This is a genomic window from Embleya scabrispora, from assembly GCF_002024165.1.
Taxonomy (GTDB): Bacteria; Actinomycetota; Actinomycetes; order Streptomycetales; family Streptomycetaceae; genus Embleya; species Embleya scabrispora_A.
The window spans coordinates 173015-230685 of the sequence record NZ_MWQN01000003.1 but is presented as its reverse complement, the minus strand read 5'-3'; the positions used below and the strand labels follow the sequence as shown (position 1 = coordinate 230685).

The 57671-nt window shown below is 71.7% G+C and carries 43 protein-coding genes and 2 pseudogenes (2 of these 45 running past the window's edge); 23 read left to right on the top strand and 22 right to left on the bottom strand.

Annotation, left to right across the window (positions count from 1 at the left end):
• Nucleotides 1-851, top strand: the 3' portion of a protein-coding gene (locus B4N89_RS36795) for a histidine decarboxylase (protein WP_078980923.1). Its footprint begins 322 nt before the window's first position; the window shows 851 of its 1173 coding nt (coding positions 323-1173); its start codon lies off the left edge, out of view; it ends in the stop codon at nt 849-851.
• A gap of 1 nt (nt 852) precedes the next feature.
• Here B4N89_RS36795 and B4N89_RS36790 read toward each other — a convergent pair whose 3' ends face one another.
• Together B4N89_RS36790 and B4N89_RS36785 are read right to left on the bottom strand one after the other, a co-directional pair.
• The gene (locus B4N89_RS36790) at nt 853-2040 is read right to left on the bottom strand and encodes an amidohydrolase family protein (protein ID WP_078980922.1); all 1188 of its coding nucleotides are present in this window, start codon (nt 2038-2040) and stop codon (nt 853-855) included.
• 177 nt (nt 2041-2217) lie between these two features.
• Nucleotides 2218-2460: a hypothetical protein gene (locus tag B4N89_RS36785; RefSeq protein ID WP_078980921.1), complete on the bottom strand. Its 243-nt coding sequence runs from the start codon at nt 2458-2460 to the stop codon at nt 2218-2220.
• 349 nt (nt 2461-2809) lie between these two features.
• Between B4N89_RS36785 and B4N89_RS36780 the strand changes: the two genes are divergently transcribed.
• On the top strand, nt 2810-4039 hold the full coding sequence (locus B4N89_RS36780) for an FAD-dependent monooxygenase (protein WP_078980920.1): 1230 nt from the start codon (nt 2810-2812) through the stop codon (nt 4037-4039).
• Nucleotides 4040-4136: 97 nt separating this feature from the next.
• Here B4N89_RS36780 and B4N89_RS36775 read toward each other — a convergent pair whose 3' ends face one another.
• Nucleotides 4137-4376, bottom strand: coding sequence for a YciI family protein (locus B4N89_RS36775; protein WP_078980919.1), 240 nt, complete (start codon nt 4374-4376; stop codon nt 4137-4139).
• A 257-nt stretch (nt 4377-4633) separates the two neighbouring features.
• Here B4N89_RS36775 and B4N89_RS36770 point away from each other — a divergent pair, with 257 nt between their 5' ends.
• Complete coding sequence (locus B4N89_RS36770; protein WP_078980918.1) at nt 4634-6049, top strand: erythromycin esterase family protein; 1416 nt, start codon at nt 4634-4636, stop codon at nt 6047-6049.
• 119 nt (nt 6050-6168) lie between these two features.
• On the opposite strand, the gene B4N89_RS36765 is transcribed toward B4N89_RS36770, so the two are convergent.
• The 3 genes from B4N89_RS36765 to B4N89_RS36755 all read right to left on the bottom strand — a co-directional run bounded on the left by B4N89_RS36765 (nt 6169) and on the right by B4N89_RS36755 (nt 10230).
• Nucleotides 6169-7173: a YdcF family protein gene (locus B4N89_RS36765; RefSeq protein WP_078980917.1), complete on the bottom strand. Its 1005-nt coding sequence runs from the start codon at nt 7171-7173 to the stop codon at nt 6169-6171.
• Nucleotides 7174-7561: 388 nt separating this feature from the next.
• Nucleotides 7562-8611 carry a polysaccharide deacetylase family protein gene (locus tag B4N89_RS36760; protein ID WP_235619158.1) on the bottom strand — a complete coding sequence of 350 codons (1050 nt, stop codon included), beginning with the start codon at nt 8609-8611 and terminating at the stop codon, nt 7562-7564.
• Between the two features lie 29 nt (nt 8612-8640).
• Nucleotides 8641-10230, bottom strand: a complete 1590-nt coding sequence (locus tag B4N89_RS36755) for a putative glycoside hydrolase (protein ID WP_235619157.1) — start codon at nt 10228-10230, stop codon at nt 8641-8643.
• Between the two features lie 418 nt (nt 10231-10648).
• Here B4N89_RS36755 and B4N89_RS36745 point away from each other — a divergent pair, with 418 nt between their 5' ends.
• The 6 genes from B4N89_RS36745 to B4N89_RS36715 all read left to right on the top strand — a co-directional run bounded on the left by B4N89_RS36745 (nt 10649) and on the right by B4N89_RS36715 (nt 18187).
• On the top strand, nt 10649-11527 hold the full coding sequence (locus tag B4N89_RS36745; protein ID WP_078980914.1) for a LysR family transcriptional regulator: 879 nt from the start codon (nt 10649-10651) through the stop codon (nt 11525-11527).
• Between the two features lie 178 nt (nt 11528-11705).
• Nucleotides 11706-13247, top strand: coding sequence for a multicopper oxidase family protein (locus tag B4N89_RS36740; protein WP_078981544.1), 1542 nt, complete (start codon nt 11706-11708; stop codon nt 13245-13247).
• 254 nt (nt 13248-13501) lie between these two features.
• The gene (locus tag B4N89_RS36730; RefSeq protein WP_078980912.1) at nt 13502-14443 is read left to right on the top strand and encodes a phytanoyl-CoA dioxygenase family protein; all 942 of its coding nucleotides are present in this window, start codon (nt 13502-13504) and stop codon (nt 14441-14443) included.
• 256 nt (nt 14444-14699) lie between these two features.
• Nucleotides 14700-15053: a VOC family protein gene (locus tag B4N89_RS36725; protein ID WP_201261096.1), complete on the top strand. Its 354-nt coding sequence runs from the start codon at nt 14700-14702 to the stop codon at nt 15051-15053.
• 744 nt (nt 15054-15797) lie between these two features.
• The gene (locus B4N89_RS36720) at nt 15798-17390 is read left to right on the top strand and encodes a PP2C family protein-serine/threonine phosphatase (protein ID WP_161500946.1); all 1593 of its coding nucleotides are present in this window, start codon (nt 15798-15800) and stop codon (nt 17388-17390) included.
• Nucleotides 17391-17707: 317 nt separating this feature from the next.
• Complete coding sequence (locus tag B4N89_RS36715; protein ID WP_078981543.1) at nt 17708-18187, top strand: MarR family winged helix-turn-helix transcriptional regulator; 480 nt, start codon at nt 17708-17710, stop codon at nt 18185-18187.
• 65 nt (nt 18188-18252) lie between these two features.
• Here the strand turns inward: B4N89_RS36715 and B4N89_RS36710 are convergent, their stop codons facing one another.
• The gene (locus B4N89_RS36710) at nt 18253-19497 is read right to left on the bottom strand and encodes a PP2C family protein-serine/threonine phosphatase (protein WP_078980909.1); all 1245 of its coding nucleotides are present in this window, start codon (nt 19495-19497) and stop codon (nt 18253-18255) included.
• Nucleotides 19498-19678: 181 nt separating this feature from the next.
• On the opposite strand from B4N89_RS36710, the gene B4N89_RS36705 reads away from it, so the two are divergent.
• The 5 genes and pseudogenes from B4N89_RS36705 to B4N89_RS51990 all read left to right on the top strand — a co-directional run.
• Nucleotides 19679-20167 carry a MarR family winged helix-turn-helix transcriptional regulator gene (locus tag B4N89_RS36705; protein ID WP_235619156.1) on the top strand — a complete coding sequence of 163 codons (489 nt, stop codon included), beginning with the start codon at nt 19679-19681 and terminating at the stop codon, nt 20165-20167.
• Nucleotides 20168-20712: 545 nt separating this feature from the next.
• Nucleotides 20713-21213, top strand: a complete 501-nt coding sequence (locus B4N89_RS36700; RefSeq protein ID WP_414646454.1) for an STAS domain-containing protein — start codon at nt 20713-20715, stop codon at nt 21211-21213.
• Nucleotides 21201-21575 carry an STAS domain-containing protein gene (locus tag B4N89_RS36695; protein ID WP_235619155.1) on the top strand — a complete coding sequence of 125 codons (375 nt, stop codon included), beginning with the start codon at nt 21201-21203 and terminating at the stop codon, nt 21573-21575. The genes B4N89_RS36700 and B4N89_RS36695 overlap by 13 nt, the downstream gene beginning before the upstream one ends.
• Before the next feature lie 14 nt (nt 21576-21589).
• Nucleotides 21590-22009 carry an anti-sigma regulatory factor gene (locus B4N89_RS36690; protein ID WP_101897465.1) on the top strand — a complete coding sequence of 140 codons (420 nt, stop codon included), beginning with the start codon at nt 21590-21592 and terminating at the stop codon, nt 22007-22009.
• A gap of 203 nt (nt 22010-22212) precedes the next feature.
• Nucleotides 22213-22380 (top strand): annotated as a pseudogene (locus tag B4N89_RS51990) (LysR family transcriptional regulator); the annotation flags it as partial.
• A gap of 20 nt (nt 22381-22400) precedes the next feature.
• Here B4N89_RS51990 and B4N89_RS36685 read toward each other — a convergent pair.
• Nucleotides 22401-22880, bottom strand: a complete 480-nt coding sequence (locus tag B4N89_RS36685) for a MarR family winged helix-turn-helix transcriptional regulator (RefSeq protein WP_078980906.1) — start codon at nt 22878-22880, stop codon at nt 22401-22403.
• Between the two features lie 30 nt (nt 22881-22910).
• Between B4N89_RS36685 and B4N89_RS36680 the strand changes: the two genes are divergently transcribed.
• Nucleotides 22911-23981, top strand: a complete 1071-nt coding sequence (locus tag B4N89_RS36680; RefSeq protein ID WP_078980905.1) for a bifunctional NAD(P)H-dependent oxidoreductase/GNAT family N-acetyltransferase — start codon at nt 22911-22913, stop codon at nt 23979-23981.
• Between the two features lie 197 nt (nt 23982-24178).
• On the opposite strand, the gene B4N89_RS36675 is transcribed toward B4N89_RS36680, so the two are convergent.
• Both B4N89_RS36675 and B4N89_RS36670 read right to left on the bottom strand, forming a co-directional pair.
• Complete coding sequence (locus tag B4N89_RS36675; RefSeq protein WP_078981541.1) at nt 24179-24502, bottom strand: transcriptional regulator; 324 nt, start codon at nt 24500-24502, stop codon at nt 24179-24181.
• The gene (locus B4N89_RS36670) at nt 24499-24960 is read right to left on the bottom strand and encodes a hypothetical protein (RefSeq protein WP_078980904.1); all 462 of its coding nucleotides are present in this window, start codon (nt 24958-24960) and stop codon (nt 24499-24501) included. The genes B4N89_RS36675 and B4N89_RS36670 overlap by 4 nt, the downstream gene beginning before the upstream one ends.
• A 341-nt stretch (nt 24961-25301) precedes the next feature.
• On the opposite strand from B4N89_RS36670, the gene B4N89_RS36665 reads away from it, so the two are divergent.
• On the top strand, nt 25302-25817 hold the full coding sequence (locus B4N89_RS36665; protein WP_078980903.1) for a GNAT family N-acetyltransferase: 516 nt from the start codon (nt 25302-25304) through the stop codon (nt 25815-25817).
• Nucleotides 25818-26282: 465 nt separating this feature from the next.
• Here the strand turns inward: B4N89_RS36665 and B4N89_RS36655 are convergent, their stop codons facing one another.
• Nucleotides 26283-26594, bottom strand: a complete 312-nt coding sequence (locus B4N89_RS36655) for an ArsR/SmtB family transcription factor (RefSeq protein ID WP_078980901.1) — start codon at nt 26592-26594, stop codon at nt 26283-26285.
• Between the two features lie 215 nt (nt 26595-26809).
• Between B4N89_RS36655 and B4N89_RS36650 the strand changes: the two genes are divergently transcribed.
• Together B4N89_RS36650 and B4N89_RS53135 are read left to right on the top strand one after the other, a co-directional pair.
• Complete coding sequence (locus B4N89_RS36650; RefSeq protein ID WP_235619154.1) at nt 26810-27739, top strand: alpha/beta fold hydrolase; 930 nt, start codon at nt 26810-26812, stop codon at nt 27737-27739.
• Between the two features lie 294 nt (nt 27740-28033).
• Nucleotides 28034-28558: pseudogene (locus tag B4N89_RS53135) on the top strand (AraC family transcriptional regulator); the annotation flags it as partial.
• A 56-nt stretch (nt 28559-28614) separates the two neighbouring features.
• On the opposite strand, the gene B4N89_RS36640 reads toward B4N89_RS53135, so the two are convergent.
• Both B4N89_RS36640 and B4N89_RS36635 read right to left on the bottom strand, forming a co-directional pair.
• Entirely contained in the window at nt 28615-30486 is a 1872-nt protein-coding gene (locus tag B4N89_RS36640; protein WP_078980898.1) for an ABC transporter ATP-binding protein, read from the bottom strand.
• Nucleotides 30483-32174 (bottom strand): ABC transporter transmembrane domain-containing protein, encoded by a 1692-nt coding sequence (locus tag B4N89_RS36635; RefSeq protein ID WP_235619153.1) that lies wholly within the window; start codon nt 32172-32174, stop codon nt 30483-30485. Before B4N89_RS36635 ends, B4N89_RS36640 begins: the two co-directional genes overlap by 4 nt.
• 473 nt (nt 32175-32647) lie before the next feature.
• Here B4N89_RS36635 and B4N89_RS36630 point away from each other — a divergent pair, with 473 nt between their 5' ends.
• The 5 genes from B4N89_RS36630 (at nt 32648) to B4N89_RS36610 (ending at nt 38017) form a co-directional block, all read left to right on the top strand.
• Nucleotides 32648-33676, top strand: coding sequence for an ABC transporter substrate-binding protein (locus B4N89_RS36630; RefSeq protein WP_143658214.1), 1029 nt, complete (start codon nt 32648-32650; stop codon nt 33674-33676).
• Nucleotides 33677-33680: 4 nt separating this feature from the next.
• Nucleotides 33681-34604 (top strand): siderophore-interacting protein, encoded by a 924-nt coding sequence (locus B4N89_RS36625; RefSeq protein WP_201261095.1) that lies wholly within the window; start codon nt 33681-33683, stop codon nt 34602-34604.
• A 215-nt stretch (nt 34605-34819) separates the two neighbouring features.
• Nucleotides 34820-35824: a Fe(3+)-siderophore ABC transporter permease gene (locus B4N89_RS36620; protein ID WP_101897508.1), complete on the top strand. Its 1005-nt coding sequence runs from the start codon at nt 34820-34822 to the stop codon at nt 35822-35824.
• A gap of 170 nt (nt 35825-35994) precedes the next feature.
• Complete coding sequence (gene fepG, locus B4N89_RS36615; RefSeq protein WP_078981538.1) at nt 35995-37038, top strand: iron-enterobactin ABC transporter permease; 1044 nt, start codon at nt 35995-35997, stop codon at nt 37036-37038.
• Nucleotides 37039-37150: 112 nt separating this feature from the next.
• The gene (locus B4N89_RS36610; protein WP_078980895.1) at nt 37151-38017 is read left to right on the top strand and encodes an ABC transporter ATP-binding protein; all 867 of its coding nucleotides are present in this window, start codon (nt 37151-37153) and stop codon (nt 38015-38017) included.
• Between the two features lie 274 nt (nt 38018-38291).
• Here B4N89_RS36610 and B4N89_RS49220 read toward each other — a convergent pair whose 3' ends face one another.
• From B4N89_RS49220 to B4N89_RS36565, 9 genes are all read right to left on the bottom strand, one after another.
• Nucleotides 38292-38879, bottom strand: a complete 588-nt coding sequence (locus B4N89_RS49220; protein ID WP_078980894.1) for a hypothetical protein — start codon at nt 38877-38879, stop codon at nt 38292-38294.
• Nucleotides 38880-39078: 199 nt separating this feature from the next.
• Nucleotides 39079-40233, bottom strand: a complete 1155-nt coding sequence (locus B4N89_RS36600) for an acyl-CoA dehydrogenase family protein (protein ID WP_078980893.1) — start codon at nt 40231-40233, stop codon at nt 39079-39081.
• A complete protein-coding gene (locus tag B4N89_RS36595; protein WP_268812586.1) occupies nt 40230-40997 on the bottom strand; it encodes an aspartate/glutamate racemase family protein in 768 nt (255 codons plus the stop codon). The genes B4N89_RS36600 and B4N89_RS36595 overlap by 4 nt, the downstream gene beginning before the upstream one ends.
• Nucleotides 40998-41022: 25 nt before the next feature.
• Nucleotides 41023-43482: a condensation domain-containing protein gene (locus B4N89_RS36590; RefSeq protein ID WP_078980892.1), complete on the bottom strand. Its 2460-nt coding sequence runs from the start codon at nt 43480-43482 to the stop codon at nt 41023-41025.
• Between the two features lies 1 nt (nt 43483).
• A complete protein-coding gene (locus B4N89_RS36585) occupies nt 43484-45316 on the bottom strand; it encodes a non-ribosomal peptide synthetase (protein ID WP_078980891.1) in 1833 nt (610 codons plus the stop codon).
• A gap of 26 nt (nt 45317-45342) precedes the next feature.
• The gene (gene asnB / locus B4N89_RS36580; RefSeq protein WP_078980890.1) at nt 45343-47202 is read right to left on the bottom strand and encodes an asparagine synthase (glutamine-hydrolyzing); all 1860 of its coding nucleotides are present in this window, start codon (nt 47200-47202) and stop codon (nt 45343-45345) included.
• A 1-nt stretch (nt 47203) separates the two neighbouring features.
• Complete coding sequence (locus B4N89_RS36575) at nt 47204-51085, bottom strand: non-ribosomal peptide synthetase (RefSeq protein WP_078980889.1); 3882 nt, start codon at nt 51083-51085, stop codon at nt 47204-47206.
• Nucleotides 51086-51119: 34 nt separating this feature from the next.
• A complete protein-coding gene (locus B4N89_RS36570) occupies nt 51120-57539 on the bottom strand; it encodes a non-ribosomal peptide synthetase (RefSeq protein WP_078980888.1) in 6420 nt (2139 codons plus the stop codon).
• A 50-nt stretch (nt 57540-57589) separates the two neighbouring features.
• Nucleotides 57590-57671: the end of an amidinotransferase gene (locus B4N89_RS36565; RefSeq protein WP_235619152.1), read on the bottom strand. It continues 1025 nt past the right edge of the window; only the last 82 of its 1107 coding nucleotides appear in the window; its start codon lies off the right edge, out of view; the stop codon is at nt 57590-57592.

Here is a 57671-nt window from a genome sequence, read left to right as displayed (position 1 = left end):
ACGGCGGCACCGAAAGCAACCTGTTCGGCGCGTTCGTCGGCCGCGAACGCCATCCCGACGCCGTCCTGTACGCGTCGAGCGACGTGCACTACTCCGTTCCCAAGATCGCCCGCCTGCTCCGGATGGAACTCGCGACGGTTCCCACCGATCGACACGGGGCGATGGACCCGCGCGCCCTGGAATCGGCATGCCGAGCCAACCGGCACCGCGGCGCGGTCGTCGTCGCCACCATCGGCAGCACCGGAAGGGGAGCGGTCGACGATCTCCCCGCCGTACACGCGGCGTTGGCCGACGCCGGCGTCGAACGCACCCACCTGCACGCGGACGCGGCGTTCGGCGGCCCGTTGGCCGCGCTGGGACCGTCCCCACGACCATGGGGTTTCGCCGACGGCGCCGACAGCATCGCCATCAGCGGCCACAAGATGCTCGGCTGCCCGGTCCCGTGCGGCATCGTCCTGGCCCGCCCGGAGCACGTGGACAACATTAGGGAGCAGGGCGCGGCGGTAGGCGCCGACGACGACACCATCGGCGGTTCCCGCGACGCCCTCTCACCCGTCCTGCTGTGGCACGAGCTGCGCCGGCTCGGCCGCCAGGGCATGGTCGACCGCGTCCACGAATGCCTGCGCATCGCGGAATACGCCGCCGAACGCCTGGAGCGACGCGGTCGGCACCCCGAGCACCCGGCCGGCACGAACACGGTGCTCTTCGACGCCCCCTCGCAGGCGATGTGCGAGCGGTGGCACCTGTTCCAGGTCGACGGCCGGGCCCACCTGGTGACGATGCCCCACGTCACCGAGGACCACATCGACCGCCTGTGCGCCGAACTCGGCGACCCGCCCACGGACGGATGACCTAACCGTTCTGGTGTCGGCGGCCTCGGGCGAGGATCAGTGCGGGGTCGCGCAGGGCGTTCAGGTCGGTGGTCGGGTCGCCGGCGACCACGAGCAGGTCCGCGGCCAGGCCCGGAGCCAGTCGGCCCGTCTCGTCGGTCAGGCCCAGCGCCTCGGCCGAGCGGGTGGTGGCCATCTCGACGATGCGCTCCAGCGGGAAGCCCAGATACTCGTAGAGCCCGAGGGCGCCCACGAAGTCGCCGAACCCGGAGAACGGCAGGCCCGCGTCGGTGCCGGTGACCAGCCGCACGCCCAGTCCGTCCATCCAACGCAGCCTCGCGAAGGAACGCTCCGCCCGCTCGGGGCCGAGCCGTTCGATGAAGGCGCGCCAGTTCGGTGACATCGCCGAGCACACGTGGATGCCCTGTTCGACGATCCGCGCGGCGACGTCCTCGCGTTCGTCCGGGACGCCGTCGGTGAGCCACGTGCAGTGCTCCAACGAGTCGACACCGGCGTCCACCGCGGACACGATCGACGCGGTCCCGTGCGCGTGCGCGGCCACCCGCAGGCCCGCCTCATGCGCCTCGTCCACGACGACGCGCAGTTGCTCCGTGTCGAATTGCGACTCCCACATGGCCGCGCCGCCCGGCGTCATCTGGCCACCGCTCGCCATCACCTTGATCAGATCCGCGCCCGCGGCGACGTTGCGCCGAATCCGGTCCCGGATCGCCGCCGTGCCGTCCACCTCGCCGCCGAGGAACCAGCAGTGGCCGCCCGGCGGCGTGAGCGGCGCGGTCGCGGCGAGGATGCGTGGACCGGGCAGGTCGCCCGCGGCGATCGTGTCGCGCAGCCGCACCGCGAGCGCGCCGCGGTCGCCGAGGTCGCGGGCGGTGGTGACGCCGCCGGCGAGCAACTGCCGGGCGCGATCCGCCATACCGAGCGCGAGCGCGGCGTCGTCGGTGTCGCCGAGAGTGCCGACCGGGTCGGGCCCGGCGTCGAAGGCCAGGTGGACGTGGCAGTTGATCAGGCCGGGCAGCACGGTCGCGCCCGGGTGGTCGCTGCGTTCCACATCCGGGCCGGCCAGCGCCTCGACCACGCCGCGCGGGCCCACCGCGACGATCGCGCTCCCGTCGACCAGGACCGCGCCGTCCTTGATCCGCGCCCCGGCAGGGCCCTGCAATACCTGATCCGCCGTGATCAGCAACGCCATTCGTGCCCACTCCTTCGCGCCGGGTCGCCCACCACCCTCGCACGCCGCGGCCGGCCCCGCGGGCGATGGGCGCGCACCACGAAGGAATCATCCCGACCGGCGACCCGCGGCCGCCCGGCGGGTGTTGCCGGGTGCCGCCCCTCGGCAGGACCAGGGGCGGTACCCGGCGGCGTCGGATCAGGCCCAGTACTCCACGTACAGGGAGAAGCCGACCGCGCCGTTGCCGGTGCAGTGGTACGTGCTCGCACCGGCGTAGTGCACGTACATCGCGCCGGTGTTCTGGCACTCGGACAGGTAGCGATAGGTGGCGATGTAACTCCCGCTCGCCGCCTGCGCCGAGCCGGCTCCCGCCGTCACCAGTCCCGCCGCTGCCGTGGCCGCGAGCGCCAGACCGGCCAGTCTCCGCGTCGACTTCGACATGTGTTCCCCCGTTCGTCGATCAAGCACGAGCGCTCATGGTCCGACTCCGGTCGAGAGCGCGTCAAGGTCCGTCACACAGGGGCCGAAGCCCGACACAGTGCGGACGTGCACACCAACCGGCTGTACTGCCGGTGCAATTCAGGGCGGCGGCGATCGAAAACGACATGTCGGTCCGACGGGCAATCGTGTAGCGATGACGCGCCGGCCCCATCGTCCGTGACGGATCTCGGCCGCACCGATGAGTTCCGGACGGATCCGTCGTCCATACCTCCGGATGCACCGACGTCGGTGGATCGGAGCGGGAACAATCGGTCCGGACGATGATCCGGCGGGGCGAGCGGGAGACACAGTGAGCGGTACCAGGGTGTTGGTGGCGGGAGCGAGCATCGCGGGGCCCGCGCTGGCCCACTGGCTGCGCCGGCGAGGGGCCGAGGTGACCGTGGTGGAGCGGGCCCCCGAGCTGCGCCCCGGCGGGCAGGCGGTGGACGCGCGCGGGGTGGCCAAGGAGGTCATTCGGCGAATGGGACTGGATGCGGCGGTCCGCGCGGCGTGCACTGACACCGCCGGCGCGCACACCGTCGACGCGGACGGGCGAGTGCTGGAGACCTTCAGTGCCGACGACGACGGTGGTGACGGGTTCATCGCGGACATCGAGATCCTGCGCGGAGACCTGTCCCGGGTGCTCCACGACGACACCCGCGACGGCGTCGAGTACATCTTCGGCGACCGGATCGCCGAGCTCACCCAGGACGCGGACGGCGTCGACGTGGTGTTCGCGGGCGGCAGCCGGCGGCGCTTCGAGCTGGTGGTCGGGGCGGACGGACTGCACTCGCCACTGCGGGCGATGGTCTTCGGGCCGCATGAGCGGTTCCTCCGCCACCTCGGTCAGGTGCTGGCCTTCTACAGTGTGCCCAACGAGTTCGGGCTGGACCGTTGGCTGCTCGAGTACCAGGATGCCGAATCCGGGCGCTCCGCCCTCCTGCGGCCCATCCAGGACGCCACCCGGGCGATGGCCATGTTCTACTTCGCCTCGGCCGACTTCGACGTCGACTACCGTGATGTCGCGGCCCAAAAGCGCCTGCTGCGTGAGCGGATGGCCGGCCTGGGCTGGTTGACCCCGGACATCCTCGCGCACCTGGACGACGCCCCCGACTTCTACCTCGACCAGGTCGCCCAGGTGACGATGGACCACTGGTCGAGCGGACGGGTCGGGCTGCTGGGGGATGCGGCGTTCAGCTCGTCGCCGATGTCGGGGCAGGGCACCGGGCTGGCGCTGGTCGGGGCCTACCTGCTGGCCGGTGAACTGGCCGCCGCCGGATGGGACCCGAAGGCCGGGTTCGCCGGCTACGAGGCTCGGATGCGTGCGTTCGTCGAGGCCAACCAGGAGATCGGTCGGTTGAACGCCCGCAGCCGAGCGATCCCCGGGCCGGACACCGAGCCGGGCCCCGATTTCACCGGCGAATGGTTCACCGAGCTGGTCGGGCGCGCGATCAACGGTGTCGAACTGCCCGACTACACAGACGTACCGGACATCGGGGCGCCGGCGGGAACGCCGACAACCTCCTCGGGCAAACCGTAGGCGTCGCGGAAGTCGCAGACGCGGCGGGTCGAGCTGCTACCCGTGGCCGGGTCCGACCACGGTCCCCGAGTTCACGGAACGCCCGGAGCGGTGCGGATCATCGACGGGCCCGGCCGTCGAGGCGGATCGTCCACGGCTCGACGCTGTCCACTCGAAGGTGGGTCTCGCTCCACGGATCACGCGCGAGCACGGTACGGACGCTGTCCGGCGATTCGGCCTCGACGACGAGCACCACACGATGCTCGTCGGCGAGTGGTCCGCCCAACAGGACGACACCCGACGCCACGAGCTCGTCCATGAAGGATGCGTGGGCCGCCCAGTCGGACTGTTCCTGCATGGGGCGTGTCGCATCCCAGTGAGGGCCCGAGCGGCGAAGAAAGACAAGAAACACAGCCACGCTCGGACTCTACCGAACCGTAGCGTCACCGGGTTCCCCACGGATTCGGACCGGGGACGGATGCGGGTGTCCGATGTCCTCCGCGCGGTTGTGAGCGGCCGGACCAACGTACCGGGGGTGCGGGCGGGAAGTCGGTACCCAAGTCCTCGTGCCCGGGAAGGAGGTACTCGGCCGCACCGGATCCATAGTGTCGAAACATGCGATCACACGAGCGTGCTCACGAACAGTGCGACACCCGAAGCCATCTGCACACAAAGGGAGTTCACGCGCATCGCGGGACCGGACGAGGTTCGCGCACCCTGTTGTCGGCGGCCGCGCTCGCCGTGTGCCTGGGGACGACCGTGGGGGCCGCGCCCGCGCAGGCGGCCGGCTCCGCCGACCCGGTACGGGCGCTGTCGAGGGCGGCGCAGACGTTGGGTTCGACCCGGCCCGGCGGGTCCGACCACGATCTGCGGGCCTTCGACCGCATGATCGGCAACGCCTCCGTCGTCGGTGTGGGAGAGGCCACGCACGGATCGAACGAGTTCCGCGCGTTCAAGGACCGCCTCTTCCGCCACCTCGTCGAACGAAAAGGCTTCACCACGTTCGCCCTGGAGACGAACTGGAGTACCGGTCTGCGGCTGAACGACTGGGTCCGGACCGGCAGGGGAGACCTGTCGAGGATCATGGCCGAAGAGTTCCAGCACGCGAACGTCATCTGGAACACGCGGGAGACCGAGGACCAGCTCCGCTGGATGCGCGACTGGAATCGAACCCACCCGGACCGTCCCGTCCAGGTCGTGGGCGACGACGTCGGCTACGCGGGGCCCGAACTGTTCGACACCGTCACCGCCTACGCGGCCCGGTGGTACCCGGACCTGCTTCCCGAAGTGCGGCGCCTGTATCGCGAGTCCCGGCCCACCGGCACCGCCGGCGAGGCCATGGCGAGCTGGGAGCGGATACCGCTCGCCGACCGCGAGCGCATGCGCGGGGACGTACAGCGGGTGTTGCGGCTCCTGGAACAACGGCCTGCGGGGGCCGACTCCCGGCAGCACGACCTGATCCTCCAACACGCGCGGTCCATCGCCCAGGTCGGCACGCTCTGGGGGTTCGACTTCACCAAGGACGTCCCGGCGATGATGCGCTACCGGGACGAGCAGATGGCCGCCAACACCGTGTGGTGGCACGAGCACACCGGCTCGCGCATCCTGCTGTCCGCGCACAACGGCCACGTCGCGAAGGTGACGTCCAGTCCCGAGAGCTACCCCAAGCTCCAGGGCGAGTTCCTTCGCGACCGGCTCGGCACGCGCTATGTCAACGCCGGTTTCACCTTCGGGCAGGGCGAGTTCAACGCATGGGCGCCGGGAGACCCCGACAAGGTGCCACGTCCCGTCTCGCTCGGGCCCGGGACCCCGGCCGGCAACGAACACACCCTGGAGACCGTGTCCGACCGCGACTACTACCTCGACACCCGCCACGCGCCGGCCTCGGCTCGCGCGTGGCTGAACAACGCCCGACCCACCCGAAGTCTGGGCGCCGAGTGGCCGATCCCGGAATACGAGAACGTCAACCTCAAGCAGTCCTACGACATCCTCATCCACCTGCACCGCGTTACCGCCACCCACCAGAACTGAGCCCGCGACCCGGCACCGAATCCGCGCCCCCGCTCGCCCCGCGCGTGGGCGGGCGGGGGCGCGTCCACGTGAACACTCCGACTGCGCCCCGCAGGGTCGGGCCGTCGCCGGCCCATCGGTCAGTGCCACAGCCAGGCGGCCACGCCGGAGACGGCGATGAGCAGGCACACGCCGAGGTTGACGACCTTGTAGGTCAGGAACACCGCGACGAACTCGCGGATCGTCGCGCTGGGTTGGAAGTACTTCGCCGTCGGCGCGCCGACCACCTGGCCGCGGACTCCGGTACGTCGGGCGGTCAGCGCGGCACGGAAGACGTGGAAGTTGTTGGTGACGATCACGCACCGGTAGTCGGGATCGATCTTCGTCATGATCGTCTTGCTGAAGCGCAGGTTCTCCTCGGTGTTCCGGGAAAGGTCCTCGCGCACGATCCGCTCCGCGGGTACCCCGCGGGTGACCAGGTAGTCGGCCATCGCGTGCGACTCCGGCAGATGTTCGTCGGGGCCCTGGCCGCCCGACGTGATGAGCACGGGCCGGTTCCCACGCGCGACCTGGGCGTCGAAGAGCTTTCGCGCGCGGTCGAGTCGGGAGGCCAGCAGGGGCGGCACCGTCGTACCGCCGACGAGGCCGGAGCCCAGTACGACCACGAAACCCACCGATCGGCGCACCCGCAAACGCTCGTAGAGGAAGGCATAGCCGAGGAAGCACACCAGCAGGAAGGACACGTAGCCGACCACCAGCACGACCGTGCCGGCGATCACGATCAGGGTGCGTGAGCGGATGAACAGGGCGGTGACCAGCAGGATGATCACGCCGACGATGGCCAGCCCGGCGAGCAGCGAGAGCAGGTTCGCGGCACGAACTCCCTCCCGCCGCACCATCGTCGCGCCGTTGGACACCAGCGCGCCGGCCAACAGGAGCACGCCCAGAGCCGGCAGGAACAGGAGCAGCAGCGTCACCACGTCGGCGAAGCGCTCCGGCATGCGATGCAGTTCGCCGAGCAGCCCGACGACGAGGGCGACCACGGCCAGGCCGAGGAGGACGGCGTTACCGAATCGGCGTGGGTCGCGGACGACTCCGACGAGGAAGAACAGGAAGAACAGCGCGGCGAAGAGGTAGGCGAACACCGCCGAAGCCTACGGACGAACGCGCCACGTTCGCACCGCGCGCCCACGGCGTCGCCTTCGCGATCGCGATCGGGAGGGCCGTGAGACGGAACCGAACGCATGTGCGTGGTGGACATGCGCTGCCCAGGGAACACACACCGGTTGGGTCGGGCCCCACCGGTCCTCGTTCTCGACCGGTTCTCGACCGGCCTCACTTGGGTGCGCATCACCACGGTGTGGCTCACTTCACCGCACGCGCGACGGGTCGCCCCGTGACGCCCAGTGACCGACTTCGCGTATAGGCGTCGACGTGGCATCCCGCCCGGAGCCGGTGGCCGACCGGCGGGGGCTCGGGCCGAGGCGGAGGGCCGCCCCGGCCGCCCGTGCGTGTTCGGGGAAGTAGGGGGGATCAGTAGGCGCGGCTTCGCGAGGTGTAGGCCGCGGCCGGCGCGGTGCCGCCGCGGGGGTAGGCGATCGTGGTCGGATCGCCGTCGGAGGTGTAGCGGCGGACGCGGCCGTCGGCGAGTTGGTCCAGCCACGCGGTCGACCCGTAGCGGGCGTCCTCGCCGGTGGCCGGCGCGGAGCGGATCCGTGCCACCGCGCCCGGGTCGAAGGTGGGCGCGAACGGTGACGGGGCCGGATTGGCACCGACCAGGAACACTCCTCGGTGTTCGTAGGCGACCGTGCCGCTGTTGCCCTTGGCCGCGAGTGACGCCGGCTTCGGTTCGGCGCCGAACGGCAATGCGAGGGTGTCCACGGTGGCGCCGGGGAGGGCGGCCAGGATCATCGCCTGTTGCTCGGCGATCTGCCGGGTGGCCGCTTCCGGGGTCGCCGAACGCAGGTTGGCGTGGTCGCGCGTGTGGTTGCCCACCTCGAACCCGTGATCATGCAGCCACGGCAGGGTTTTGCGGCCCCCGGGGTCGCCGAAGGGGTCGGCGTTGACGAACATCGTGGCCACCGGGCGGAACCCCGGGTGGGTACGGGCGACGTCCAAGAGGATGCCGACGGCGGTGTCGGGTGCGGCCCCGCCGCCCGGGTCGAGGCGGAACTGGCTCTTGGACGAGTCGTCGAACGTCAAGACGACCGGATGGGTGCCGGCGGGGATGTCGATGCGCCCGGACGCGTATTCGGCCGCCGTCACCGGGACGTACTTCTCGCGCGCCAGGCGTTCCAGCTCGGCGCGAAAGTCCTCGGGCGTACGGTCGTACACGCTCTTGGGCGACGTGACGATCTGGTGGTACATCAACACCGGCACGGCGCCGGTCTCGTCGGCGCCCACCGCGGCCGGGTCGGCGGGGACACGGGCGGGTGGGGCGGCGGGTTGCCCGGCTGCGGCCGGTTGTCGTCGGGCGTCCCCGGCGGACGGCGTGCCGTCCGAGTGGGCGTCGTCACCGCAAGCGGTGGCCGCGAGCAGGAGCGCGGCGAGGGCGGCGACGGTGGGAACGAGTCGATGCTGCACGGTCTTCTCCCGAAGGTGGCGAGGCGGGGTCACGGCGTGGCGCCCAGGGCTGCGCCCTGGTAGCGGGCGCCCGCGTTCCAGAGCAGGAAGGAGGGCATGTTGTTGTCGCGTGCCGCCTTGATCTGGGCGGCGACTTCGGCGGGTCCGTAGGTGACGCCCATCGAGAAGTCCTGCAACCAGGGCACGACGCTCGCGCCCGTGCCCGCCGTCTGCTTGGTGAAGTCGGCGAGGGAGCGCTGGACGATGTCGTAGGGGCTGCTGTTGGGGGAGGCGACGCCGTACTCGCCCGCGGCCCAGTGCGACGGGTAGACCATCGGTGCGATGTAGTCGGCGGACTTGGCGAGCAGCGGGATGTCCTGGGCGATCTCGGTCGGCCGGGTTGCGGCGATGCCGAACACGGAGGCACCGAGGAAGGCGCCGTGCGGGCGGATCGCGGTGCGGGTCTCGGCGACGAAATCGGCGATGGACTGCTCGGGCGCCCGTTTGCCGAGTCCCGGGAACGACATCTGCGAGAGTCGGCCGTCCGGGCGACGCACGTAGTCGTACAGGATGTCGTCGAAGCCGAGCTTCGCCGCCTCGACGGCCAGGTCGATGTTGTAGGCGCGCACCTCGGGATCGGCGAAGTTGGTGAACGCGAACTTGCCGTAGTGCCCGCCGTCGTAGGCATCCCCCGAGGGCGTTTGCACGAGTCGGTTCTTGGCGCCGGCCGCCCAGGACTTCGCGCCCAGGACCGGATCGCGGAAGGCGACGATGCGGCCGATCACGCGCACCCCCATGGCGTGGAGTTGGTCCAGCACCGCGCGCGGGTTGTACGAGGGCTTGTTCGCTCCGATCTGTCGGGCCAGGGGCACCTGGGAGTCGTAGCCGACCTCGCCGCTCTCGTCCTTGATGTCCAGTTCGACGGCGTCGATCTTCTTCTGCCGTGCCAGGTCGAGCAGCGGCTCGCGCAGGGATGCCGCGCTCCAACCGATGGCGGTGATGTGCGCGGCGCGGGCGCCCGGGTAGGGCACGGAGACGATGGTGGGGACCTTCGTGGCGTTGCCCGCCTTGTCGGTGGCGACGACGTCGAAGGCGGAGGGCGCCTGGCCCAGTTCGACGGTGAACCCGCCGTCCGGGCCGACCTCGGCCCGCCGGCCCGCCACCTGGACGCCGGTGGCGCCCTGGGCTCGTCCGCGTACCGTCACGGGCGCGTTCATCTTCTGCGCCTTCACCGGCTCCACGGTCAGCGTGGGTGGGGTGGTGTCCACGGTGAATTCACGGTCGACGGAGGTGGACGTCATCGGTAGAGCGCCGTCGATGGAGGCGGTGAAGCGGTGCCTGCCCTCGGCGAGCCCGGGGGTGGAGACGACGAGTCGATCGCCCACGCGGCGGCCGGCGAGGGGCCGGCCGTCGAGGGTGATGCGCACGTCGTCGAGCGATTCGGCCTCCACCTGCCAGGTCTGGTTCCGGCCGACGGCGGTGCCGAGCACGGCACCGGACGGGACGCCGTGGACCGCGAGTTCGGGGGACAGGGACGAGACGAGAGGGAGGGCGGCACCACTGACGCCGACGACGGCGATGGTGGCGACGGCGAAGTAGACGGTACGTCTTGTTCGCAGCCTGGGGGACAGTCCAGTCATGATGGCACTCCGGAGAGTAGTCAAGTGATGACGGACTGTTGCCCATAATGATCACAATCATCTTTGAACATGAGTAAATAAACTCATTTGTCAGACATTGCACTCGTGCGGCCCGCGAGTCGCGGTGTCGTTGCCGTTGGCCGGCGACGGGGCCGAGGGCGCCCTGTCGGCCATGGTCGACGGCCTGCGACGCAGGCTCGCGCCGCCGGGCGAGCCGTCGGGTGCTCGCGGTCGCCGGTAGGTGTACCTGTCCGGGATCACCGACACCACGTCGGCGTAGGTCCGACCGGGGCGCACCGTTTCCGCACCGTCGAGGCGACTCGTCCCCACGAGGATGCGCTCGGGAGCTTCGGTAACGTTGCCGTGATCGGCCCACTCGTGGGTTGCCCCACCGTGCGCGAAGCGAGGAAGACGGCCCATGGATTTGCTTCAGCTACGGTACTTCCAGGCGGTCGCCCGCCGGGAACACATCAGCAGGGCGGCCGAAGACCTGCGAGTCGCGCAGCCCTCGGTGAGTCGGACGATCGCCCGGCTGGAGAAGGGCCTGGGAGTACCGCTCTTCGACCGTCGAGGCCGCCAGGTACGGCTCAACGCGGCCGGCGCGGCCTTTTTGCGCCGTGTCGATCGAGCGCTCGGCGAACTGGACGACGGACGCCGTGAGTTGGCGGACATCGCCGGCTTGGAGCACGGTCACGTCACGGTGGCGGCGGAGACGCTCCTGTCGGTCACCGAGGTCCTCGCGCGCTTTCGCGCCGAGCGTCCGGGTGTCGACGTGCGGCTGTTCCAGGCGAACGCGGACGCGATGGCGCGTCACCTCGGGGAGCGGGAGGTCGACGTGTGCTTCGCCTCGCAGCCGCTTGCCGGGCCGGCACTGGCCTCGGTCGAGCTTCTGCGCGAGGAGGTGCTGCTCGCGGTTCCGGCGACTCATCGCCTGGCGCGACAAAAGCGGGTGGCCGTCGCCGAGTTGGCGGGAGAGCCGTTGGTGACGTCGCGGCCCGGCTTCTGGCCGCGCACCCTTTTGGATCGTTTGTTCGCCGGCACGGGCCTGCGGCCGGTGATCGCGTGCGAGACCGACGAACCGGGAGTGATGGGGGAACTGATCGGTGCGGGGCTCGGCGTCGGGCTCGTGCCGGCGATGTCCCGGCGGGCGGCGACGACGGCGCCGATCGTCTGGCTGCACGTCGATGCCCCGGGTTGCGAACGCGTCCTGAGCGCGGTGTGGCGTGCGGATGCCTACATGTCGGCGGCGGCCGGGAGGCTGCGCGATCTCTCGCGCACCATGTTGAGCCCGTCGTGACGCAGTGGCGAACCTCGCCGTAGTCATCGATATTCATGCCCCTGCGGTCATCAGCACATGGCACAACTGGTCTTGGACGACATGAGACGCCCTCCATACCGTCGAGTGCATGAAATTCGCACCGACAGCGTGGCCGTGGCCCCACTCCGAGTCGGGAGTGGAAGACAACGCACAGGCCGTGAGCGATCCGACGCGCCGGACCGTCCTGCGCGGCCTGGCGGCGGTGCCCGTGGCGGCGGCGGCCGCGGGTTGTTCGACCACGGAATCGGACCACCGACCGAGCTTCGCGTCGGCGCCCCCGGCGGGAAAGCGACCGCTGCCGATCCCGCCGCTGGCGAAGTCCACCGTCACCGACGACGGCACCCGCCGCTTCGACCTCGACATCCGCGCCGGCACCACCCAGATCGTCGCCGGTGTCACGACTCCGACCTGGGGCTACTCGGGCGCCATCCTGGGCCCGACGCTACGGGCCAAGCACGGCGAAACGGTGGCCGTACGCGTGCGCAACTCGCTCGGGGAGGTGACATCCGTGCATTGGCACGGCATGCACCTGCCGGCGATCTTCGACGGTGGTCCGCATCAGCCGATCATGCCCGGCGGCACCTGGACCCCCACCTGGACGGTGAAGCAACCGGCGGCGACGCTTTGGTACCACCCGCACGCCCACGGCACCACTCAACGCCACGCGTTCCGAGGTCTGGCGGGACTGTTCATCATCGACGACGACGATCCGGTCTCCCGCGAACTGCCGCACGACTACGGGGTCGACGACGTGCCTTTGATCGTCCAGGACAAGAAGTTCACCCCGAACGGAAACCTGGACGAGCGCGACGATCCCAGTGCCGGGCTGCTCGGCTCCACCGTCACCACCAACGGAATCGCCGACACCTACCTGAACGTGACCACCGAACGCGTCAGGCTCCGCGTGCTCAACGGCTCGACGGTCCGCTTCTACAACCTGGGGTTCGACGACGATTCCGAGTTCGAGATGATCGCCTGCGACGGCGGCCTGCTCGAGGCGCCGGCCCGGCTGCGGCGGCTTCGCCTCACGCCCGGCGAACGGGCCGAGATCATCGTGACCATGCGCCCCGGTCTGACCCGGGTCCTGCGCGCCTATCCCTTCGAGGACGACAACGGCATCCAACGCTCCCAGCCGGCGGCGAACTTCGGCCTGGCGGACACCTTCGACATCGTGCTGCTCCGGGCCGCGAACACCCTGAAGCCGCGGCCCGCGCCGCCCACCGCACTCGCCCACATACCGCCGATCGACACGAACGGAGCCGCGACGCGAACCTTCCTCTTCGGCCAGGTGTCCATCAACGGGGCGACCATGGACATGCAGCGCATCGATGTGCAGACGGTCGTCGACACTCCCGAGATCTGGGCCGTCACCAACGGCGTCAACGGGGTGCACAACTTCCACGTGCACGACACCCGGTTCCGCGTGATCGACATCGACGGCCAGGCCCCACCGCCGGAACTCGCGGGATGGAAGGACACCGTGAATGTGCGACCGTTCAGCACCGTCCGGCTGGCCGTGCGCTTCAGCGACTACACCGATGCCAGGTGGCCATACATGTACCACTGTCACCTGATGTATCACGAGGACTACGGCATGATGGGGCAGTTCCTCGTCCTGCGGCCCGGGGAGAAACCCGACTCGGTCATCGGACAGGGCGGCGGTGGCCCCCACCACGAGCACGGCGCACCCCCGCGGTGACGACGTCGCGGACGATCGAGTCCGGGGCACGCGCGACGTCGTCGAGGCGTGTGTCGTCCTCACCCGACGCGCTCGCCGTCGCCGCGGCCGGTGTCTCGACGGCGTCCTTCGACGGTGTGTCGTTCCCACATCCGGTCGCGAGCGGTATCCCGACCAGGACCATGCCGCTCGGGCCGGCGTGGAACTCGGCGTGTGATCGTGTTCCCTGCGGGAATTCGTTTGTCCGGGTGGGGAGTTCGGCGCATTCTGGGTCGATGGACATGAACGAGGTCCGCGCGCGGTGGTCGCGGGACGGTTTCGTGGTGTTGCCGGGCTTTCTCCCGGCGGAGGATCTGGCGTCGGCGCAGGCCGGTCTCGAGGTGCTCCATCCGACGGCCGCGGGTTTCCACGACGGGCTCGATCCGCGCGGTCGTCGATACGTCGGCGACGAGTTCGCGGGGATCGACGCGTTCCCCTTCGCCTCCCCCGAACTGAGCCTGTTGGCGGTGCACCCCCGCCTGACGGACCTGGCCGCCGCGCTCGCGGGGGACGACGAGTTGCGGATGTACCAGGCCGAGGTGTGGGCGAAGTACACCGGTGCCGCCGACTACGACCAGGACCTGCACCGGGACTACCTCAACCACACCGTCCTGGTGCCCACCGTCGCAGCCGGGTACCGCCAGGTGGAGATGTTCCTCTACCTGTGCGACGTGCCGCAGGACCTGGGGCCGCCGCACCTGGTCCCGCGCGAGCACACCCGGCACCTGCCCGCCCGGCCCAACTGGTACCTGCGCCCCGGCGCCGATCCCGGGGGTGTCCCCGACGACGACCTGCGCGCGTTCGTCGCCGCCGGCGACACCGGCGCGCTCTACGACGCGGAGGTGTCCGCCGCCGGCCCGGCCGGCACCGTCGTCGCCTTCGGACTCGACACCTTCCACCGCGGCACCGCCCTGGCCCGCCCCCGCGGGGCCCGCTTCACCATGCACGTCAACTACCGCCCGGCGTCCGCCGATTGGGCCCTGCGCGGACCGTGGGCGGACCGCAGCCACGACAGCGCCTGGTACCGGTTCGTCGAACGCGCGACGGCGAACCAACTCGCCCTGTTCGGATTCCCACCCCCCGGGCACCCGTTCTGGAACCCCGACACCCTGCGCGCCATGGCCCAGCGCTACCCGACCCTGGACCTCTCACCCTGGGAAAGACCCCTCCTCCCGTGACACGCAGCCAAGGGGCGGGCCCCGGCCGCGACTTGTCGAGCGGGCAGCCCGCGGGCCCGCAACCACAAGCGCACGACACCTCGGAGACTGCCTCACCCGGACACTCCGCCCGGACGGGATTCAAGTGAGTGGGGAACGGGGAGCAGGCCCGGCCGATTTCGGGAACCTCATCAGCGTGGCCATTCGGCAGGCTCGATCCCTCCAGGGTCCAGGCGGCTTTGCGGGGTGGGTCGCCGGACTGCCTATGCTCGGGCCCATGGCACTGGAATGGGAACAGATCATCGTCGACTCTGCCGACCCCGTCGCTCTCGGACGTTGGTGGGCCGAGGCTCTGGGTTGGGTTGTGGTCGACGAATCCGAGGAGATCATCGAGATCCGGCCCGAGCCGGACCGGATGCCGGGCCTGCTCTTCGTGCCGGTCCCCGAGAGCAAGACGTCGAAGAACCGACTCCACCCCGACTTCCGCCCCGACGATCAGGAGGCCGAGGTCGCCCGGCTGCTCTCTCTCGGCGCCCGGCGCGTCGACAGCGCGCAGGACGGGCAGCAATGGGTGACCCTCCTCGACCCGGAGGGCAACGAATTCTGCGTCTTGGGCGAGCGCAAGAGCTGAGCGGGCACCGGGCAGTCGCCCGGGCCTCGACGTCGTCCGCCTCGTCGACACGCAAGTAGTCCGCTTGGGTCAGGTCACCCCCGGCCGACCAACTTTGCTGTCGAGAGGCACCACGTTCCGTGATCGCGGGGTCCTCGCATTCGCCTCGTGGCGTGCGTGCGGACTGTGCCCCGCCGGGGCGACGTGGATCGATCCCCGGGACGCGCGTGCGTCCCGGGGATCGGTCGCGGTGGATCACCGGCCGGACCCGGGCCGATCCCCGACAGCGAAGCGCGGGACGATGGCGTGCGCCCTCGCGAGCTTCGTCGACCGGTCGACGGGCCGGGCACGTGCGTGCACACACTGCTGACCACGCTCGGTGAAACCCTGGACTGATCCGACGGAGACGGCACCCTCGGCCGCCGAGCCGGCGCGACCCGCCCGACGCTCCGTCACTCAGGACCGCGTCGAACGTACCGTCGCGCGCGCCGTCGCCCCCGGCGGTCCGGCTGTGCGCCGTCCGCGTCGACCATCGCGCCGGCCTGTGGCAGGAACCGCGCGCGTCGCCACGGGGCATCGCCGCGCCGAGGAAGCGCGCCCCGCGGCGGTCGATCGGCCGGATCCGCGCGGGGCACGGCCGCGGCGGAGCGGATGGGACCGCGGGCGGGCCCGGTGGTGTGTGATCCGGGCCATACGACGGGCGGTGGCACGACCGTCTACTGTTGTCGGAGTGCAATAGTTTGCCGGGCGAAGGGAGTGGGTGGGGTGGAGGCGCTTGGGGCGTTCGCGGGGGCCGCGCGGTGGGTGGGGGAGCCTTTGCTGCTCGTCGACGGGGCGGGGCGTGTGCGCGCGGTCAACGCGGCCGCCACGACGCTGCTGGGGGCGGGCGCCGCCGGTCGGACGCTCGCGTCCCTGGTTCTCGACCCGGATGCCGACGTGGGGCGGTGTCTGCGGCGCTGGCGGTCGACCGCGGAGCCGGCGCCGGCCACCTTGACCTTTCGTTCCGATGGCCCGCTCGCCGGCCCGCGGACTTGTTTGGGGCATCGCACGTCCACCGGGGGAGAGGTCGTCGTGCGGGTCGCCGCTTCCGGGTCCGCCACCGTCGAGGGACGCGCGGACGAGCGGTTGCGCCGGTTGTACGCGCTGTCCGCCGTGCTCGCCGCCGCAGTCTCCCTGCGGGAGGTCGCGCAGGTGGTGCGCGAGGACGCGCCCAGCCTGATCGGCGTGCGATCGGCGAGCCTGGGGCTGCACCTGCACCGCCTGTTCCCGCTTCGCGAAGGGGGCGAGTCCGCGGCGGCCGACGAGCCGTGGTTCGATCTCGACGAGCCCGGCGGCCCGGAACTCCCGAGCTCGCCCCGAGGGCTCGATTCCGACGCGCGAACCGACGCCTCGTCAACGGCGGCCGCCCCCGACGTGCTGCTGCTGACGCTCACCGGGCATCGTCCCGAACCGCTCGGGATCCTCCGGCTGGAACTCGAGGCGGCGTTGCCCGCGGACGAGGCGGCGCACGTGGAGGTGATGGCCGGTCAGATCGCCCAGGCGGTCTCGCGGGCCGGTCTGTACGAGCACGAGCACCGACTGGCGCAGCGGCTGCAACACAGTCTGTTGCCGGACCTGCCCCGACTGCCCGAGTTGACGGTCGCCGCGCGCTACGCGGCCGGCGCGGACCAGGTGGCGGTCGGCGGCGACTGGTACGACCTGTTCCGGCTGCCGCGGGGGCGGATCGGCATGGCCATCGGGGACGTCGCCGGGCACGGGTTGACCGAGGCCACCGAGATGGCCCAACTGCGCAGCGTCCTGCGAGCCGCCGCGCTGCGGGCGGGGGACAGCCCGCAGGAGGTGATGGCCGAGGTGAACGCCTTCGTCTGCACATACCTGCCCGAGCGCACCGCCACCGCCTGCTACCTGGTCTACGACCCCGCGCGGGGGCTGCTGCGCTACACCAACGCGGGCCACATGCCGCCCCTGCTTCTTCCCCCGACCGGCTCCCCGCGTCTGTTGCCGGGGCGGGTCCCCCTCCTGGGCCTGCCCGGCGTCGCGCCCGAGCCGTGCGGCGAAGTGACGATCGAGACAGGGTCCGCGCTGCTGCTCTACACGGATGGGTTGATCGAGCGTCGCGGACAGTCGTTGGACGAGGGGTTCGCGTTCTTGTCCGCCCTGGTCGCGGATGCGCACGACATGGCGCCGGACATGTTGTGCCGCCTTCTGGTCGACGCCCGGGACGGGTCGTGGCCGGACGATCGGGCGCTGATGGCCGTGCGCTTCGAGGTCGCGGGTTCCGGGACCTCGTGCGCGCGTCCGGACTGGGGTGTTCGGGACACCAAGGGTCCCGGCCGGGTGATGCCCGCCGTCGGCTGAGGTGGGCCGCGGCCCATGGACGCGGAGGACGTCCGTGGGCGTCGCACGGGCAGGATTCGGCCTCGTGGGACATTCGAAACGGTCCGCCCGCCCGCCGTTCGTACCGCGCCGCGCCGGGTAGCCCCAGTACGACCGACGCAGTGCCCGATCGGAAGAGCGCCCTCGTGGATCACCGCACCGACATCCCCTCCCCCTCCGACGAGCCTTCGAGCAGCGGGACGGGAGGGTCGACCGACGGAGGAGGGGCGCGGCGGAGAACCGGGCAGGAGGCCGGGGAGGGTGATCGGTGGCGGGTCGGATGCGTGCCGAATCGCGCGGTGAGTCCAGGCACCGACCTGCTCAAATCGGACGGCGGCGCGCGAGCGGCCGCCGCGACGGTGGCGGACGCGGCGCGGGCCCTGGTGCTGTTGTGGTCGCGCTCCCCGGAGGCGGTGTCGCCCCGGCTGTCCCCCTCCCAGTTGCGGGCCCTACAGGCGGTCGCGGCGCTGCCCGGCGTCAACCTGACCCGCTTGGCGGTGGAACTGGGCGCGGCGTTGCCCACCGCGAGTCGGTTGTGCGACCGGCTCGCGGCCGCCGGGTTGTTGGAGCGGATCCCCGCGCCGGCGAGCCGGCGCGAGGTGGGACTGGTGGTGACCGGGGCGGGACTGCGCTTGTTGGACGAGGTCGCCGAGCGGCGTTGCGAGGACCTGCTCGACGTGTTGGAGACGATGTCCGTCGAAAGCCGCGCCGAACTGGTCCGCGGGCTGCGCGCGTTCGACGCGGCCGTCTCGGCGGTCCGCCCGTCCGGCCGGGCCTGAGCGCGGTGTTGCCGGCCGCCTGCCCGGAGCGCCGTCGACAGGACCCCGGGCGTCGAAAAGAGTGTTCACCGCGGGTCGCGAGGCGGTGTCTCGGGGAAGGAGGGCCGGTTTCGACGCGGGTCGGGGTCCTCGGTTGTCGGGCGGTCGGTGGTGGGCCTGCCGTACCAGTCCAGGCAGACGATCAGGGCGTCGTCGTCGGGGATGGGGCGTCCGCGGTGGCCGGTGAGTTCGCGCAGGACGGCGCGGGGCATCTCGGCGGGCGGCAGCAGCCGGGTGGCGCTGATCGCCCGGGCCAACGCGCGGTCGCCGTAGGCTTCGCCGGCCGGTGAGGCGACCGCGTGGACCCCGTCGCTGACGAACACCAGCCGGTCGCCGGGCCGGACCCGGAATTCCTGCGCCTTGTAGTCGGTCTCCTCGAACATGCCCAGAGGCAGTTGCGCGTCGAAGTCGACCGCGGTCACCGTTCCCTCGCGCAGGGCCAACAGGCGCGGGGAGCCGGCGTCGACCACGGTGACGCGTCCGGTGGCCAGTTCGAAGTCGAGCAGCAGGACGGACAGGTAGGCCTCGCCGCGATACTGGGCGAACACGGCCTGGTCGGCGAGGGCCGCCTGGTCGGCGATGGGGACGCCGGCGCGCCGGGCGTTGCGCAGCGCGTTGATCGTGAGGTTGCTGAGCAGGGCGGCGTCGATGCCCTCGCCCATGCCGTTGGTCACCGTCAGGACGAGGTGGTCGGCGGTGGCGGACCAGTCGAAGTTGTCGCCGCGGACGGCGTAGGCGGGTTCGAGCTGGGCGCCGATGGCGTACTCGGCGCGGCTGCAGGCCCGTCCGGGCAGGAGTTGCCACTGCATTTCGGCCGCGAGGGTCAGGCGGTCCTTGCGCCGGGCCTGGAGGTAGAGGTCGGTGTCGCGTTCGGCGACGGTCACCGCGTGGGCGAGCATGGCGGCGATGTCGGCGAGTTCGGTGACGATCGCCGGCGCACAGGTGCCGGTGGGGAGGGTGACGGTGAGTACGCCCAGGCGGTCTCCGCGCACGCTCACCGGCAGGTGGACGACGGTGCCCTCCTCGTGTTCCTCGCGTAGGGGCTCCTGCGCGCCGAACGCCCGCCCCTGGGGGCTGTTGTGGACCGAAAGGGGTTCGGTGGTGTGCGGCAGCACCGACACCGGCTGCAGGACGGTCAGGCCGTAGTCGGCCATCAGCAGGTCCACCGTTCGTGCCCGGTAGTGCCGGGTCAGCACGCCGCGGAGGGCGTCCAGCAGGTCGTGGGGTGGTGCGGCGCGCAGCGCGCGCTCGACCTCTTCATGGCCATTCACAGTCTTTGTTCAGCCGTTCTCTGTGGGGTGCGCGAGGGCACCCTGGGGCGTGTTCGCGGAACGGCCCGGACCGCCTGTCGGATCAACCGCTTTCATAGCGTCTGCTTTTATAGTGTCTATCGTGGCTCCGGCGCGGCCGTCGGATCGGGCGGCCTTTCGGCGTCGGAACAAGGCGGTGATCATGGCAACCACCCCCCGGCACGACCGTTCGGACGGGACCGGGCGCGTGACGACCGCGGCGGCCGAGTTGCTCGAGATGCTCCTGGGGCGCGCGTCCACGGCACCCGTTTCCGCCTCGCAGTTGCGCGCGTTGTTTTTGCTCGAGCAGCACGAGGGGATCAACCTGCGTACGTTGGCCGACGGCCTGGGGTCGACGCCCTCCTCGACGAGCCGCCTGTGCGACCGCCTGCACGCGGTGGGCTTCGTCGAGCGCCTGCCCAGTGTCAGCAGTCGCCGAGAACTGCGCCTGCGGCTGAGCGGGCGGGGCCGCGCCTTCCTGGCCGACCTGCGGGACCGCCGTGAACGCGAACTGGCGGTCGTCGTCGCGCGCATGCCGGTCGAATCCCGGGCGATGCTGCTGAAGGGCCTCGAATCCCTGCGGGAGGCCGCCGTCCCTCTCCGGGACGAGGCGGCGGCAGTGCCGCCCGGCTCCCGCGCCCGAACCGCTTGAGGCGTCCGACCCGGCCTCCGGCGCGCCTCGTGTGCCGGGTGTGCCGGACCCACGCGGCAGGAGGGCGCGCCCCGACGTCGGCCGTTGTCCCATGTCGACTCCCTTCGTCCGATGGCCTCACCCGTGCCCTGCGCGCGGATCGGGTGACGGGGCGGTTACCCGTGCCCGCGTCACGAGGGGCCGGGACCGCTCCGAGACCCCGACGCGAAGCGTACCGAATTATTGACTCCTGACAACTGTTGCCGCTAGACATGCGTCACGGGTCTCGGTGCGCGCTCTTCGATCCGCGATCGACGGACGCGACGAGGAGTCGGACATGACGCACGCGCAGGCCAACGGAGCGGCGGCCAAGCTCGTTACGGTGTTCCTGGAACAACGCCGTGAACAGTTGGCACACCGCTGGGCCGACGTTCGTCCCGTGCGCCCTCGCAGGGCCGCCATCCCGCCGAGTTGTTCGCGGACGGCGTCGAACCCGGGTGCTTCCACGTCCTCCGTGCGTCCGGTCACCGCGACCGCGGCCAGGGCCCGGGCAGGTCGCCGGCGAGGTGGCCGCCCTCGAGCGCCCCACCCTGGAGATGCTGGACGCCGAACTGCGCGGCGAGGACGTCGAACTGCGACACGCGGCCGTGATCTGCCTGCTCGACCTTCTCGGCACACTGCGCCTGGTGGTGATGGAGAACCTCCTCGAAGCGATCGTCGCCCACCGCGCGGCCACCGCGATCCTCGACATCACGGGCGTGCCCACCGTGGACCCGCCGTCGGCCCAACACCTGATCAAGACCGTCGCCGCGGCCCGGCTCATGGGTGCCGAATGCGTCATCTCCGGGATCCGCCCCGCGATCGCCCAGGCCATCGTCCACCTGGGCATCGACCTGGGCGGCATCACCACGCGCACGACGCCGGCGGACGCCCCGGCCCTGGCGCTGGGTCGAGCCGGTACGTCGAGCGTCGCCGTCGCGGGAACCCCCGGCCCGTGGCTGCCGGCCCCGCCTCCCCGCGCGCGGCCCGGGTCCCGGTCGCGACCGTGCGCGGCGTGCTCCTGGTGACCCTTCCCGACGGTCTGGACGACGACCGCGCCGCCGCACTCGCGGAGGATGTCGCCGCAGCGGTGGCCGGCGGCGCCGCCGGAGGTGTGATCATCGACGTCGGCGCCGCCGAGATCCTCGACTCCCTCTCGGCCCGAGTCCTGGCCGACACCGCTGCCTGCGTGAAGCTCATGGCCGCCGACACGGTGATCGCGGGCATCCGTCCGGCGGTCGCCATCACCATGGTGGACCTGGGCCTGAACCTTCCGGGACTGCGCACCGCCCTGACCGTCGAGGACGCCTTCGCTTCCCTGGGCCCGGCGGGGGAGGCGCCCGTGGGGCCGGTGCGCGCGGTGGCGGGTTTCCCGGAGGCGCCGTCGTGAAGGGAACCGGAACGATGCTGCTGCAGGTGCGATCCGATCCGGACGTGGCGCTGATGCGCCAACGCGTTCGCCAGGCGGCCGCTCTCGCCGGTCTGGGCCTCGTCGAACAGACGAAACTGGTCACCGCCGCCAGCGAGTTGGCGCGCAACACCCTCGTCCACGGCGGGGGTGGCAGCGTAGAGGTCACGCCCGTCAGCCGGGGTGCCACGGCGGGCCTGCGACTGCGCTTCAGCGACAGCGGCCCCGGCATCCCCGACGTGGAACTCGCCATGACCGACGGCTGGACCACCGCCGGGGGGCTGGGCCTGGGCCTGAGCGGATCGCGCCGCCTGGTCCACGAGTTCGCCCTCGACACCGTGCCCGGACAGGGCACCACCGTCACCATCGCGAGCTGGGCCGCCCCGACGACGGCACCCCCGGTGTGGTCGTGGTGACCCGAGTGCGGGACATCCCCGTCCACGACTCGACCCGCATCCGCGAGGTCCGTGTGGCCACCGAGCGCGCGGCCACGACCGCCGGACTCGACTCGCCGATCTCCGATCGTGCGGTACTGGTGGCACCCGAGCCGGTCACCAACCTCCGCAAGCACGCGGGCGGCGGACGCCGGAGACGCGTGGAGCCATTCCCTGGCGGGCGACACCTGTTCACCGGACTCGGCCACCCCTTCGCCAAGGCCCGCCCGGTCACTCCCGCGCAGCTCGCGGGCCACCACATCCGGATGCCGGGCAACGCCCCCGGCACCGAGTGGACGGCCTACTACGACCGGTTCGCCGCTGTATTCGGGTTCACCATCGATGCGATCGGCCACGCCGCCGCGCGGTGTGTTCACGCTCTCGAACCGGGGTCTTCCGTGATCTTGGCGGCCATACGGACGAGGGCGGCCAGGTCCTCGGCGTCGAGCAGGTCGACGAAGTGGCGGCGCACCGAGGCGAGATGGGCGGGAGCGGTCCGGCGCAGGACGTCCAACCCCTGTTCGGTGAGTGCCAGGAGGCAGCCCCGCCCGTCCGCGGGATCCGGTTCCCGGCGGATGAGGCCGCGCGCCTCCATGCGGGTGGCGTGCCGGGACAGGCGGCTTCGGGACCACTGCATCTTGGCGGCCTGCTCGCGCAGGGTGCCGGTGTGTCCGAGGCGTTCGGACAGGGTGCTGAGCACCTCGTAGTCGGGTTCGGACAGGCCGACGTCGGCCAGATCCTGCGCGGTGCGGGCCTGTACGGCGGTGACCATCCGGCGGTACGCCCGCCAGGCGCGTTCCTCCTCGGGTTCGAGCCACCTGGGGGAGTGGCCGCCCGACATGTTCGTTGACATGTAATCAACCTATCGCCTAGCTTCGTTTACATGTCAACGAAAAACCTGCGTGTTCTGGTCCTGGTCTGCAGCACCCGACCCGGCGCACTCGGCCCCGCCGTCGGCCGGTGGCTGACCGACACGCTCGGGCCGAGCGCCCACGCGTTGGAGGCCGACCTCGTCCCCCTGTCCCTCGGTGACCTGGACCTGCCCTTCCTGGACGAGGAGGAGCACCCTTCGACCGGCATCCGCCACCACGAGCACACCCGCCGATGGAGCGCGATCGTCGACCGAGCGGACGGGTTCGTCGTCGTGACGCCCGAGTACAACCACGGGATGCCGGCGACCCTGAAGAACGCACTCGACTACCTGGGCCACGAGTGCGCGTGGAAACCGGTCGGCTTCGTGAGCTACGGCAACACCTCCGCCGGCACCCGGGCGGTCTCGCACGCCAAGGAAGTGGTCACCGCGCTGCGTCTGGTTCCCCTGGGCGCGACCGTCGCGATCCGCATCGGGGACGCGACGCACGACGGCCGCTTCCGACCGGGGGCGCATCTCGCCGACGCCGCACATGGGCTGCTCGCGGAACTGGTGCGCGTGGCCCACGCCCTGACCCCGCTGCGCGAACGCGGGCGCCCGAACGCGGTGCCCGGGCCCCTGCCCGGATCGTACGCAAGACCCCTCACCCCGGACGACGCCGCCGAGGTGACCGTGTTGCAGCGTTGCTGCTGGCTCGACGAAGCCCTCGCCAACGACACCCTGGCCATTCCCGCCCTGCGGGAATCGCCGGACCAGGTGCGCGCGTGGCTGGCCCGGTGGCAGACGACCGGGTTGTGGCGGGACGGTCGACTGCTCGGTATGGTGCGCACGCGTCGAACGGACGCCGATCTGCACATCGGTCGGCTCGCCGTCGTCCCCGATCTGCGCGGACGCGGGGTGGGGCGATGGTTGCTGCACGCGGCGGAATCCGCCGGAACCGCAAGCGGGTGCCGTCGCATGGTCCTGTCGACGGGCATCGCCAGTCACCGCAACCTCGGGCTCTACCAGGGGCAGGGGTACTCGCCCTGCGCGGTCGCGCCCGACGACGGTGTGATTCATCTCGCGAAACCGATTCCGGCCTGAGCATGGCGGTCCTCGGTCTCGGATCCAGGCGCCCCCGGCCCGGTACGCCACCGCACTCGACGCGATCGAGAACACCCGCTTGCGCATTCGCCGCACAGCCGGGCAAGTGGTGCTGCGCCCGCGGGTGAACTGGGCCGACATCGACCACGCCGGGGACTGTGACGAGGGCCCGTTCGCGGTCACCCGTGCACGGCGCGTCAGGAGCGGGTAGCGGGGCTCTCGGTGGGGTTTGTGGCGCCGGTGACGATGGCCTGCAACGCCGCGACGTGCCCGTCGAAGGCGTTCCGGCCGGCACCGGTCAGGCGGGCCCGCACCTTGCGGCGACCGCTGCTGAGGCGGCGCTCGGTGGTTACGTAACCGGCCTCTTCGAGGGTGGCGAGTTGCTTGGACAGCGCCGATTCGGAGAGCCCCAGTCGGTCTTTGAGATAGGCGAACTCCGCCCAGTCGGCGGCGGCCAGCGTCGCCACCAGCGTCAACCGGGTGCTGGGGTGGATCAGTTCGTCGAACCGCGGCGCCGTCATGCCCGTGCCCACCGGCGCAGAACGCTCAGGATGTCCGGTCCGCCGAAGCCGATGACGGCGGCTACCAGCACCGCAGCCCAGACACTGGCGTGCTCCGCGCCGTCGGCGTTCAGCGCAAGCGCGGCGGCGATGGTGGCGCCGACGAGCACGACCAGCATGCCGATCACCACCAGCGGGGTGCGGCGCCCGGCGACGGCTGCGCTGACCTGCACTCGGCCGGTGCGTCGGCGTCCGCCGAGCAGGCGCGTCGCGACGATCGCGTGACCGGTGCCGAAGGCCGCTGCCGCGGTTCCGCCCAGCCACGGCCATACGCTGCCGAGCACGCCCAGTACGACCCAGGCGGCGGCCATCGCCCACCAATAGCCGCGGGGCAGGCCGACTTCGTCGGCCACGTGGCGCCGGGCACGGTCGACGGCGTCCAGCGCGGCACGGGCCTGCTCCGGAGCGGTGTCGGTCATGAGGGAACCTCACTTTCCTGGTGGGAAAGTAAGCATCCGACTTTCCCACCAGGAAAGTCAAGGGCCATCAGACGGGCGAATCGGCCGGCGCCGCTCGTGTCCGCTTCCGGTGAGATGACGAACTGCGAGCCGCGCACCCCCGCACCCGCGCGGCCTGGCACCGGCACGGCGGCGGCCGCATCGAACACACCTGGGCCGACCTGCGCCCACAGGCCCTGATCGACGCCCTTCAAGCCGGGCTGCGAAGCAGGCCGTGGGTCGTGATGTGCCATCGTCCCGGGGTCGTTCGCCGCCGATGAAACCCGGATGGTCGCGGGACGCCGTCCGAGTAGAATTGCGCGGTGCCCGAGTTGAAGCAACTGGATGCCGCCCATGCCCCGGCGGTCCTGGCCTTCGAGTCGGCCAACCGTGCCTACTTCGCCGCATTCGTCTCCGACCGCGGCGACGAATACTACGAGCGCTTCGCCGATCGGCACGCCGCCTTGCTCGCCGAGCAAGAGGCCGGTGTCTGCGCCTTCCATGTACTCCTCGCCGAGGACGGTTCGGTCCTGGGCCGGTTCAACCTGTACGACATCGAGGGCGGCACCGCCGAACTCGGTTACCGGGTCGCGGAACACGTCGCCGGCCGTGGCGTGGCGACGGCGGCCGTCCGGGAGTTGTGCGGTTTGGCGGCGGTGCGGTACGGGCTGCGCACGCTGCGGGCGGCCACCGCCCTCGCCAACGGCGCGTCCCGGAGGGTGCTGATCAAGGCCGGGTTCGTCCCGGTCGGACCGGCCGACCCGATCGACCTCGGCGGTAAGTCCGGCACGTGGTACCAGCGCGACCTGCCGGACGAGACCGGTTGGCCGGCAATGTGAGCGTGGAAGTGCTGCCGGCGAACCCGGTGGGCGAGATCGGGATCGAACGCCGCCTCGACCTCCTCGTCCGCCGCCAAGCGGTCGAACAGACCCACCAAACCCTCGAACGCCACGACCCCGCGTGGCAGGCCGCGCGCGGAACTCCTCGCCGTACTCACCGAGACTCGCGAGGCCACCGTGTGCGCTGGGTCTGGGAGTACGAACCGACGAGCCGTACGCGACCGCCGGCGCCCCATGGCACGAACACCCTCGGCTGACACCGCCGTTCGCCGTCGGCTGTCGGGTTGCGTGAGGTGCCGACCGGTCCGGTGACGAACGCGCCGACGGATGCGCCCCGGTCCGGGCATCGCGACGTGCCGCTGTCGCAGCGAGCCTGGGGCCGACGTCCGCCCGGTCCCCGAGATCCGGCCGACGGTGACGAAGCCGCGCCGCGCCCGATGGGTGATCGGGGTCGCGTCTCGCGGCCTACCGCGTACCGACCGGCTCGGTCAGGACGATGTCGAGCAATCCCGGGAAAAGCGCGTCGAGTTCGTCCCGGCGCAGGGTCAGGTAGAGCTTGCGGCCCGCGCGGCGTTGGCGGATGACGCCGCTTTCGCGCAGGGCGCGCCAGTGGTGGGTCATGCTCGATTTGGGGACGTCGGGCATGATCTCGCCGCAGTACCGCTCGACGCCGTCGGCCAACGCCCGGGCGATCTGCAGTCGGGCGGGGTGCCCGAGCGCGGCCAGGACGTACACGAGTTCGATGTCGTCGATGTCGGGGTGGTGCAGAGCGGCCATCCGCCAATAGTACGTGATCGTCGTACAAAGCCTCCCGCGCGCGCCGTTGCCGCCGTGCTGCCCGCCGACCCCCGTCCTTCCCGTGCTTGACATACATTGTTCGACCGTACGAATATCTCGTACATACAGATCGTACGAACACTTCGTACGGTCGAACGTTCGCACTTCGCATGGTCGAACGCTCGAATTCTCCCGCCGCCCGGAAGGATCCCTCCGTGAACACCCCCACGCCCGACACCCTCGACGACGCCGAACTCGCCCGCTCGCTCGACGGCGACTTCACCAGTCGCCACGCCGACGTGAACGGCGTGCGTCTGCACTACGTCGAGGGCGGCACCGGCCGCCCCCTCCTCCTGCTGGGCGGATGGCCGCAGACCTGGTGGCAGTGGCACAAGGTGATGCCCGCACTGGCGCGTACACATCGGGTGATCGCCGTCGACCTGCGAGGCATGGGTGGGTCGGACAAGCCCGAGGACGGCTATGACAAGAAGACGATGGCGAACGACATCCGCGAACTCGTTCGGCACCTCGGTGCGGAGGCCGTCGACGTCGCCGGACACGACATCGGCGCCATGGTCGCGCAGGCGTATGCCGCGCAATTCCCGGAGGCCACACGGCGGATCGTCCTCCTGGACGTCCCGCATCCGGACGAGGGCCTGTGGGAGATGCGACTGCTGCCCGAGCCCGATCAGCACGTCGGTTCCGAGATCGAGAAGGGCGCCCGCACCTACTTGTGGTGGTTCGCGTTCAACCAGGTCCGCGGCCTCCCGGAGAAGCTGCTCGACGGCCGCAGCCGCCTGCTCGTGGACTGGCTCGTCGAATACCTGGCGAAGGACCCCGCCACCATCGACGAACACTCACGACAGGTCTACGCCCGCGCGTACTCCACCGCCGACGCTCTCCGCGCCGGCAACGGCTGGTACCAGACCTTCGGCGCCGACATCGTCGACCGACGTGCGCACCCGATCCTGACCGCGCCGATCCTTGCCCTCGGCGGCGACGCCAGTAACTACGCCGTCCTGCGCGACTTCCTCCCGGCCAGGGGCGTCGACGTACGCGTGGTCGAGGTTCCGGACTGCGGGCACTACATCGCCGAGGAACAACCGCAGTTCGTCATCGACGAACTCTCCGCCTTCCTCGCCTGACCCGCGCGCGTTCGACGGCCGTGTGCTCGAACCTGGACGTCCGGTCGACGTCCACCGGGAGAGGTTAGGGGACCCTAAATCGGCGCCGGTATAGTGCGGTCCGTGCAGCAGGTCACGAGGTCGGGCGTCGGACCGACGCGCGAGGTGGAGCCGCCGTATGCCGTCAGCACGTCGCGGTTGGGGCGCGAGGTGCGGCCGGGCGGTCATACGTGGGAGTCGCACCGCCACCTCGACCACGAGTTGTTGTGGGGCGTCGTGGGGTCGGTCACCGCGGTGGTCGACGGGGTGACATGGATGGTGCCGCCCACCGTGGGGCTGTGGGTGCCCGCCGGCGCGGAGCACGAGGTGACGACCGGGCCCGGCACCGACTTCTACGCGACGTACTTCAGGACCGAGGTCTTCGCCCCCGCGTGGGCGTGCGACCTGCCCGGTCTGGTGCCGATGTACGGGGCGCTGCGCGAGGTGTTGTTGCACATGCGGCGCTACGACATGCCGTTCGCCGCGCGTTCGCGAGCGGAGCGGGTGGTTTTCGACATGCTCCAGCCGCTGGAGGAGGCCGCGGTGGACGTGCCGATGCCCCGCGATCCGCGCGCGTTGGCCGTGGCTCGAGCATTGGTGGCCCGGCCGGCGGATCCGCGTGGGCTGGACGAGTTCGCGCGGTGGTCGGGGTGCAGCGGGCGTACGTTGACCCGGGTGTTCACCGCGGACACCGGGATGGGCTTCGTACAGTGGCGCATCCAGGCGCGGGTGCGCGCGGCGTTGACGTATCTGGCCGCCGGCCTGCCGGTTTCGGTCGTCGCCCGTCGGGTCGGATACGACAGTCCCAGTGCGTTCGTGGCGGTCTTTCGCCGGGTCACCGGTCGCACACCCGGCCACTACTCCGGGCTCGTCTGCGACGACGACATCGAGCCCCGTCCCGTCGGCGTGCGATCCGCCGCAGGCGCTCCACCTGCGGCGGGCACCCGGCTCTCTGCGGGCGCCGACCAGGCCCGCCACAGTCTCGCGTAGCGCCCGCCCGCCGTCACCAGCTCGTCGTGCCGTCCCTGTTCGACGATCCGTCCGTGATCCAGGACGATCACCCGGTCCGCGGTCGCGGCCTGCCGGAGACGATGCGCGACCACGATCGCGGTGCGCCCGTCGAGCAGCGCCGACGCGGCGGCCTCCAGGGTGCGGGCGCCGGTACTGCCCGCGTCCGCGGTCGCCTCGTCCAGGACCACGATCGGCGGATCCAGGAGCAGGACCCGGGCGAGCGCGAGTTGTTGCGCCTGAGTGGCGGTCGGGATGTGGCCCCCGGCGCCGACGCGGGTGTCGGTGCCCTCGGGTAGTGCGCCGACCCATCCGTCGGCGCCGACCGTCGCGAGGACGCGTGCGATCGTCGCGTCGTCCGCGTCCGGTCGGGCCAGCCGCAGGTCGTCGGCGAGGGTGCCGGCGAAGACGTGTACCTCCTGGGTGACGATCGCGATCTGCCGACGGGTGGCCGTGCGGCCCAGATCGGCGAGTCCCACCGTGCCGAGGCGGATCGTGCCGGCGGTGGGTGCGCGGACGCCGGCGATCAGCCCGGCGGCGGTCGACTTGCCCGCGCCGGTCGTGCCCACCAGGGCGACCCGCTCGCCCGGCGCGATCCACAGGTCGAGCCCGGTGAGCACGTCGGGACCGTCGGGGTAGGCGAACGAGACGTGCCGCACGTGGAGGGACGCGTCCTGCGGCGTCGGCGGGTGGGCGGGTTCTTCGGTGCGCGGGAGCAGGGTGACCCCGACGAGTCGGGCCAGGCCGGCGGCGGCTTCCTGGAGCTGGTCGAAGACGGCGAGCAGGGAGCCGACGGGGTTGAACAGGCGGTGGAAGAACAGCGCGGCGGCGGTCGCCTCGCCGATCGAGACCGTGCCCGAGCGGACCAACCGGAATCCGACGGCGAGTACCGACGCGAGCCCGACGAGTTCGGCGGCGTTGAGTCGGCCGAAGAAGCGGGTGCGCAGCCGGGTCGCGGTCAGGCTCAGGTCGATCGAGGCGCGGGAGCGGTCGGCGACGGCGTCCAGGTGGGCCGGACCGAGTCGCATCGCGGTCACGGTGTCCACCGCGCCGAGGGCGTCCAGGAGGCGCTGGGCGCGTTGTCCCTCGGCGATCCGCTCGGCTCGGTACACCGGTGCGGATCGGCGCAGGTACCAGCGCAGCGCGCCGATCTGGATCGGCGCGGCCACCAGGGCGGCGAGGGCGAAGCGCCAGTCGAGGGTGCCCATGCCGATCAGGGTCAGCACGATGGTGGCCAGCGCCGTGGTGAACACCGGGACGGTTTCGGCGGCGGCGTCCGCGACCACGCGTACGTCGCCGCCGGCGCGGGCGACCAGGTCGCCGCGGCCGGTGCGCTCGATGTCGTCCAGGGGTAGGTCGAGTGCCCGGCCCAGGACGTCCTCGCGCAGGTCGGCCACCATGCTCTCGCCGACCCCGACCACCAGGTAGTGGCTGATCGCGCCCAATACGGCCTGGGCGAGGGCGATGGCCGCGAGCAGGCCGGCCAATACCGTGACGCGCGATCCGGCGCCGGACCCGTACCGGTCGACGGCGTCGACCATGCGGCCCAGGACGAGTGGGCCGGCCAGGCCGATCGCGGTGGACGTGATGAGCAGGGCGACCGCTGCCAGGGCCCGGCGGCCGTGCGGGCGCAGCAGGCGTCGGGCGGCGTATCGGGTCTGCGCGGTGTCGGCGACGGGAAGCAGGGGTGGTTCGGGTGTCGGGTCGGCGTGACGGGTCATGCGAGCACCAGTTCACGGTAGCCGGGCGAGACGGCGGCCAGTTGGGCGTGGGTACCGGTGGTGCCGCGGGTGACGTCGGCCGCGAGCACCATCACCCGGTCGCATACGGCGAGCAGGGTCGGGCTCGTGGTGACCAGGATCGTGGTGCGGCCGACCCGGTCGGCGCGCAGGCCGGCGGCGATCCGGGCCTCGGTGACGGTGTCGACCGAGGTGGTGGGGTCGTGCAGGACCAGGACCGCGGCGCGGGTGGCCAACGCGCGCGCCAGGGCCAGGCGTTGGCGCTGCCCACCGGACAGCGACAGACCCTGTTCGGTGACGGTGGTGTCGAGGCCGGCGGGCAGGGCCGCGATGTCCTCGTCCACGCAGGCCGCGGCGAGCGCGGCTCGGACCGCCCGTGGTTCGGCCCGCCCGACATTGTCGGCGATGGTGCCCGCGAACAGGGCGGCGTCGTGGGGTGGGGCGACCACCGTGCGGCGCAGATCGTCGGGATCGAGTTCGGCCACGGATACGCCGTCCAGGTACAGGGCGCCGGCGTCGGGGTCACGGCGCCGGGCGAGGACGTCGACCAGCGCCTCGGCGTGCCCGGCGTCGTCGGTGACGATGCCGACGAACTCGCCGGGCTCGACCACGAAGCCGACGTCGATCAGGCCGCCGACGCCCAGCCCGTCCGCGCGGACATGCCCGACCGGCCGCCCCGGGACCGCGCTCGCGGGTGAGCGGGTGCCCGGGCCCACCGCCGGGTCCGAGGTGAGCAGGGCCACGACACGGCGTGCCGAGGCGCGGGCGCGGCCCAGGCCGGAGGCGAAGTAGGCGACGTCCACCAGGGGGCCCTGGAGGAACTGGGCAAGACCCACGACGGTCACCAACTCGCCCACGGTGATCCGGCCCCGCGCCGCCAGGTGCGCGCCCACCAGGGCGATCAGCGCCAACAGGCCGCCGGTGAGCAGGGTGTTGGCGGCGGTGTACCACGCCTGGGCGCGTTCGGTGCGCAGCGTCGCGGCGAGTGCGGCGCGACTGTCGCGGCGGTAGCGGCGGGCGGCCTCGGAGCGGGCGCCGATGCCGTCCAGGACGCGAAGTCCGGTGAGCAGGTCGGTGGCGACGGCACCGGCGCGGGCGGCGAGTTCGTGGTCGTGTTCGCTGCGCCGTTCCAGCGGGCGGCTCAGGTACTGCATCGCGATCAGCACCGGTGGCGTGCCCAGCAGGACCAGCAGGCCCAGCGGGACGGAGATCACCAGGAGCGCGACCGCGGCCGTGACGATGGCCGCGGCTGCCGCGAGTTTGCTGCCGAGGGTGTGCGTGAACCGGGCCACCGTCTGCGCGTCGGAGGTGGCGAGCGCGACCAGTTCGCCGGGCATCCGTCGCGGCGTCGTGCCGTGCGGGTCCAGCGCCCGGCGGGCGACGGCCATCCGCACGTCGTGGGCGCCGTACTCGGTGACGCGGGCGGCGGCGCGGGCGGCGAAGCGCCACGAGCACAGCAGGCCGACGAACACCACGGCCAGCACAGTCAGCCAGCGCCCGAGCGCGGCCGCGTCGCCGGTGGCCACCGCCTGGTCGATCACCACACCGACGACGACCGGGACGGCCGCCTCGGCCACCTGATGACCGGTCAGGCCCACGGAGGCGCCGACCAGATATCGACCCCGTCGATCGCCGGTGAGCGCGTACCGCAACACGGCGCGCGAGGTCACGGACGTACCGAGAAGGCCGGACGGGACTGGGTGAGCAGGGAGTTTCGGCGGGGCGGTGGGTGCGGGCATGGGAGCCGACGGTAGTGACGAGGCCGTGCCGGTTGCGTGCGAAACGGACGGACCATGGCTCGAATCGGCCGGCGCGGCGTTCGGTGTCCGATTCGCGACAAGGTCTGGCGTGTGCCCGACATCGGGTGTTGCGGGATGAGATCACCTCGCGTATTGATAGGCAAGGCTTACCTAACCTTGCTCTCGTGTTCCTGTCTCCGGAGACGCCGATGCCGACGACCACACCTACGCCGCGCCGCACCCCGCCGCGACCGCCCGACGCCCTCCTCGGCGAGCCGCAACAGGCGCGCGTCGGCCATGGACCGACCCGGCTTCGGTTCGGCTCGGAGGCGGGCGTGCCGGTGCCGGCGGGGCTGCGCGCCGATCGTGTTCGACGTGCTCACCCGCGCCGCGGAGCCGTACGTATGAGCGCGACCGTCACCTCGACCCCCATCCCACCGACGCCCGCCCGCCCCGGGGCGGGGGACACGCGAGGGGCCCGCGTCGGCGGAGAGTTGACCCGACGTCGTTTCGCGCTGGGCGCGGGGATGTTGTCGCTGGGCACACTGCTCGCCGCGTGCGGCGGCGCCGAGAAGACGAAGGACGCGCCATCGGCCGCGACCACCCTCGACTTCTCCTACGAGGGCCGCAGCACGCGCATCCCGGCCGATCCCCGGCGCGTGATCGTGCTGGATCCGCGCACCGGCGTCGAGTTCGCCGCCATGGCCGGATATCCGATGATCGGCGGCTACCGCATCGAGGGCCGCAACCACCTCTCCGACCGGCTGCCCGCGAACTTCCAGGTGTTGCAGGGCAATGTCCGCGAGCCCAACGCCGAGGCGATCCTGGCCCAGCGACCGGATCTGCTGGTGGTCGGCGCCGACTGGTGGAAGTTCTACCAGGACAAGAAGTTGTTGACCCAGGACATTGCTCCCGTGCTCGTGGTCAGCGGCGGCTTCAGCCCGTTCTGGCGCCGCTACAGCCAGGAGCAGTTGACCCTGCTCGGGCGCGGCGACCTCGCCCGCCGACTGCTCGCCGACTACGACGCGCGCCTGGCCCGGGCCCGAGCCGAGGTCGGTCCCCTGTTGGCGGGCCGCAAGGTGCTCATCGGCGGGTCCGACGACACCGACTTCTGGGTGCAAAGGCGCAGCTTCTACCTGAGTGTCGCACTGGAGTTGGGCATGGACGTGATGTTCCATCAGCCCGACCGCGACCCGAACAAGCCGTTCAACGACTTCTACAGTCCCGAACAGATCGACGTCTTCGCACCGGCCGACCTGATCATCTGGAAGGACCCCGACGCGCCGGCGACGCAAGCCAAGACCTGGCAGCGGCTGCCCGCCGTGCGGGCCGGGCGGGTCGTACCGCTGAACTACGACACCACCGCCGGCCTCGTCCTGACCGCGACGGCCCTGCTCGACGAACTCGTATCCGCCGCGAAGGTGTTGGGGTGACCACGTGACGAACGACCCGCTGCACCGGGGAACGGTGCTGGAACACTTCCGCCTGACGACCGGCATGATCCGGATCGTGTTCGGCGGCGAGGGACTGCGCGCCTTCGAGAGCACCGGCGTCGGCGACGAATACCTGCGCCTGCACTTCCCGTTCCCCGACACCGGCGAACCGATACCGTCCGACGAGAACCCGGGCGCGAGTCCCCGAGAGGCCGGGAACGCCGCCGACGAGGCCGACCGCTACGCGCAGACCCGGCGCTACACGGTGCGGCGCTTCGACGCGGAACGCGGCGAGGTCACCATCGACTTCGTCGTCCACGACGGGGGCCTGGCAAGTGCGTGGGCACTCGCCGCCCGGCCGGGTGACCGGGTGGGTATCGGTACAGCGCGCGGCCTCTACGCCCCACCGGCCGAGACCGTCTGGCAGATCCTCGCCTGCGACGCCACCGGCCTGCCCGCGCTGGGCCGGCTCGTCGAACAGCTCCCGGCCCGAACACGGGCCCGGGTGATCGTCGAGGTCGCGGACACCGGCCACGAGCAGGTCTTCGACAGTGCCGCCGACGTCGAGTACGTCTGGCTGCACGGCAGCGGCAACGGCGACGCGCCCAGTCGGCTGCCCCAGGCGCTGCGCGCGCTGACGCTGCCCGAAGGCCCCGGCTACGTGTGGGCCGCGGGCGAGACCCGTGCCATGCGCGAGATCCGCCGCCACGTGCGGCACGAACTGAGGCTGCCCGCCCGGATGTACAAGGTGGTCGGCTACTGGACGCACAACGCCGAGGAGTGGGACGAGCGGTACGCCGGCCTCGACCCCGAGGTGAAGCGGCGCCTGGAGACGGCCTTCGACGCCGTGCACGAGGAGCAGCCCGAGGAGGAGATCGAGAACATCCTCGACGAGGTCGAGGCCACGTTGGAGGGTGTCGGGTTGTGAACGCACCACAGGGCGCGCGGATCGCGCCCGCGGGGTCCGGCTCGCCGGTCGATAGGGTCGACGCTGTCGAGCCTGCCGAGCGTTCCGGACGCGTCGGACCGGTCGGGCCCGTCCGGGACACGGCCCCGGGCGAGGCGGTTTCCGCGGGCACGGACACCGCCGCGGCCTCGGCGGCTCCGGCCGCTCCCACGCACGCGAAAGCGGAGCGCGGGCCCGTGGCGGACTCGCCCGTGCGGCGCGGCCTGTGGCTGATCGTGGCCACCGCCGCACTCGTACTCGTGATCCTGCTGAGCGTCGCGATCGGGTCGAAGAACATCCCGCTCCCGACCGTATGGGACGCGCTCTTCCACTACGACGGCTCCAACGACCACGTGATCGTCCGTGACCTGCGGCTGCCCCGCACCCTGCTGGGGGTGCTCGTCGGCACGGCGCTGGGCGTCGCCGGAGCGGTGATCCAGGCGGTCGGCCGCAATCCGCTCGCCGACCCAGGCATCCTCGGGGTCAACGCCGGTGCCGGGTTCGCCGCGGTCCTGGCGATCGCCGTGTTCGACATCACCGACCTGCGCGGCTACATCTGGTTCGCGTTCCTGGGCGCGATCGTGACCACCGTCGCGGTGTACACCATCGGCTCGCGCGGTCGCGGCGGCGCCACCCCGGTGCGGCTGACCCTGGCGGGCGTGGCGCTGGGCGCGGTGCTGGGCGGGATCAGCTCCGGGATCACGCTGCTGGATCCGACCACGTTCGACCGCATGCGCTTCCGGTCGGCGGGCTCCATCGCCGGACGACAGTGGGACACCATCGCACAGGTCGCCCCCTTCCTGCTGATCGGACTCGTGGTGGCGGCGAGCGTGGCCCGTGCGCTCAACGCGGTCGCCCTCGGCGGCGACGCCGCCCGCGCGCTCGGGGTGAACATCACCCGTACCCGCGTGTCGTCGGTGATCGCGATCACCCTGCTGTGTGGCGGCGCGACCGCCGTCGCCGGACCCATCGGCTTCGTGGGCCTGATGGTGCCGCACGTGGCGCGCTGGATCACCGGCCCCGATCAGCGCTGGATCCTGGCCTACACCCTGGTCCTGTCGCCGATTCTGTTGCTCGTCGCCGACGTCCTGGGCCGCCTGGTGGTGCGCCCCGGCGAACTCCAGGTCGGCATCGTGACGGCGTTCGTCGGCGTCCCCGTGCTCATCGCCCTGGTGCGTCGACAGAAGGTGAGCGGACTGTGAAGTCGCCGGATCCGTCGCCGACTTCGCCCAGCACGCCGTTGCCGGGCGCCGCGTCGTCCACGTCCACTCTCGCGTCGCCGCCCACCGCGCCGGGCCGCGGCTCGGCCGGCCCGGACGCCCGCGACGAGGAGGCGGAGCGGGCGGGCGTACGCCCCGGACCGCACGCGGCGATCGACTTCGGGCGCGCGGTCCGGGTGATCCGGCTCCTCGACGGACGTGTGTCGCTGCGCCTGGACGTCCGGACCGGCGTCGCGTGTGCGGCGCTGCTCGTCGTCACGGCCGTCGTCGCCGTCCTGGCACTGGGCACGGGGGAGTACTCGCTCTCGCCCGTCCAGGTGACCGAGGCACTGTTCACGGACGTACCCGCCAAGGTGCACATGGTCGTGATCGAATGGCGACTGCCTCGCGTCCTGCTGGCCCTGCTCGCCGGTGCCGCGCTCGGTGTCAGTGGCGCCATCTTCCAGTCGTTGACCCGCAATCCGCTCGGCAGCCCGGACATCATCGGCTTCAATACCGGCGCCAACACCGGCGCGCTCATGGTGATCATGCTCGTCCACGGCGGCTACTACCAGGTCGCCTGCGGAGCCCTCGTGGGTGGGATCGCAACCGCCGCGCTGGTCTACCTGCTGGCCTACCGGCAGGGAATCCAGGGCTTTCGGCTGATCATCGTGGGCATCGGCATCAGCGCGCTGCTCGCGTCGGTCAACACGTGGGTCATCGTCAAGGCCGACCTGGAGACCGCGATGGCGGCGGCGGTGTGGGGAGCCGGCTCGCTCAACGGCCTGGGCTGGCAGCAAGTACGCCCGGTTTCCGTCGTGTTCGCGATCCTGCTGCCGATCGCCCTGATCCTCGGCCGACGCATGCGGATGTTGGAGATGGGCGACGACGCCGCCCGCGCCCTGGGGGTACGCACCGAGCCGACCCGCATCGCCCTCGTGGTCACCGGGGTCGCGCTGACCGCCATGGTCACCGCCGCGGCCGGACCGATCTCGTTCGTCGCGCTCGCCGCGCCGCAACTGGCCCGCCGCGTCGCCCGCAGCGCGGGGGTGACGATACTGCCGTCGGCCGCGATGGGGGCGGCGCTGCTGATCACGAGCGACTGGTTCGCTCAAACCCTGTTCGCACCGACCCAATTGCCGGTGGGAGTGGTCACGGTCAGCATCGGCGGCGCCTACCTGATTCGGCTGCTGGTCGGCGAGGCACGGCGGCAGTGACGACCCGCGCGACGCGAGCGGTCGGCCGCCCGGCGTCCGCCCCGGTTCGCGACGCCGGCACCCGCGCCCACGGAGCCCCCAACCCCTCCATCGCAGAACGGACTTCGCCACGATGAACATCGCCGTCGACCCCCGCGCGCACCCCGCCACACCGACTTCCGCGCCCCGGCTGTGGGCACAGGGACTGACCCTCGGGTACGACGATCGCCTCGTGGCCCGCGACCTCACCGTGCACATCCCCGACGGAGCGATCACCGCGATCATCGGCCCCAACGCGTGCGGCAAGTCCACGCTCCTGCGCGCACTGTCCCGTCTGCTCACCCCGGTTGCCGGCACGGTGCACCTGGACGGCAAGGCCATCTCGTCCTTTCCGGCCAAGGAGGTGGCCCGGCGGATGGGCCTGCTCCCGCAGACCTCGGTCGCCCCCGACGGCATCACGGTGGCCGACCTCGTCGCCCGAGGCCGCTATCCCCACCAGAAGCTGCTGCGCCAGTGGTCCGACGAGGACGAGACGGCCGTGCTGAACGCCCTGGCCGCGACCGGGACCACCGACCTGTCGCCGCGCCTGGTGGACGCCCTGTCGGGGGGCCAGCGCCAACGCGTATGGGTGGCCATGGTGTTGGCCCAGCAGACCCCACTGCTGCTCCTGGACGAGCCCACCACATTCCTCGACATCGCCCACCAGATCGAACTCCTCGAACTCCTGCGCGACCTCAACGAACGCGATGGCCACACCCTCGTCGCGGTCCTGCACGACCTCAACCACGCCTGCCGCTACGCCGACCACATCATCGCCATGCGCGACGGCACGGTGTTCGCCGTCGGGCCACCCCGCGACATCGTCACGCCGGAGCTGGTCGAGGACGTCTTCGGTCTACCGTGCCAAATCATCGACGACCCGGTCTCGGGCACCCCTTTGGTCATCCCACTGGGCCGCCGCCGGCCACCGGCACAGCCACCCCACCCGCAACGTCCGTAGACGCAACGACCCTTTGCCGCTCGATGCCCACACCGCGTCGGGGCTGCCCCCACGTCGCCGGCGGACAGGGTCCGCGATACGACGAACCGGACTTGGCCGACGTCGGGCTCTCCTTGGCGCTGCCCTCGCCCCGGTACATCGGTCATCGGCGCGGTGTTCGCCCTCGTGTCGGCCGGGAACGACGTCACCACGGCCCGGGCCGGCGCTGTCGCGGGCGGATGCCGAAGCGGCACGCGGCACGGGGTGTGCTTTGGGTACTGTCCGCCGGACAGGTCTATCCCTGGTCGACGATGTACCACGCGTTGTCGATGTACTGGAGGGTCTGGTTGCCGAGGTCGCTTTCGGAGAAGGGGACGCTCGCGCGGACCGCCTTGGCGGGGACCTCCACCCTGTCGGGTCGGCGTGCCGAGACTCGGCTCGGGTCGACCGTGGCGGTTTGCATGGCCTTCTTCTGCGCGGCGGAGAACATGCCGAACGTGATGGGCATCGTGCTGGTGCACGGGCCGAAGCCGTCGTCCTGGGCCTTCTTCGCCGCCGGGCCGGCGATGTCGCAGACCGTGGCGAGGTCCTCGCGGCCCACGGCGTGCAGGAACTGCTCGTAGCGCTGGATCGCGGCCTCGGTGGATGCGGCCTGCCGAGCCGGCGGCGTGCCGGACGTCGCCGACGGGTTCGGCGCTCCGGAGCCGGTCGGCGCCGGCGGCGCGGATGTGGCCGGTGCCGGAGCGACGACGGTCTGTGCGGTCGTCGGCGTCGGGGACGATGTCGAAGGTGGGGCCGTGGCCTGTTTCTTCGGGGAGTCGGTGTCGTTGCACGCCGCCAACACGATGACGGCCGATACGGTCACGCCCACGATCGCCCGCACGCGATGCTCCCCTCGTCGAGATCACTGGCGGACGATGCTACTTCGGTCGGCGATGTTCCCGCTGGGCTCGTATTCCATCGCGCCGTGTCGGTGGCGGTCGGGCCCGGTGCGCAGGCGGCGGTTCGCGACGACGTCGAGGTGCCACTCGGAGGTCGGTGAACCCGGAGATGACGTGTCGCGGCGCTGCCCGGGGGTGGGGTCAGGACAAGCCGAGGTGCCTGGCGATCATCATCTGTTGTACCTCCGTGGTGCCTTCGCCGATTTCCAGGATCTTGGCGTCGCGGTAGAAGCGGCCCACGGGGCTGTCGTTCATCACGCCGGAGCCACCGAAGATCTGGGTCGCGTCCCTGGCGTTGTCCATCGCCGCCCTGGAGGAGACCAGCTTGGCCATCGCCGCCTCCTTCGAGAAGGATTCGCCGCGCAGCATCGAGGCCGCGGCCGAGTAGTAGGCCAGGCGTGCGGTGTGGGCGCGCGTCTCCATGTCGGCGATCTTGAACTGGATCGACTGGTACGCGCCGATGCGCTGCCCGAACGCCGTCCGCTCCTTGGCATGGCGCACACACTCGTCCACGCAGCCCTGGGCCATCCCCGCTCCGACGGCCGAGATCGCGATCCTGCTCTCGTCCAGCACCGACATGAACTGCGCGATGCCCAGGCCGCGTTCGCCGAGCAGGTGTTCGGCCGGCACCCGGCAGTCGGCGAAACCGAGTTCGTGGGTGTCCGAGGCGCACCAGCCCACCTTGGAGTACGACGGTGCCACCGTGAAGCCCGGGGTGCCCGACGGCACGACGAGCGCGGAGATCTCCTTGGCGCCGTCGGCGCGGGTGCCGGTCACCGCCGTCACGGTGACCAGGCTGGTGATGTCGGTACCGGAGTTGGTGATGAACGCCTTGCTGCCGTTGATCACCCATTCGTCACCGTCGAGTTCCGCCTTGGTGCGGGCCGCCGCCGTGTCGGTCCCGCCGCCGGGTTCGGTGAGCCCGAAGCCGGCGATCCGCTCGCCGGTGCACAGGGCGGGGAGCCAGCGTTCCTTCTGTGCCGGGGTGCCGAACCGATGGATGGGGATCGCGCCGAGCGTCACGCCCGCGGACAGAGCGACGGCCACCGAGCAGTCCACTCTGGCCAGTTCCTCGATGGCCAGACACAGGGTGAACACATCCCCGCCCATGCCGCCGTAGCGCTCCTCGAAGGCCAGCCCGAACAAGCCCATGCGGCCCATGGCGGCGACCAGTTCGTAGGGAAACTCCTCGCGTCGGTAGATATCGGAGATCACCGGAGCCACCTTGGCGCGGGCGAAGTCGGCGACCGTCTCGCGCAGCAGCCGGCGTTCCTTCGACAGGCGTGCGAGTGTCATCGTGCTCCTTCGGGGGGATCGGACGTGGACCCGGAGCCGGACCCGGCGACCGCCCGTGGGGCCGTCGACGAGAGCAGGCCCGGTACGGGTCCGCGGTCGGGGTACAGGGCGTGCGCGCAGGCCGACGCCAGTGCGTCGACACTGGACACCTGGAATCGCGCCGGCAGCCCGCTGTGCGCGTAGGCGAGCGGGAGTTCGGTACAGGCGCTGATCACCGGCAGGCATCGAATGCGCAGCAACTCGTGGACCGCCGAACCCAGGGTCGCGCCGGCAGCCGGCAGCCGGTTCGCCTTCACCAGCACGGCGGCGGCGTGGATGCGCCGCCGGCGCGCCTCGTCGGGGAGCAGGAGTCGGTATCCCCGGTGCTGCGCATAGCGCTGATAGATGCCGTCGGCGACGGTACCCGCGGTCGCCGTCAACCAGGCCCCGTCGGGACTGGCGACCTCGGCGGCCCGTACGCTCGCCTCCACGATGTGCACCAGGGGCACCGGCAGTCGGTCGCGGAATCGATCGATGTAGACGTGCGCGGTGTTGCAGGGCACCGCGAGCAGCTCCGCGCCCCAGTCGGCAAGGGTGAACAGCGCCTGCCGGATCGGCAAAAGCGGTGCGTCGTCGCCCCTGAGCAGCGCGGCGGTCCGGTCCGGGATGCCCGGCTCGGACAGCATCAGGATCCGGGGGTGCTCCCGGTCGCTGCCGGCCGCCACGCGCACGGCAAGCAGCCGCAGGAACTCCGCCGTCGCCGCCGGTCCCATCCCACCGAGCACACCGAGGGTGCGTGAGCGCGCCACCTCAGCCGGCCTGCTCCCCGATCAGCCGCCGCGCGACGCGCTCGGGGATGTGGGCCGCCGCCAGCCGCGTGCCCACGGAGGCGGGACACCACCAGGTGAGCACGAGCTCGCCGGCGTCGACGACACCGGTGATCGTCACATCGGTGTCGCCCGGGTGCACCGGCCCGGCGAAGTCCCGCCACACCGTGTCGCGCAGCGTCCAGGCCACCCCCGACGGAAGCAGCGCGGCGGCCGGATCGCCGAAGTGTTCGTAGCGCACCCGGGCCGGCTCGGCCGCGCTCGCGACCCGTACGACGCTCGCTCCCCGCGCGAGCGGGGTCACCACCCAGCGGTCCGCTTCGGCCAGCGGACCGATCACCCGTGTCGCGGGCCTGCGCGTGGTGTGATCGAGGACGTCCGCGACCAGTCGCCCGCCGCCGAACTCCTCGACCAGCACGTGCGCGATCGCAGCGGCGACGTCGCGGGCCGTCGCCGCGCGCACCGGGCAGCGCGCTTCGAGCGACTCCTCGGCGATCGGCTCGGGCGCGGGCGATCCCGGGAGGACACAGCCTGCCCCGGCGACCTCCGGGCCCGCCTCGTCCTCGACGCCGGCGGGCTCGGCCGGGTGGTCCAGGAACGACGCGGCGGGTGGCAACCGGACGTCCGAGCCCGCCCGGAGCTGTCCCAGCCCCAGGGCCAGGTCCGCCAACAGCACCCGCCAGGACTCGACATCCGCGGCCAGTTCGTGCACCACGATCAACAGACCCGCCGGCCGCGCGCCCCGGTCGACCACCGCGGCCCGCAGCAGCGGACCCCGATCGACGTGCAGCCGGGCCCGCATCCGGTCGGTGAGCCGGCGCAGCACCCGCCCCTGCGCGTCCGGGTCCTGGCCGGTGAGGTCCACCCGCGAGACGTGGACCGCCCCGCCGAGGCCGCCCCGGGACTGCCGCCAGCCCTGATCCCCGTGGCCGAATCGCAGTCGCAACGCCTCGTGGTGCAGCAGCAGTTGCAGCCACACCCGCTTCAGGTCGGCGACCGGGAAACCGGACTCCGAGGTCAGGAACAGGGCTCGGGCCCGGTGCGCCGCCCGGACCGGATCCCCATCGAGAATCCGACGCTGTACCGGACGGACCGCGACCGAGCGATCGGAATCCGCGTCCGCGGTGACGCCCCCGCCCCGCGAGCCCGGGGCCTTCGGGCGGTGCATCCCGCGCAGAGCCCACCGATCCACGGCGCCCGCGACCCTGGGGATCTCCGCCACCCGCACCCACTGCGCCGGTACCAGTGCGGGCGGCAGGGCATCGGCCACCGCGGCCGCGAGCCGGTCGCCCGACGCGCTGGGGTCGGCGACGTAGTAGACCGCCAGCCGGGCGCCCGTCCGGTCGGCGTCGGCCGGGTCCGGATAGCCGATCCTGGCCAGCATCCGCTTCACCTGCGCGGTCTCCACCGGGGCGCGCAGTTCCGCGTCCGCCTCGGCGACGTCCAGGTGCCCGAGCCGTACCTCCCAGCGGGTCGGCGCCTCGTAGTTGTGGAAACCGCGCTCCGCGGCGTGAACATAGGTGCCCACATCGTTGATCATGCAGTTCGAGCTGCAGAACCCCGTATCGGTGGGCTGCGCCCAGAACGACGAGCGCTCGCGCAGGAAGGCTCGCACGTCCTCCTTCGTCACCGCCGAGTAGCGGAAGTAGTCGACGACCTGGACCGCGTTCACCGCGGCGGCGTCGACCGTGCCCGCGGCCCGGTGGTACACCTCCCGGCCCAGCCGCAGCTTCTCCTCGATCTCGGCCACGTCGAAGATGCCCTGCTCGTGGAACCAGGACAGCCGCTCGTCCATGATCTGGCCGCGGGAGAGCCCGGTGACCACCGTGGGGATGTCGCGCCGGTGCGCGAGTTCGGTGCTCAGGTCCAGGAGGGAGCGGAAGCACCCGTTGCACACGCTCTTGTGCTCCTGGAGCGAGTTCAGGAAGATCCGCTTCTGGTCGGCGTGGGTGGCGGTGACGTGTTCGATGCCCAGTTCGGCGGTGACGCTCTCGACGTTGCGCAGCGCGGTCCGCGAGATGAACCCGTTGTCGAAGGTGAAGGTCATTACGCGCAGACCCAGTTCCACGAGCTGGTAGAGCACATACGTGCTGTCCTTGCCGCCACTGAACAGCAGCAGGCAGTCGTAGTGCGATCCGCGCCCTCGCGCGGCCTCGCGCAGCCGCGGCGCCAGTTCCCGCGGGTCACGGAAGTAGGCGTGCATCGCCGATCGATGGGCGGCGTAGCGCGCGCACAGCGAACAGACCCCGTCCGAATCGAAGCGCAGTCCCGGGTACGCGGCGCTGATCCCGCACCGGACACAGGCGCGGGCGCCGGCCGCCGCGGGGTCGGCCTCGTTGAACACGACGGCGCAGTCGAGGACGCCGTCCTGGTCCAACACGGCCGTCCGCACCCGGCGTTCGACGGACTCGATCCGCTCGGCGTCCAGCGGCTGGTCGGTCATGTCAGCTCCCGAAGAGGTCGTCGTCGGCGTCGTCGTCGGCGAGCAGCAAGCGCTCGACCAGGTTCGACAGGCCCTCGATCGTCTGGTTCGCCAGGAAGTCCGCCAGCGGGACGGACACTCCGAACTCCTCCGTCAGCCGCGCCAGCACCGAGATCACGGCCAGCGAGGTGCCCACGTCGAAGAACCGGGTGCGCACGTCGTCGACCGGGGCCGGCAGCGTACGCGCCCAGATCCCGGCGATCGTGCGTTCGGTGGCTGTGCGCGGTGCGACGGCGTCCGCGTCGGGTCGGGCGGGGGACCGCACGGGCACGGTGAGCGCCTTGCGGTCGATCTTGCCGCTGATGGTGCGCGGAATGAGCTCCAGCGGCACGATCACCGCCGGGATCGCGCCGTCCGGCAGGTGTGCGCGCAGATGCTCGCCCAGTCGAGTGCGAAGTTCCTCGGAGTCCGTCCCCGTGCCGGTCTCGACGAACGCGCACAGGTACGGCGGGGCGTCGTCCGGCTCGACCGACACGACGGCCGCCTCGGCGACCGACGGGTCCTCGCGCAGGAGCTGCTCAACCCCGTCCAGCTCCACCCGCACGCCGCCGACCTTGACCTGTCGGTCCCGGCGGCCGAGGAAGTCGAGCGTGCCGTCGGGCAGCAGGCGCGCGAAGTCCCCGGTCCGGTAGACGACTTCGCCGCCGCCGGGCCGGGTGGGGTCGGCGATGAAGGCGCGTTCGGTCTCCTGCGGCCTGCGGTGGTACCCGAGGCTGCGGTAGGCCGTACGCAGGTGAACCTCGCCGACCCGCCCCGGTGGTACCTCCCGGCCGCGTTCGTCGAGCAGCAGGACGACGGTGTCGGGCATCGGGCGTCCGATCGGGACGGACCTGCTCCGCGCGTCGGCGGCGGTGACGAAGTGGAAGGTCTTCGTCATGGTGGTTTCCGAGGGCCCGTAGAGGTTCAGCAGCCGGATCCGCTCGCCGAAGCGGTCGAACCAGCCGGCGGCGTCGGCGGGCAGCACGCGCTCACCGGACAGGGCCACGCACTTCAGTGCCTCGAACCCCGGCCGGACCGTGTCGATCGCGCCCGCCAGGGCGCGAAAGACCGAGGGCACGCAGTGGATCAGATCGATCCGTTCCCGGTCCAGCCACCGGCACAGGGCGACCGGGTCGAGCCGGACGTCCTCGGCCGGCACGCATACCGTCGCGCCCACGCTCAACGGCAGGAGCAGGTCGCGCAGCACGGCGTCGAACGCGGGCGAGATCAGCTGGCCCACCCGCCATCGGGGACCGGCGCCGAGCAGCTCCGCCTCCCAGCGGATGTAGTGGTCCACCGCGCTCAGCCGGCCGAGGATCCCCTTGGGCCGGCCGGTGGAGCCGGAGGTGAAGAACAGGTAGCAGGGATCGTCCGGCGCCGGCACGTGGGGCGGGTAGTCGTTCCCGGGCCGGTCCTTGACCGTGCCGAGATCGACCAGGCCGGCCCGGTCGCACATATCGCGCACGTCCTTCGCGAGGTCGCCGTCGTCGGCGCCGACGACCAGGAGATCGGGGTCCGCCTCGCGCAGCATCCAGCCCAGCCGATCCGGCCGGGTGCCCACGTCGAGGGGGACCACCACACCGCCCAGCCGCAGGACGGCGAGCAGGGCCGCGGTCAGCTCGGCCCGGTCGCCGGCGAGGACCGCGACGACGGAGGCGCGGCGTGCTCCGCACCGATACAGCTCGGCCGCGACGGCGTCGACGCGTTGGTCCAGTTCGCGATAGCGCAGCGAGCCGTGCGCGGTCTGTACGGCGACTCGGTCGGGGAAGCGGTCGATCGCGCGGGCGACAAGCGACTGGATCGGTTCGAACGCCATTGCGGTTTCCTTTGCTCGACCCGCGTTCACACGTGACCGGGAAGGTTGAAGGTGTCCAGCAGAATTCCGAACGTCAGGACGACCAGCAACAGATCGTCGTCCAGGTGCGGATGCAGGTCGAAGGCCGCGTCCAGGCTGCGCGAGCGCAACCGCTCCACGACCGCCGGATCGAAGTAGCCCTGACGGGCGATGCGCGCCGGGGACAGCAGGTCGTCGACCCATTCGACGTTGCGCCGGAGCAGCCGAGGGCTCGCGGGCGCGCGGAACCCGTACTTCTCCCGGCGGATGATCTCCGGCGGGACCAGTCCCTCCGCGGCCTGTTTCAGCACGAGCTTCTCGCCCCGCGGGCCCACCTTGAGCCGGTTGGGAATCCGCGTGGCGAAATCGAGCACGGCGCGATCGAGGAACGGGTAGCGGGCCTCCACGGAATTGGCCAGGGCCATCCGGTCCCCGTGGTCGGTCAACAGGTGGTCCGACAGTCGCAGGGTGAAGTCCAGATAGGAGCGCTGACTGAGCCGCGGCCTGCCCACCAGGCGCTCGTGGTCGACGACCGGGTGGTGCAGACAGTCGAACTCCTCGAAGGCGGCCCGGGCCTGCGCGGAGTAGAGCTCGACCTTCGCGTCCCGCCACGCGTGGTACCGGCGCTCGTAGAAGAGGTCCGGGTCGCCCCACAGCCGGGCCCGAAGGTCGTCCTCGAAGGCGTCCTCCAGCGGATCGCCCGACACCACCGGGCCGCGCCCGCCCGCGTCGAACCGGTACCCGGGATACCCGCCGAAGAGTTCGTCGGCCCCCTCGCCGGTCAGGATCGCCTTGACGCCGTGTTCTCGCGCGAGCGCCGACAGGACCAGCGAGCAGGTGTTGTAGGTCTCCTTCACCGGGCACTCGGCATGGCGCACCATGCGCTGGAGTTCGGCGACGGTGTCCTGCTCCGTGAACACCGCCTCGTGGTGCACGGACCCCACCTTGGTCGCCATCAGGCGCTGATATCCGGACTCGTCGATGGCCGCGTCGGGGAAGGTGATGGAGAAGGAGTGGGCGGGGGGTCCCGATTGCGACGCCAGCGCGCCGATCAGCGAGGAGTCGAGGCCGCCGCTGAGATAGAAACCGACCTCGACGTCGGCTCGCATCCGGAGCCGAACGGCCCGGGTGAGCAGTTCACGCAGGTGTTCCGGGTAGAACTCGTCGGGCCGGTGCGCGACCTCGTCGCGGGGGTAGTCCAGGGCCCAGTAGCACCGGTCGGTGACGACACCGTCCCGCACGATCAGGTAGTGGCCGTTGCGCACGCTCTCGATGCCGCGGAACATGGTGCGCGGACTCACCAGCCCGGGGAACGTGAGGACCTGGTCCAGACCGGTGAGGTCCACGTCGCGCGGTACACCGGGGTGTTCCAGGATCGACTTGATCTCCGATCCGAAGACGAAGTGCTCGCCGGTGTCCGTGTAGTACAGAGGAGCGATCCCGGCGTGGTCGCGCGCGAGGAACAGCTGTCGCCTGCGCCGGTCGTGGATCGCGAACGCGAACTGGCCGTTGAGTCGCGCCAACAGCTCGGGCCCCTCGTCCTCGTAGAGGTGCAGGATCACCTCGACGTCGCAGGACGACCCGAACCGGTGGCCCCGGGCGAGCAACAGGGCGCGCAGCTCGACGTGGTTGAAGATCTCGCCGTTGCACACCATCGTGACGCTGCCGTCCTCGTTGGACATCGGCTGCCCGCCGCCGGCGAGGTCGACCAGACTCAGCCGGCGGCAGGCCAGCGCCACGCCGTCCTGGATCAGGGTGCCCGCCGCGTCCGGGCCGCGGTGCGTCAACGTATCGCTCATCCGCTCCAGTACCTCGGCCGTCGTCGGTCGGGCGTTGCGCAGGACCATGGACCCGGTGATGCCGCACATGTCAGATCCGCTCCTTGATCGCCGGCGACAGGGGCGTCGTCGATCGCAACGCCCGGGCGAGGACCGGTCCGATCACGCGCAGCGCCGCGGGGCGCATCATCCGCAGGTGCTCGCTGTCCACCGGCACCACCGCGATGTCCCCGCCGACGCAGGACCGCCACCGTTGCCCGGCCCGCGTTTCCCGGCCGCCGGGCGCGGCCTCGAAGAGCAGCAGCGAGCCGTCGAAGAACTCCGGGACGATGCCCGGATCCCGCAGGAGGCGGATGTTGTTGCCGGTGGCCCGCAGCAGCGCGGCCACCGACTCCTCGTCCAGGGCCGCCATCGCCTCCCCGCCGTCGAAGGCCACCAGCCGGACGTCGGAGGGCTCTTCGGTGTCGCGATCGGTATGGGCGCCCGCCGGCCAGGCGTCGATGGCGGCGAGCAGAGCGACCGCGTGCCCCGACGCGCGCAGTCGGACCGCGACGGCATGGGCCGCGGCTCCGCCGAAGGACCAACCGGCAAGCAGATAGGGCCCGTTCGGTTGAATGTCGACGATCCGCGCGCAGTAGTCCTCGACGAGCTCGGGGAAACTGCCGGCCAGGGCGGTGGAGCCGTCGAGGCCGCGCGCCTGGAGGGCGTACACCGGGTGTCGGGCCGGAATGTACGGCAGCAGGCCCGCGTAACTCCAGCCCAGGCCACTCCCCGGATGGATGCACCACAGCGGCCGACCCGTTCCGCCGCGTAGGCGGATCAGCGGACCGAGCAGGTCCGCCGTCGCGGGCTGGTCCCGGAGCAGCTGCGCCACGGTGGGTCGCACGAACAACTGCTTCAGGGTCAGTTCCAGCCCCAGGGCTTCCCTGGCCCGGGTGAGCAGCCGCGGCATGAGCAGCGAGTGCCCGCCCAGCTCGAAGAATCCGTCGTCGATGCCGACCGTGTCGACGCCGATCACCTCGGCGAACACCTGGCACAGCGACACCTCCGCCGGGGTGCGCGGCACCCGCCGGTCACCCACCGGTGCGTCGGTCTCCGGCGGCGGAAGAGCGGCGCGGTCGAGCTTGCCGTGTGGTGTGACCGGCAGTTGGGCAAGGACCACGACGGCCGAGGGGACCATCGGCGCGGGCAGTGCGTCGGCGAGGGCCGCCCGGACGGCTGCCGGGCTCACGCTCGCGACCGGACCGGTCGGGACGACATACCCGATCAGGCGTCTGTCGTCGGAAGAACGCTCGTGGACCACGACCGCGCACCGGGAGATCCCGGGCAGGGCCAGCAGCGCGGCCTCCACTTCGCCCAACTCGATGCGGTGGCCGCGCAACTTGATCTGGTGGTCCGCCCGCCCGACGTATTCGAGTTCGCCGTCGGAGCGCAGGCGGACCAGATCACCGGTGCGATACATCCGGCTACCGGCCCGGCCGAACGGATCCGCCACGAAACGCTCGGCCGTCAGCGCGAACCGGCCCGCATAGCCTCGCGCGAGGGCCGGACCCGCCACGTACAGTTCGCCCGCGACGCCGCTCGGCACCGGGCGCAGCCGCTCGTCCAGGACGTACATGCCCAGGCCGTCGTGGGGGCGGCCGATGGGGACCGGTCCGGGCGGTGTGGGATCGCCCGGGTCGAGCCGGAACCGGGCACAGTCCACGGTCGCCTCGGTGGGGCCGTAGAGGTTGTGGACCACGACGTCCGGGTGTTGCTCCCGCCACCCGGCCAGCGACTGCCCGCGCAACGCCTCACCGCCGATCAGCAGGCATCGGGTCGGCGACGGATCCACCGGCATCGCCGCCATCAGGTCGAGATGGCTCGGCGTGACGTCCAGGAGGGAGGGGCGGAGCGGGCCGGTGTGGGGCCCGGCCAACTCGCCCAACCGCACGTGCCCGCCGCTCACCAGCGGGGTGTACAGGGCGGTCACCGTCAGGTCGAAGGACAGCGAGGTATGGACCAGGCTCGACCCGGCCGCACTCGCATACGCCGCCCGTGCCTGTTCCACATAGGCGGCCAGGGAACGGTGTTCCACCACCACGCCCTTGGGGCGGCCGGTGGAACCGGAGGTGTAGATCACATAGGCGGCGTTCGCCTCGTGCGGCACACCGGCTCGCGCGCTGCGGGCCGGTCCCGCTTCGGGCGGCATATCCGCCGCCTCGTGCTGCCAGGCGGCGATGTCCAGAACGGGGACGGGGCCCGCCCAGGCCGGACCGGCCGCGCTCTCCGTGGTGATGAGCAGCGTGGGCGCCGAGTCCGTGAGCATGAAGGCGATCCGGGCGGCCGGGTAATCCGGGTCCACCGGCAGGTACGCGGCGCCGGCCTTGAGCACGCCGAGCATGGCGACGACCGCGTCGACGGAGCGGGGCAGCAGCAGCGCCACGATGTCCTCGGCGCCGATACCCCGGCCGGTCAGCCATCGGGCCAGCCGGTCGGCCCGCGCGTTCAGCGCCCGGTAGGTCGTCCGTGCCTGCCCGGCGATCAGTGCCGTCGCCTCCGGAGTACGCGCCACCTGCGCCTCGAAGAGCCCGGGGAGCAACTGCTCCCGGGTTCGAGCCGGGGTCGGGCGGCACGCGCCGAGGAGGGCGCCGCGCTCACCGGGCCGGAGAATCTCCACGTCGCCGATGGAGCGGTCCGGGTCCGCGGCCATGGCCGCGAGCACCGACTCCAGCCGTTCGACCATGTGTTCGGCGGTGATCGAGTCGAACAGGTCGCGAGCGAACTCCAGGCCGCCTTCCAGGCCGTCGGGGCTGCCGTCGTCGGTCTGCCGCTCCCGCAGGTGGAGCGACAGGTCGACTTTCGAGTCCGGGTTGTCGATCGGTTCCTCGGTGGCCGGCAGGCCCGGGAGGTACGGGAGGTTCGGGGTGCGGTCCTCCAGGACGAGCATGACCTGGAACAGCGGGTTCCACGCCGCCGAGCGGGAGGGGGCGAGCACGTCGACGAGCCGTTCGAACGGCACGTCCTGACGTGCGTACGCCGCCAGGTCCGTCTCCCGTACCCGGGCCAGGAGTTGCCGGAACGACGGATTACCGGCGGTGTCGGTGCGCAGCACCAGCGTGTTGACGCACATCCCCACCAGATCGTCCATCGCCTCGTCGGACCGGCCGGCGACGGCCGAGCCGATGGGGATGTCGGTGCCGGCGCCCAGCCGGGTCAACAGGGCGGCGAGCCCGGCCTGCAACACCATGAAGAGACTGACCCGCTCCTGTCTGGCCAGCTCGATCAGGGCCAGGTGCGTGCGCGGTGCGATCAGCATCGGGATCGTCTCGCCGCGATGGGAGGCCGCGGCCGGCCGAGGCCGGTCCGCGGGCAGCGACAGATTTTCCGGGATGCCGGCCAAGGCGTCGCGCCAGTAGGCCAGTTGCTCGCTGATCAGACTGTTCGGATCAGCCTCGTCGCCGAGCAGTTCACGCTGCCACAGGGTGTAGTCGATGTACTGGACCGGCAGCGGATCCCAGCCCGGCGCCCGCCCCGCGCACCGCGCCCCATAGGCGGTCGCCAGGTCGCGCAGGAGTGGTTCCCGCGACCAGCCGTCCGCCGCTATGTGGTGCAGCAGGATCAGCAGGACGTGCTCGTCCGGTCCGAGCGAGAACAGGGCGAACCGCACGGGCGCTTCGGTGGTGAGGTCGAAGACGTGCGCTCCCGCGGCTCGAAGGACCTCGGGCAGTTCCGACGGCCGAATGCGTTCGACCGCCAGGACCGGCCAGGCCGCGGAGTCCTCCAGGACCACTTGGCGGGGGGCGCCGTCGGACTCGGGAAAGACCGTGCGCAGGCTCTCGTGTCTGGCCAGGACATCGGTGAACGCGGCCCGCAGCGCCGCCACGTCCGGCTCCCCGACGAGTCGGTACACCAACGGGATGCGGTAGCCCGTCCCGTCGTCCAGCTTGTTGAGGAACCAGATCCGGTGTTGCGCGTACGACAGCGGAATCATCAGCGGTACCCCAGGTGGGTGCGGTCCGAGTCGATCACGAGCCGTCGCTCCGTTCCTCGGCCGCGGGCCCCGGGCGGGGCATCCGCCGCAACGCCGGCCGGCGCGAACGTTTCGTGCCCTTGATCCGGGCGGCCAGCGCCGCCGGCGTCGGCGCCTCGAACACCGCGCCCACCTCGACGTCGATGCCCAGCACGGTCCTGATCCGGCTCGTCAGTCGGGTGGCCAGGAGCGAATGACCGCCGAAGTCGAAGAAGGAGTCGTCCGGTCCGACCCGCTCCAGTCGCAGTACGTCCGCGAACAGCGCGCACAGGGCCTCCTCTTCCGGCGTGGCCGGTGCCCGGGTCGAGGCGAACTGCGCGAAGTCCGGGGCGGGCAGCGCCCGGCGATGGACCTTGCCGCTCACGGTCAGCGGCAGGTCGGCCAGGATCAGCACGGCGGTGGGCACCAGGAAGTCCGGCACCGACTCGGCCACGAAGCGGCGCAGCACGACCGGGTCCGGACGGGTGCCCGCGGCCGGCACGACGTAGGCGACCAGCCGCTTCTCTCCCGCCCGGTCCTCGCGCACGACGACCGCGACCCGGTCGACGTCCGGGTGCCGGCCGAGCACCGCTTCCACCTCTCCGGGCTCGATCCGAAACCCGCGCACCTTGACCTGATCGTCGACGCGGCCCACATAGTCCAGCCGACCGTCGCCGGACCAGCGCACCAGGTCGCCGGTGCGGTACATGCGCTCGCCGGGGCCGTCGAAGGGGTTCGGCACGAACCGGTCGGCGGTCAGACCGGGACGATTCCAGTACCCGCGGGCCAGGGCCGCGCCGGCGATGTACAACTCACCGGTCACCCCCGGCGGAACCGGCCGCAGGGTCCGATCCAGCACGTACGTCCGGGTGTTCCAGATCGGCGTTCCCAGCGGCGCGGTCGAGGACTCCCAGTGCGTCAGGTCCGCCGGCAGCGAGAAGGCGGTCACCAGATGCGTCTCGGTGGGGCCGTACAGATTGTGCAGCCGCACCTTCGGCCGCGCGGACAGGAACTCCCGGACCCCGGGGGTCAGTCGCAGCACCTCGCCGCCCTGTCCGATGTCGCGCAGTGCCGGCAGCGCCAACCCCTGGGTCAGGGCCGCCTCGCACACCGCCTCCACCATCACGTTCGGCGCGCAGAACTGCTCCACCTCGTGCTTGTCCAGCCATCTGGTGAACGCCGCCGGGTCGCGCCGGACCTCGTCGTCGGGGACGACCAGGTGCCTGCCGGAGGTGAGGGTCTCGATGATCTCCCAGGCCGAGACGTCGAAGCTGATCGCCGCGAACTGCGCCACCGGGCCGCCGATGCCCGTCCGCTCCCGCCGGACCCACCGGGCGTGTGCCTGCACCAGGTTCACCATCGCACCCGTACCCATGGTGACGCCCTTGGGCCTGCCGGTGGAGCCGGACGTGTGGATCACATACGCCGGGTGCAGCGCCGACAACGGCCCGGTCCGTTCGTCGTCGCGCAGGTCGTCGGCCGACTCGGCCGCCGCCGCGGCGCCGGTCCGCGGGTCGTCCAGGAGCAGGCGCGGGACGCCGGGCGGCAGTTCCGCACTCGTGCGCACGGTGGTCAGCAGCAGGGCCGGCCGGACGTCGTCGAGGAGGAAGGCGATCCGCTCGGGCGGATACTGCGGATCCAGCGGCAGGTACGCCGCACCCGCCTTGAGCACCGCCCACACCGCCGCCACCAGGTCGAGCGAGCGCGGCACGGCCAGGGCGACCACGGATTCGGGCCCCACCCCGGCGGCCACCAGCAGCCTCGCCAGCCGGTTCACCCGGGCGTTGAACTCGCGGTACGTCATGCTCCCGTCGGGCGCGGTGACCGCCGTGCGCTCGGGGCCCTGCTCGACCCGGGACTCGAACAGGGCCGGCAGCGTGGCCGCGATCACCGGGTGATCCGTGTCGTTCCAGTCCCGCACCACCCGCTCGCGCTCGCCGGGCGCCCACGGTTCGAACGCGCCGATCCGGCGGGTGGGCTCGCTCACCACCTGTGCGAGCAGGCGCCGCAGCCGGTCCGCGATGGACAACGCCGTGCTCCGGTCGAACAGGTCGGTGCCGAAGAGCAGGGCGCCGCTCAGCCCGGTGGGGCCCCGCGACCCGTCGGACTCGTCGTCGAACTCCACCACCAGGTCGAACGGGGACAGGCCGGTCCACACCGACTCGTGGCGCACCTCGATGCCGGGCAGCACCAGTTCGCCCGAGCGCGTGTTGCGCAGCACGAGCGCCACCTGGAACAGGGGATGCCGGGCCAGGGAACGCTCCACCGCCAGGTCGCCGACCAGCAGTTCGAAGGGGACGTCCTGGTGGGCGTAGGCGTCCAGGCAGGTTTCCCGCACCCGGGCGAGCAGCTCGGTGAAGGTCGGATCTCCCGACAGGTCCGTACGCACCACGAGGGTGTTGGTGAAGAACCCCACCAGGTCCTCCAGCGCGTCGTCCAGACGTCCGGCCACCGGCGCGCCGATGGGGACGTCGTCGCCGGCTCCGAGCTTGGACAGCAGCACGGCCAGCACGGCCTGGAGCACCATGAACGTGCTCGCGTCGTGTGCCCGGGCCAGGTTCACCAGCCCCAGGTGCACGTGCGCCGGGATCTCCAGCGGAACCGAGTCGCCCGCGTAGGAGGGCAGGGCGGGCCTGGGCCGGTCCGACGGGAGGCCGATCTCCTGCGGCAGTTCGGCCAGGGCCCGCCGCCAGTAGGCCAGTTGTCGGGCGTGGACACTGTCCGGATCCGCCGCCGAGCCGAGCCGGTTCCGCTGCCACAGGGTGTAGTCGGCGTACTGGACCGGGAGCGGCGCCCAGTCGGGGTCCCGTCCGGCGGCGCGGTCGGTGTATGCCCGGCCCAGATCGGCCAACAGCGGACGCAACGACCAGGCGTCGCCGGCGATGTGGTGCATCACCAGCAACAGGACGTGTTCCCTGGGCGACAGGGCGACCAACCGCGCGCGCAGCGGGATCTCCGACTCCAGGTCGAACGCCCGCCGGGTGGCCCGGGCCAGGTCCTGTGCCAGGTCGGCCGGGTCGATCGGCACCACGGGCAGGTCGAGGTCGACCGAGTCGGCGGAGAGCACGTGCTGATAGGGATGGCCGTCGTCGGCCGGGAACACGGTACGCAGTACCTCGTGCCGGCCCACCAGGTCGCGCAGCGCGGCGCGCAGGGCGGCGACGTCCAAGGCACCGAGCAGACGCAGCCCCATGCCCTCGTTGTATGTGGCGATCGGCCCCTGGAATTGTCGAAGGAACCACAGTCGGGACTGGGCGAACGACAGCGGGATCCGGTCGGGCCGCACAGCCGGGACCAGCTGGGGCCGTGCCGGGCCGGCCGTGCCGAGCCGGGCGGCCAGTGCCGCGACGGTCGGTGCCTCGTACACGGTCCGAATGCCCGTCTCCCGGCCGAGCACGGTCCGGATCCGGGTGAGCAGGCGCGTCGCCGACAGGGAGTGGCCGCCCAGCGCGAAGAAGCTGTCGTCGACGCCGACCGAGGTCAGGCCCAACACCTCGGCGAAGATCGCGCACAGCGCCTTCTCCGCGGGTGTCCCGGGCTCGCGTCCGCCGCTCGGGGCCTGGCGGGAAGGTGCGGGCAGGGCGCGCTCGTCCACCTTCCCCGCGGTGGTCAACGGCAGCGCGTCCAGCACGACGAAGGCGGCGGGCACCATGTAGTCGGGCAGGAAGCCGGCCACCTGCGCACGGATCGCGGCGATGTCCGGCCGCGTTCCCGCCGCGGGTACCAGGTAGCCGACCAGGCGCTTGTCGGTGCCGGGGTCCTCGCGCACCACGGCGAGCGCGGCGGCGACGCCGACGCACCGGGCCAGGGCGGCCTGCACCTCGCCCGGCTCGATCCGGAAGCCGCGGATCTTGACCTGGCGGTCCGCGCGCCCGACGAAGTCCAGATCACCGTCCGATGTCCAGCGCACCAGGTCCCCGGTACGGTACATCCGCGATCCGGGCGCACCGAAGGGGTTGGGGACGAAGCGCTCGGCGGTGAGGCCGGGGCGCCGCAGATAGCCCCGGGCCAGGCCGGGGCCGGCGATGTAGAGCTCGCCGACGGTGCCCGGGGGCAGCAGGTGCAGACCGGCGTCCAGCACGTACGCCGTGGCGTGGGCGACCGGTGGGCCGATGGGCGGCGATCGGCCGTCGGAGGGCGCGACACACAGTTTCTGCGCGGCGTCGACGGTGGTCTCGGTGGGTCCGTATCCGTTCCAGAACTCTCGTCCGTCCGCGGCCCACTGGTCCACGAGCGTTGCCGGCACGCGCTCGCCGCCGGCGGACACCGTGCGCAGCGCGGGCAGTTCGTCGGGCCGCAGCAGATGCATCAGGGCCGGGGACAGATGCGCGACGGTGACCCGGTGGGCGGCCATCAGCCGTTGCAGGGCTTCGGCGTCGAGCCGTTGGTCGTCGTCGGCCAGCACGATCCGCGCCCCGGTGGCCAGGGAGACCCACAGTTCGAGCATGGAACCGTCGAAGGTGAAGGCGTACGCCGCCAGGACACGGTCCTGCTCGCCCACGCCGTACGCCTGGACGGCGTGCGCCACGTACCGGGCGATCGACCGGTGTTCGATCACCACTCCCTTGGGACGTCCGGTCGACCCCGAGGTGTAGATCACGTACGCCGGATGCGTCGGGAGGAGGTCGGGCGCGGGTGCGTCGCGTGACTCGGCGAGGGGCGTCGGATCGGCGGCGCCGGTGACCTCGTCCACCACCAGACACCGTGGCCCGGTCCAGCCGGGTGGAAGTCCCCGCGCCAGGTCCGCCGTCGTCACCACCAGTGCCGGTCGCGCGTCGTCGAGCATGTACGCGACGCGCTCCGGCGGGTACCCGGGATCGATCGGCACGTAGGCGCCTCCGGCGGTGAGGATGGCCAGGAAGGCCACCACGCCCGCCGGAGTGCGGGGCAGCAGTACGGCCACGAACCGCTCGGGTCCGACGTCTCGCTCGGTGAGCACGCGGGCCAGCCGCGCCGCCCGGGCCCGGAGTTCGGCATACGTCAAGGAGGTGTCCCCGTACACCAGCGCGGTCCGCTCCGGGGTGCGCAGGGCCTGTTCGGCGAGCAGCTCGGACAGGGTGCGCGGGGGGAGCGGTGCGGACGGCGGGTTCCACCGGGTCAGGAGCAGCCGCCGAACGTCGGCCGGCAGCACGTCGATTCGGCCCAGCGGGGTGTCGCCCGGCGTGTCGACGACGCGGTCGAGCGCTTCGTCGAGCAGGCGCGCGCAGCCGGCGTGCGTGCGCTCGTCGAACCGGTCGGGGTCGGTGTCGACGGCCAGTTGCAGACTGCCGTCGCGCGAGATGTCCCACAGGTTCAGGGAGATCTCCTCGAAGGGCCCGGTGGCGAGGTTGTGGGCGACGAAGGGCCGGCCGGCGAGAGTGGCTCGGTAGTCGAACGGCATGACGTTCAGGGAGACCGCCCAGGGCACCTCCCCCGGGGCCAGGCCGAGGTCGTGGCGGATGTCCTCGTAGCGGTATCGCTGGTGGCGCATCGCCTCCAGGACCTGGACAAGGCTTCGGTCCAACAGGTCCGCCAGGGTCGTCTCGGGATGCACCGACAGGCGGATGGGGACCACGTTGGCCACGACTCCGGGAATCGACTGCTCGATGCCGGGGCCGCGGCCGGGTACGGCGAAGCCGATGACCACGTCCGTCTCGCCCGTGGCCCGGGCGGCGAAGAGCGCGGTGGCCGCGACCGCGAGGCCGGCCAGGTTGGTTCCGAAGCCGCGGCAGGCGGACCGGAGTCGGTCGGCCGCCGCGGGGTCCAGGCTCCTCGTCTCGCGCCGGCGCGCGCGGGCCGGTCCCCGCACCGCCCCGCCGGCCAGGGACACCGGGCGGGGCCGGTCCGCCAGCAGGTCCAGCCAGTACCGGCGGTCCTCGTCGAACGCGGGGGAGGCGCGGTACGCCGCATCGGCGTCGACGAGGACCTGCACGGACTCGAAGGGTTCGCCGTCGGCCGAGCCGCCCTCGAACAGGGCGGTGTAGAGCTCGGCGACGCGGGCGACCACCAGGGGAAAGCCGAATCCGTCGTTCACGATGTGGTGGCAGCCCTGGTACCAGAGGAAACGCCGATCGTGCAGCTTGAAGAGCGCGAACGTGACGAGCGGTCCGCGTTCGAGGTCGCGCGGGCGGGCCAGATCGGCACTCATCCACTCCAGCGCGGACCGGTGCGGGTCCCGGTCCGCGCTCACGTCGACGACGTGCAGGCGATGTTCGAGGTCCGGGTCGACCTCCTGGCGGAGCCCGTCCTCGTCCTCGAGGAATCTCAGCCGCAGGGTCTCCGCCTCGGACACGGTCTGCCGCAACGCCTCCTCGAACAGGCCGATGTCGAGGGAGCCGTCGATGTCGAGATACTCGCCCTCGTTGAGGATCGGGCTCTCGGGGTCGAATCGATGGGCGTACCACAGGCCCCGCTGCCCTGCCATGAGCTCGATACGTCCGGCGCTGCGGTCCGACATCTCACACTCCAGATCGAGACGACGCTTGGCGAGGTGCTCCCTGCGGTGGGTCAGCCGGGGTGGTCGAGATAGGAGTCGAGTCCGCCGCTGCGTCGCACGTCGAGGGTGGCGCAGTGGAAGGAGCCACCGAAA

Excerpts from the sequence above, each read along its gene's own strand:
- B4N89_RS36790 (WP_078980922.1), bottom strand. The coding sequence starts at position 2,040 with ATGGCGTTGCTGATCACGGCGGATCAGGTATTGCAGGGCCCTGCCGGG.
- B4N89_RS36785 (WP_078980921.1), bottom strand. The coding sequence starts at position 2,460 with ATGTCGAAGTCGACGCGGAGACTGGCCGGTCTGGCGCTCGCGGCCACG.
- B4N89_RS36775 (WP_078980919.1), bottom strand. The coding sequence starts at position 4,376 with ATGCAGGAACAGTCCGACTGGGCGGCCCACGCATCCTTCATGGACGAG.
- B4N89_RS36770 (WP_078980918.1), top strand. The coding sequence starts at position 4,634 with ATGCGATCACACGAGCGTGCTCACGAACAGTGCGACACCCGAAGCCAT.
- B4N89_RS36755 (WP_235619157.1), bottom strand. The coding sequence starts at position 10,230 with ATGACTGGACTGTCCCCCAGGCTGCGAACAAGACGTACCGTCTACTTC.
- B4N89_RS36745 (WP_078980914.1), top strand. The coding sequence starts at position 10,649 with ATGGATTTGCTTCAGCTACGGTACTTCCAGGCGGTCGCCCGCCGGGAA.
- B4N89_RS36730 (WP_078980912.1), top strand. The coding sequence starts at position 13,502 with ATGGACATGAACGAGGTCCGCGCGCGGTGGTCGCGGGACGGTTTCGTG.
- B4N89_RS36725 (WP_201261096.1), top strand. The coding sequence starts at position 14,700 with ATGGCACTGGAATGGGAACAGATCATCGTCGACTCTGCCGACCCCGTC.
- B4N89_RS36705 (WP_235619156.1), top strand. The coding sequence starts at position 19,679 with ATGGCAACCACCCCCCGGCACGACCGTTCGGACGGGACCGGGCGCGTG.
- B4N89_RS36690 (WP_101897465.1), top strand. The coding sequence starts at position 21,590 with ATGCTGCTGCAGGTGCGATCCGATCCGGACGTGGCGCTGATGCGCCAA.
- B4N89_RS36685 (WP_078980906.1), bottom strand. The coding sequence starts at position 22,880 with ATGTCAACGAACATGTCGGGCGGCCACTCCCCCAGGTGGCTCGAACCC.
- B4N89_RS36680 (WP_078980905.1), top strand. The coding sequence starts at position 22,911 with ATGTCAACGAAAAACCTGCGTGTTCTGGTCCTGGTCTGCAGCACCCGA.
- B4N89_RS36675 (WP_078981541.1), bottom strand. The coding sequence starts at position 24,502 with ATGACGGCGCCGCGGTTCGACGAACTGATCCACCCCAGCACCCGGTTG.
- B4N89_RS36670 (WP_078980904.1), bottom strand. The coding sequence starts at position 24,960 with ATGACCGACACCGCTCCGGAGCAGGCCCGTGCCGCGCTGGACGCCGTC.
- B4N89_RS36655 (WP_078980901.1), bottom strand. The coding sequence starts at position 26,594 with ATGGCCGCTCTGCACCACCCCGACATCGACGACATCGAACTCGTGTAC.
- B4N89_RS36640 (WP_078980898.1), bottom strand. The coding sequence starts at position 30,486 with ATGACCCGTCACGCCGACCCGACACCCGAACCACCCCTGCTTCCCGTC.
- B4N89_RS36630 (WP_143658214.1), top strand. The coding sequence starts at position 32,648 with ATGAGCGCGACCGTCACCTCGACCCCCATCCCACCGACGCCCGCCCGC.
- B4N89_RS36610 (WP_078980895.1), top strand. The coding sequence starts at position 37,151 with ATGAACATCGCCGTCGACCCCCGCGCGCACCCCGCCACACCGACTTCC.
- B4N89_RS36600 (WP_078980893.1), bottom strand. The coding sequence starts at position 40,233 with ATGACACTCGCACGCCTGTCGAAGGAACGCCGGCTGCTGCGCGAGACG.
- B4N89_RS36590 (WP_078980892.1), bottom strand. The coding sequence starts at position 43,482 with ATGACCGACCAGCCGCTGGACGCCGAGCGGATCGAGTCCGTCGAACGC.
- B4N89_RS36585 (WP_078980891.1), bottom strand. The coding sequence starts at position 45,316 with ATGGCGTTCGAACCGATCCAGTCGCTTGTCGCCCGCGCGATCGACCGC.
- asnB (WP_078980890.1), bottom strand. The coding sequence starts at position 47,202 with ATGTGCGGCATCACCGGGTCCATGGTCCTGCGCAACGCCCGACCGACG.
- B4N89_RS36575 (WP_078980889.1), bottom strand. The coding sequence starts at position 51,085 with ATGATTCCGCTGTCGTACGCGCAACACCGGATCTGGTTCCTCAACAAG.
- B4N89_RS36570 (WP_078980888.1), bottom strand. The coding sequence starts at position 57,539 with ATGTCGGACCGCAGCGCCGGACGTATCGAGCTCATGGCAGGGCAGCGG.